Source organism: Microbispora sp. H10670 (assembly GCF_014161385.1).
Classification (GTDB): Bacteria; Actinomycetota; Actinomycetes; order Streptosporangiales; family Streptosporangiaceae; genus Microbispora; species Microbispora triticiradicis.
The window spans coordinates 57,672-114,208 of record NZ_JABBWW010000016.1; the positions used below are offsets into that span (position 1 = coordinate 57,672).

The window sequence follows — 56,537 nt, forward strand, 5'->3', positions numbered from 1 at the left end:
GCCCGGACCGTGCCGCTGGCCAGGCTGGCGGGGGAGTGGCAGGTGCTGGTGGCCTCCCCCGATTCGGGTTACCGCACGTTCGAGCAGGTCGCGGCGGCCCTGCTGCGCACTCCGGAGCGGGTGAAGGTGGCGGGCGGGCCCGACCGCGGGCCCGGCCATCTGCTGCTCGGCCTGACCGCCCGGGGCCTCGGGGCCGATCCGCGGCTGGCGGCGTACGAGGCCTTCGACAGCCCCGCCCGGGCCGTCGCGGCGGTGGCCGAGGGGACGACCGCGCTCGCCTTCGGCGGGCGCGGCGACGTCGCCGCCCACGTCAGGGCCGGGCGGCTGCGCCCGCTCGCCGTCTCCGCTCCCGAGCGCCTGCCCGGCCTGGACGCGCCCACGCTGACCGAGTCGGGGGTGCGGGTGGCGTACGCGAACTGGACCGGCCTGCTCGCCCCCCTCGGGGTGGCGGCCCGCGAGCGCGACGCGCTGATCGGCCTGTGCCGGGCCGTCGCGGACTCGCCCGCCTGGCTCCGCCTGTGCGAGCGCAACGGCTGGACGCCGATGTGGCTCGCCGGCGAGGAGTTCCGGCAGTGGCTCACGGGCGAGGCGCGTCGTACGGCCCTGCTTCTCGATGATCTCGGAATCCGGTGACCAACACAACTTGTAGGGCCGCTTGCGAGATCGCCCACTAGATGTAGGATCCATCGCGTCGCTGGTTCACCTCGGTGAGGCAAGAGGGAACCCGGTGTGAATCCGGGGCTGCCCCGCAGCGGTGAGCGGGAACGACCGCCGTCACAGAGCACTGGTGCGTGAGCGCACCGGGAAGCGACGGCCAGTAGGTCCGGCGGGCGTGTGTCCCGCCGGTCGCCCGCGAGCCCGAAGACCTGCCCGCGACCGCGCGCGGAGTCACCGCGCGCGCCCGCGCCGTGCCCCGAGGGAGGGCCCGCCGCCCGCAGGCCGTGCCGTCGCACGCGTGCGCCGCGGCGTCCCCTCCCCTCCGGCCGGCCGGGTCAGGAGACGAGGAGGAGAGGGCGACCGATGACGATCACCGACCCGGTCTCCGCGCCCGCGCGCCCCGCTACGGGGCCGCGCGGCGCGGGGGAGACCGCGGACGTCTGGCGGGCCATCGAGGAGGCGGCGGCGGGGGTCGTCGCGGACCCGGAGAACTCCCGGCGGGCGGCGCGGCTGCTCGCCCGGGTCATCGAGGAGGAGACGGCGGGCCAGGGGGTGCGCGCCTTCTCCGAGTCGGTCGCGGCCGCCCACGCGGCCGGGCTGCTGGGCGACGCCGTCGCCGCGTTCGTGGCCGACGAGGCCGAAGCGCTGGACGCGCTGATCGACCCGGCGGCCGACGACCGGTTCGAGTACTTCGGGCTGCGCACGGTCTACGACCGCTACCTGCTGCGGCATCCGGTCACGCGGCGGGTGCTCGAACGCCCGCAGCACTTCCTGCTACGCGTGGCCTGCGGCCTGTCGGCGAGCGTCGGCGAGGCGGCCGAGCTGTACCGGCTGATGTCCGCGCTCGCCTATCTGCCCAGCTCGCCGACGCTGTTCAACTCCGGGGCGCGCCGCCCGCAGCTGTCGTCGTGCTTCCTGCTCGACTCGCCGCGCGACGAACTGGAGAGCATCTACGAGCGGTACGGCCAGGTGGCGCGGCTGTCGAAGTACTCCGGCGGGATCGGCGTCGCCTGGACCCGGGTGCGCTCGCGCGGTTCGCTGATCCGGGGCACCAACGGCCTGTCCAACGGCATCGTCCCCTGGCTGCGCACGCTCGACGCGTCGGTGGCGGCGGTGAACCAGGGAGGCAGGCGCAAGGGAGCCGCCTGCGTCTACCTGGAGACCTGGCACGCCGACATCGAGGAGTTCCTGGAACTTCGCGACAACACGGGCGAGGAGTCGCGCCGCACCCACAACCTCAACCTGGCCAACTGGGTGCCCGACGAGTTCATGCGCCGGGTCGAGGCGGACGGCGTGTGGTCGCTGTTCGACCCCAAGGAGACCCCCGAGCTGACCGACCTGTGGGGCGAGGCGTTCGACGCCCGGTATCGCGAACTGGAGGCTTCCGGGCGGTATGTCCGGCAGGTGCCCGCCCGCACCCTCTACGCCCGGATGATGCGCACCCTCGCCCAGACCGGCAACGGCTGGATGACCTTCAAGGACGCCGCCAACCGCGCCTCCAACCAGACCGCGCTGCCGCGCAACGTCATCCACCTGTCCAACCTGTGCACCGAGATCCTGGAGGTCACCAGCGACGGGGAGACCGCCGTGTGCAACCTCGGCTCGGTCAACCTCGCCGCCCACCTGAACCCCGAGGGGGACGCCGTCGACTTCGGCCGGCTGCGCGCCACGGTCCGCACCGCCGTACGGTTCCTCGACCGCACGATCGACCTCGGCTTCTACCCGACCCCCGAGGCGGAGGCGGCCAACCAGCGGTGGCGGCCGGTGGGCCTCGGCGTCATGGGCCTCGCCGACGTCTTCTTCGCGCTGCGCCTGCCGTTCGACTCGCCGGAGGCGCTGACGCTGTCCACCCGGATCGCCGAGGAGATCGCGCTCGCGGCGTACGGCACCTCGGCCGACCTGGCCGCCGAACGCGGGCGTCACCCGGCGTACGAGGAGACGCGGGCGGCGGGCGGCGTCCTGCACCCCGACCACTACCCGTGCGCCCCGGCGCACCCGGAGGAGTGGGCGGCGCTGCGCGCGAGGATCGCGGAGACCGGGCTGCGCAACTCCCTGCTGGTCGCGATCGCGCCGACGGCCACGATCGCCTCGATCGCGGGCTGCTACGAGTGCGTCGAGCCGCAGGTGTCCAACGTCTTCAAGCGTGAGACGCTGTCGGGGGAGTTCCTCCAGGTCAACCGGTATCTCGTCCGCGACCTCCAGGCCCTCGGGCTGTGGACGCGGGCGATCCGCGACGCGATCAAGCTCCACGACGGCTCGATCCAGGACATCCCCGCGATCCCCGGCGAGCTCAAGGCGCTCTACCGCACCGCCTGGGAGCTGCCGCAGAAGGCGCTCGTCGACCTCGCGGCCGCGCGGCAGCCGTACGTCGACCAGTCGCAGTCGCTCAACCTCTTCATGGCCGCGCCCACGATCGGCAAGCTCTCGTCGATGTACGCCTACGCCTGGCGGTCGGGCCTGAAGACCACCTACTACCTGCGCTCGCGCCCCGCGACCAGGATCGCCCAGACGACCGTGCCGGCCGTCACCCCCGCCGTGCCCGATGAAGGGGCGGTCGCCTGCTCCCTTGAGAACCCCGAGATCTGCGAGGCGTGCCAATGAGAACGATGCTGCTCGACCCGGGCATGGACCTGACCCTCCGCCCGATGCGCTACCCCGGGTTCTACGAGAGGTACCGCGCGGCGATCAGGAACACCTGGACCGTCGAGGAGGTCGACCTCGCCTCCGACCTCGCCGACCTGGCGACGCTGGAGCCGGGGGAGCGGCACCTGATCAACCGGCTGGTGGCGTTCTTCGCGACCGGCGACTCCATCGTGGCCAACAACCTCGTGCTGAACCTCTACCAGCACGTCAACGCGCCCGAGGCCCGGCTCTACCTGAGCCGCCAGCTGTTCGAGGAGGCCGTGCACGTCCAGTTCTACCTGACCCTGCTGGACACCTACCTGCCCGACCACGACGAGCGGGTGAAGGCGTTCGCCGCCGTGGAGCACATCCCCTCGATCCGCGACAAGGCCGAGTTCTGCTTCCGCTGGATCGACTCGATCAGCGAGCTGTCGCGGCTGGAGACGCGGGAGGACCGGCGGGCCTTCCTGCTCAACCTCGTCTGCTTCGCCGCCTGCATCGAGGGGCTGTTCTTCTACGGCGCCTTCGCCTACGTCTACTGGTTCCGCTCCCGGGGGCTGCTGGGCGGCCTCGCCACCGGCACCAACTGGGTGTTCCGCGACGAGTCCATGCACATGGAGTTCGCCTTCGAGGTGGTGGACACCGTACGCCGGGAGGAGCCGGACCTGTTCGACGACGAGCTGGCCGGCCGGGTCGTGCGGATGATGGAGGAGGCGGTCGCCGCCGAGCTGGCCTTCGCCCGCGACCTGTGCGGCGACGGCACCGGCGGGATGACCGTGGACAACATGCGCCGCTACCTGGAGTACGTCGCCGACCGCCGGCTCGCCCGGCTCGGCCTGCCCGCGCGGTACGGCACGGCCAACCCCTTCCCGTTCATGGAGTTCCAGGACGTGCAGGAGCTGGCGAACTTCTTCGAACGGCGGGTCTCGGCCTACCAGGTGGCCGTCGAGGGAGAGGTGGCCTTCGACGAAGCCTTCTGATCCCGTTTAAGGGGGTTCCAATCCCGGGCAAAGGAAACCCCATGACGACGAACGGGGGCGCCGTCACAGCGGCAGCGTGGAACTGGGCGACATTGGCGATCGCGGTGGGGACGGCGATCGTGGCGGTGGAGCTGGTCCGGCGGGTGCTCAGGTCGCGGCTGATCGGCGACCGATGGGCGCTCGCCGGGCCGTTCGCGCGCCGCTGCACCTGGCCGGGCTTCGCCTCGGCCGTGGTGGGCACCGTCAAGGCCGCCTACGACCCGGACATGCCGGGATCGGGCTCCCATGGCTTCCAGCGGGTGCTGTCGCTGCTCCTGATCGCCTGCGTGACCTGGCTGCTGATCCAGGCGGCGTACGCGGTGACCGACGTGGTGCTCGACCGGCTCACGCGGATCGAGGGTGAGCGCAACCGCCGGGCCCGGCGCATCCGCACCCAGATCGCGCTGGTGCGCCGGGTGTCGGCGGCGGTCGTCGTGGTGATCGCGCTGGGCGCGATGCTGTTCACCTTCCCGCAGGTGCGGGCCCTGGGCGCGGGGCTGCTGGCCTCCGCCGGGATCGCCGGCGTGGTGGGCGGCATCGCGGCCCAGTCCACGCTCGGCAACCTGCTGGCCGGGCTGCAGCTCGCCTTCAGCGACGCCCTGCGGCTCGACGACGTGGTCGTGGTGGAGGACGAGTGGGGCCGTATCGAGGAGCTGACCCTCACCTACGTGGCGCTGCGCCTCTGGGACGAGCGGAGGCTCATTCTGCCGGTGTCCCACTTCACCAGCCATCCCTTCCAGAACTGGACGCGGCACGAGAGCCGCATCCTCGGCAGCGTGTACCTCCTGGTGGACTGGTCGGTGCCGGTGGAGGAGGTGCGGGCCGAGCTGTACCGGGCGCTGCGCGACAACCCGCTGTGGGACCAGAAGGACTGGACGCTCCAGGTCACCGACACCACCGCGAACGGGCTGGTCGAGCTGCGCGCGCTGATGAGCGCGGCCGACTCGGCCAGCGCCTGGGACCTGCGGTGCGACATCCGCGAGCACCTCGTGACGTTCATCCGCGAGAAGCACCCGGAGAGCCTGCCGCGCCTGCGCGTCGAGACCCCTGTGCGCTGAGTGCCCGGCACGACCTCGGCCGGCGAGCGTCCGGGCCGGGGTCAGGGGGCGTGGGAGCCGCGCAGGACGCGGGTGCCGCCGGCGATCAGCGCGGTGGCGAGGATCCATCCCGCCGCGATCAGCCCGTACGCCAGCCACTGGGTCCAGCCGACCGGCTCCCAGGCGCCGCGCTGCTCGAACAGGCTCACCGGGACCAGCAGGTCGAGGGTGTAGACGAAGGCGCTGAAGTGCCGTGACTCGTCCAGCCCGATCTGGTGCGGTTGCCAGCGCGCGAACACGGCCGTGCCGGCCGCGAGGAGCAGCACGGCCCACACACCGGCCAGCCAGGGCCGGTATCCGTACCCGACCAGCCCGTCGAGCAGCCGGCCCCACAGCCGCCCGGGGAACCGCAGTGTCCGGCGCCGCGCCCGCTGCCGGGCCAGCAGCACCCGGCGGGCGTCGGACTCGTGCCCGATCCTGCGGTAGTAGGCGGCCAGCTGCTCGTACGGCTGCGGCCGGTAGCCCCCCGGGTCGCGCCGCAGCCAGGTCAGCCGGTCCGCCAGGGTGGCCGGGCCACGCAGCGACTCGTACGTCAGCCCGTTCAGCCGGACCCCGGCGGGATAGCTCTCCGGCCGGTCGAACAGCACCCCGAAGCGGGAGTAGCCGAGGTTGACCTCCCCCTCGACCGACTTGGGCAGCAGGATCAGCTCGTCGGCCTGCAGGTGGCTCAGATGCAGCGCGCGGCCCGGCGCCCGGACGACGGCGCCGTGGAAGGACAGGACCCCGCCGATGCGCGCGCCGCGCAGCCGTACGGTGCCGTCGGAGGTGAAGCCCGCCCCGAGCTCGGCCGCGGCGGCCTGCAGGTGGTCGGCGTGCACGGCGGGGGTGGCGTCCGCCGCGACGGCGGCCCCTTCGAGGTAGAGGCCGCTGGCGAAGCGGGCGCCGATCAGCCGCAGCCCGCCCGTGGCGCGCAGGTCGCGCAGGAAGGCCCCGCCCTCGACGGCGAGCCCACCGGCCCACAGCGCGACCGACTCCCAGACCCGCGGCTCCTCCGAACCCTCCGGTCCGTTCCAGCGGGACGACTCGGGCGGCGAGGTCTCCGGCCGCCCGCCCCGGTACGGCGCGGAGCCGGGCGTGCCCAGACGCAGGCCGGAGAGCCGGAGCTGCCCGGTGATCCGGGCGTTGTCCAGGCGCACCCCCGCGTGGACGGCCGACCGGTCGAGGTCGAGCAGCCCGTCGACGGTGGCCCGGCTCGCCCGGAAACGGTAGATGTCGCAGTGCCGCAGCCGTACGCCCCGGGTCTTCGCGTCGTTCAGCGAGACGGTTCCCGCGATGTGGCAGTCCAGCAGGTGGATCTTCGCCTCGACCGTCGCGTCGGACAGGTTGAGGTCGCCGACGATCCGGGCGCCGGCGAGGCGGACGCCCGGCACCCAGGCGGAGCCCTCGTCCCGCCTGCTCAGCAGCAGAGCGGTGATCACCTCGGCCCGGACGATCCGGGAGCGGCCCCAGGAGCCGCCCGAGCCCGCGTCCACGTCGCGGCTCTCGCGCAGGTCGACCCAGGCTCCGGTGGGATAGGCCTGCCACAGCCGCCGCTCGGCGGGGGTGAACCGGTGGAAAGGCCGTGATCTTCCCATGCGCCGACCCTATCCCGTACGTGATCGCCGAAGGGCTGCCACGCCCCGCGAGGCCGCGCCCGACGCCGGTGGCGTCAGGCGCCGCAGTCGCAGCAGCAGCCGTCCCCGCAGCAGCACCCGTCGCCACAGCACCCGTCGCCCGAGCAGCACTCGCAGCATCCCGAGCAGTCGGGGCAGTCACAGCCGTCGCAGAAGCAGCGGTCGGTCCACGGCGCCTGCCGGTAGGGGCTCCACGGCGGCCGGTAGAGCCCGCACGTGACGAAGGTCGTCACCCCGGCCACCGCCGTACACGTGATGCCCGGCGACTCGGTGTGCTGCCCGGCGGGCGCCGCGAGGTGGTGCGGGCGGGCGGGACCGTGCGGGCGCGTGGCCGGAGGGGGAGCCCCGAAGGTACGGGTGACGGCGCGGCGGGTCTCGCCGCACAGCAGCGCCTCGACGAGGTGGCGCTCCTCCAGGTCGAGGTCGGCCACGGCGAGGCGCAGCCCGTGCAACGCCTCCTCGCACACCCGCCGCGCCTCGTCCGGCGAGGTGCCGGTCGCGTCGAGGGGGTTGAACGCCCCGCGCGCCCGGTCCTCGGCGAGGTCCTCCACCGCGTCGAGCACGTGCGCGAGGCGGCCGAAGAGACGGCCGGCCTCGCGCAGGCTCTCGGCGTTGCCCGGCCGCCCCGCGAGGACGGCCGTGTGCGCGAAGGCCGCCGCCGCGGCGGTCTCGGTGGGCTCGGTGAGGCCGAGCAGCGTACGGCCGGCGGACGCCTCCAGCAGCGCCTGGCGCCCGGCGACCTCGGTCAGGACGGCGGTGTCGAAGCCGATCGCCTCCCCGCCGCGCCGCGCGGCCGAGGTCCAGGAGGCGGCGGCCGCGCGCAGCGGGGCGCCGCGCACGCGCCGGCCGGCGATCCCGTCCCCGTCGGCCGCGTGGTCGCGGATCTTCTCCGCGGCGAGGGCCAGGGAGACCACCGCGGCCAGGCGGGCGCCCCGGTCGGCCGACGGCACCACCTCCGCCGGTCGGAAGCCGCGCAGCGCGCAGGGCCCGGCGGTCCGCCGGCTCGCCCCGGGGCGTACGCCCGTCTGCGCCTCGGTCAGGACGGACAGGACGAGACCGTCGTAGTTGGTGGCGGTCCGGGCCAACTGCCCATGGCGGTCCCTCAGCGTCAGGCACAGGCCGCACAGGTGCGCGCGCCACGCCTCGTGGACCGACGGGCAGGAGTGCCGGGCACACGGCCGGAGGATCCCGAACACCCATACTCCCTGAGATAGCGCGTACGGGGTCGTCCCGTCGCGCGGTGATTATGCCATCAGGGGGCGGACCCCGATGGCAGGCGGAAGGGGGCGACCCGCACAATCGAGGAGTGGACGCTACCGACGGGTACGAACTGGGTCTCGACGAGCATGTGGCCACCCTGACGATCAACCGGCCGGAGAAGCGCAACGCCATGAGCGCCGCGATGTGGCGGGCCCTGCCGGCCATCCTGGCGGACCTGGCGGCGGATCCGAAAGTCCGGGTCCTCATCCTTACCGGGGCAGGCAAAACTTTCTGCTCCGGTGCCGATATTTCGGAAATCAATGAGCTTGGAGATAACGGTGATGACACTGGCCTGACCATCCTCGCGGAACGCGCGTTGAGAGCCTTTCCGAAACCCGTCATCGCGATGATCGAGGGCTACTGCGTCGGCGGCGGATGCCAGCTCGCGCTCGCCTGCGATCTGCGCTTCGCCTCTGCCGAGGCCCGTTTCGGCGTCACCCCCGCCAGGTTCGGGGTCGTCTACCCGTTCAGCTCCACCCGGCGGCTGGCCGAGATCGCCGGACCCGCCACCGCGAAACTGCTGCTCTTCTCCGCCGAGCTCATCGGCGCGGACCAGGCGTTGCGTACCGGCCTCGTGGACGAGGTCTGCCCGTCCGGCGGGCTGCGCGAGCGCGTGTACGGCCTGGCGGCCACCATGGCGGCCCGGTCCCGGCTGACGCTGGCGGCGGCCAAGCGGGTCGTCGACGGCCTGGCGGACGAGGCCGAGGTGCTCGCCTGGCAGCGGGAGGCCCGGGAGAGCGGCGAATTGGCCGAAGGTCTCCAGGCATATCGGGAGGGGCGTTCCCCTGGATTCTCTTGGGATGCAAAATAGGCATAAACGGGACTCGCAGTGGTAATGACCCTGTGAGGTGTGAGATGTCGCAGAATCCATTCGCCAGGTTCGCCCGATGGCTGGGCCTCGACAGGAATCCGCTCCGACGCCGGTGCGACCGGGTCGAAGCGGTGGTCCGGCTTGCCGCGGTGCTGGGCGTCGTGGCCGCGGTCGTGTTCGGCGTGCTGCTGGGCGTGCGCGAGTACGGCGACGGGCTGAAGACCGAGGCCCGGCAGGCGCACGACCGATACCAGGTGGTGGCCACGCTGAGCGGCGACGTGGCGACGCCCCGGCTGTCGGTGGCCGGAGCGGCGGTGGGGCACGCCCAGGCCGCGTGGCAGGCTCCCGACGGCACGCCCAGGTCCGGAGTGATCGAGGTCTCGCCGAGCAGGCGGGCCGGTGAGACCGTGCGCATCTGGACCGACGCCACCGGCGTGATCACCCCCCGGCCGCAGGACAGGGAGACCACGGTGGTCGCCGCGATGACCGTCGGCACGGGCGTGCCGCTGGCCGCCGCGGCCTTCCTCGCGCTGCTGGTGACCTGCACCCGCATGGTCAACCAGAGGCGGGCCCGCCGGGCGTGGGAGGCCCAGTGGACCGTCGTCGAGCCCATGTGGCGCATCAACGGCCGCTGACCGAACAGACCTGGCCGGCCCCGGCGGGCCCGCGCGTCAGCGGTCGACGATCTCGTTCTTGCCGATGACCACCACGCCCTCGCGCGTCACCGTGAAGCGCTGGCGGTCGTACTCGGGGTCGAACCCGATGCGCGCGCCGTCGGGGATGACGACGTTCTTGTCGATGATGGCCTTACGGACGATCGCGCCCCTGCCGACCTTGACGCAGCCCATCAGCACCGAGTCCTCGACGTGCGAGTGGGAGTGCAGGACCACGCCGGGGGAGAGGATCGAGCGCAGCGCCGTGCCACCCGAGACGATGACGCCGGGCGACACCAGCGAGTCCAGCGCGTGCCCCACCCGGTCGCCCTCGTTGTGCACGAACTTGGCCGGGGGCAGCGGGTCGTGGCCCGAGTAGATCGGCCACCGGTCGTTGTAGAGGTTGAAGACCGGCTGGACCGAGACGAGGTCCATGCTGGCCTCGTAGTAGGCGTCGAGCGTCCCCACGTCACGCCAGTAGCCGCGGTCGCGCTCGGTGGACCCGGGCACCTTGTTGTGCGCGAAGTCGTACACCTCCGCGCCGCCGCTCTTCACGAACATCGGGATGATGTTGCCGCCGAGGTCGTGCTTGCTGCCGGGGTCGAGCGCGTCCTCGCGCAGCGCCTCGATCAGCGCCTGGGTCCTGAAGACGTAGTTGCCCATCGAGGCGAAGATCTGGTCGGGCGCGTCGGGCAGGCCCACCGCGTCCTTCGGCTTCTCGCGGAACGCCGCGATCCGGCGGCCCGAGGCGTCGGCCTCGATGACCCCGAACTGGTCGGCCAGTTCGATGGGCTGGCGGATCGCGGCCACGGTCACGTCCGCGCCCGAGTCGATGTGCTGCTCGACCATCTGGCGCGGGTCCATGCGGTAGATGTGGTCCGCGCCGAAGACGATCACGTGGTCCGGCAGTTCGTCGTAGATCAGGTTGAGGTTCTGGAACAGCGCGTCGGCCGACCCGGAGAACCAGTGCGGCCCGAGCCGCTGCTGCGCGGGGACCGGCGTGACGTAGTTGCCGAGCATCGACGAGAGCCGCCAGGTGCGGGAGACGTGCCGGTCGAGGCTGTGGTTCTTGTACTGGGTGAGCACCACTATCTGCAGATAGTGGGCGTTCGCCAGGTTCGACAGCACAAAGTCGATGAGGCGGTACATCCCGGCGAAGGGCACGGCGGGCTTGGCCCTGTCCGCGGTAAGCGGCATCAGCCGCTTCCCCTCACCACCCGCCAGCACGATCGCCAGGACCTTCATAGGCAGGACCTTAACCCGCCGAACGCCCAACAAACACCATGCGCACCGGCAAATAGTGAACATTTCGGTCGAGGCCGGGCATCGCATGACCTCCCGGGCGCCGTGCCCGGCGGTGCCCGGCCTAAGCTCCTCGTATGCGTGTCGATCTGCTGAGCCGTGAGTATCCGCCCGAGGTGTACGGCGGCGCCGGAGTCCATGTCGAGTACCTCGCGCGGGAGCTTCGCCGGCTGGCCGACGTCCGGGTGCGGTGTTTCGGCGCGCCGCGTGAGGAGCCGGGCGTCCGGGCGTACGAGGTGCCCGGCGGCCTGACCGGCGCCAACGCCGCCCTCCAGGTGCTCGGCGTGGACGTCGAGATGGCGGCCGGCTGCGAGGGCGCCGACGTCGTGCACAGCCACACCTGGTACGCCAACTTCGCGGGTCACGTCGCGAAGATGCTGTACGGCGTGCCGCACGTGGTCACCACGCACAGCCTGGAGCCGCTGCGCCCGTGGAAGGCCGAGCAGCTCGGTGGCGGCTACACGCTGTCGTCGTGGGCGGAGCGGACCGCGCTGCACGCCGCCGACGCGATCATCGCGGTCTCCGAGGGTATGCGCCGCGACGTGCTGACGGCATACCCCGACGTCCCCGCGGACCGCGTACAGGTGATCCACAACGGCATCGACACCGAGGAGTACGCGCCCTCGCGCGGCACCGGGGCCCTGCTGCGGCACGGCATCGACCCGGCCGTGCCGTACGTCGTCTTCGTCGGCCGGATCACCCGGCAGAAGGGCCTGGTCCACCTGCTCCACGCGGCCCGGTCGTTCGCCCCCGACGCGCAGATCGTGCTGTGCGCGGGCGCGCCGGACACGCCGGAGATCGCCGAGGAGGTCACCGGGCTGGTCCGCGAGCTGTCGGCCTCCCGCAAGGGCGTGGTCTGGATCTCCGAGATGCTGCCCCGGCCCGAGGTGATCGAGATCCTGACCCACGCGGCCGTGTTCGTCTGCCCCTCGGTGTACGAGCCGATGGGCATCGTGAACCTGGAGGCGATGGCGTGCGAGACCGCCGTCGTGGCGACCGCGACGGGCGGCATCCCCGAGGTCGTCGCCGACGGCGAGACGGGCCTGCTCGTCCCGATCGACCAGGGGCGGGACGGCGAGCCGCGCGACCCCGAGGCGTTCGCCGCGGCACTGGCCGAACGGGTGAACGCGCTGCTCGGCGATCCCGGCCGCGCGGCCTCGATGGGCGGGGCCGGTCGCGTGCGCGCGGTCGAGCACTTCTCCTGGGCCCGCATCGCCGAGCGGACCCAGGCCCTCTACGCCGGTCTGGCCTGACCGCCGTCTAGTAGGTGTAGGGGAGGAGGCCGTCCAGCCGGCATCCGTCGGTGGTCTTGCCGTTGTTGCAGCGGTTGAGCTGCAGGCTGTCCAGCACGTAGGCGAAGGTCTGGCCGGACGGGCTCACCACGGAGAGTCGCGCGGTGGCCGCGCCGCTCGGAGCGACCGCCGAGACGCTGTACTCCTGCCAGTTGGAGTTGAGGGCGTAGGTAGAGCTGTCGCTGTTGGAGATCAGCGCGTTGGAGGAGTTGTACCAGGACAGCCGGAGTTTGACGTTGCCGGAGGTGGCGGTCGTCACCCGGGCGAAGAACTTGTACCGCTGTCCCGCCGTCACCGCCGGCTTGCGGGTGAGCGACAGGACCCCCTCAGACCACGACTGGACGTTCATGGTCAGGGACCGGCGGCCGTCGAAGTACCTGGCCGACACCTGGGCGTCCGACCCCGGTGGGGTGACCTGCATCCAGCCGCCACCGGAGAGGGTGAAGCTCGCCGGGTAGCCGGACGGCGCCACGGACTCGATCCCGCGTTCCTCGGCGGTGAGCAGGTCGTTGCTGTAGCCCACGTCGCAGCAGACGGGCGAGGTGAACCACGGGGTGGTGGCCACGTTCACCGCGAGTCCGTAGTTGGGGAACCTCGCGGTGAGCTCGCTGGGGTCGTAGTAGCTGTTGAACTCCTGGTCCAGATTCCAGTTGTCCCACTGGCTGGACATGACGTCGGAGACGTCGACGGTCTCGGGCACCTCAGTGGCCTTGGCGTGATCCGCGTCGGACAGGTGGACCAGTTCGTGCAGTATGGTGCCGCTGTCCCATTCGTCCGAGGTGGCCAGGCAGACCTGGCCGCAGTGCCCCTGCGCCGTACCCTCGCTGAAGTCTTCGAAGACCACGTACCGGCGGTTGGCGTTGTCGTAGCCCGCCGCCGCCAGGTCGTCGGCGACGACGTCGGCGGCGATCTCACTGCCGATCGTCCCGCCCTCGATCTTCTCCGGGATCACCAGGGCATGGGCGTAGCCGGAGTAGGTGCTGGTGTCGTAACCGGTCCGGCAGCTGAAGTTGATGTGCTGGTCGTAGTCGGTCGACTCGTCCACCGACCAGTCCATCCGGTCGACGATCTTGGCGATCTGCTCGACGACGTCGTTGTAGCGGTTCCCGTACCCCTCGTGCCAGGCGTAGATCACCTGAACCGCTGGGATGCTCGCACTGGCGTTGGTGGGGTCGGACAGTGTCGTGGCGCAGCCTCGCTTCGGGACGTTCGCGTCCACCGGCTGGGCGTAGGGGTAGGCGGGCTCGGTGCCGGTGGTGGCGAAGTCGGCGTGCGCCGGCCCCGCCATCAGAACCACGAGACCCGCCGCGACCACCGCAGACGCCAAGCGACTAAGCCGTGATAACGACAAAGAAGTTCCCTTTCCTAGATGACCGTACGGCGACCCCGGCCACGAGCCGTGGAAGTTATCCGGGAATCGCCCGCCGCGCTTACTGACGCGACTTTCGGTGACTTGTCGATGAGGAGGCCCGGCCCCGGCGGCATGGCCGCTCGGCGGGAACGGGACGTGCCCGACACTAGGGTCGGACGGGGTGTTCAGGTTCGCCCTTGGCGCCTGAACAACTAACCATGAACAAACGAACATCGGCTCTGGTGCTCGCGCGTTCACGGAAGGTGAGATTTCGAGGTCTCGCCGGCCGCGGTGAAGAATGCCCGGGGGCGATATCGCGGTGGGAAAGGGTGGCGATGCCACGTCAGGAACGCCCGCTGGGCGCTGAGGACACGCCGTTGCTCCGGTTCGCCGGCGACCTGCGGCGATTACGGCAGCAGGCCGGGCAGCCGCCGTACCGCGAGCTGGGTAGGCGGGCCCGCTATTCGGCGGCCGCGCTGTCGGAGGCCGTGGCCGGGCGGAGGCTGCCCAGCCTCGCGGTGACGCTGGCCTTCGTCGCGGCCTGCGACGGCGACGTCGACGCGTGGCGGGACCGGTGGCGGGACCTGGCGGCGTCCGACGCCACGGTGGACGAGCAGGCGCCGTCGCCGTACGTCGGGCTGGCGGCCTACCAAGTCGAGGACGCCGACCGGTTCTTCGGCCGGGAGGCGCTGACCGAGGCCCTGGTGCGCCTGGTCGACGAGCGGCCGTTCGCCGGCGTCTTCGGCGCGTCCGGCGCCGGCAAGTCGTCGCTGCTGCGCGCCGGGCTGGTCGCCAAGTCCAAGCGCACCGCCCTGGTCCTCACCCCCGGACACGACCCCGTGACGGAGGTGGCGACGGTCGTGGCCGGGCTCGTCGACGAGCCGCTGGCCCCCCTGCGCGAGCAACTCGCCGCCGACCCGTACGCCCTGCGCCGCCGGCTGTCCGAGGTGCCGGGCGAGCTGCTCCTCATCGTCGACCAGTTCGAGGAGGTGTTCACTCTCTGCGCCGACGACGACCGGCCGTGGTTGGTGCGGGCGCTGACGGCCGCGGCCTCTCCGCGCAGCAGGGTGGTGCTGGGCGTGCGCGCCGACTTCTACGGCCACTGCAGCCGCCACCCCGAGCTGGTCGCCGCCCTCTATCGCGCTCAGCTGCTGGTCGGCCCGATGTCGGCCGACGACCTGCGCCGCGCCGTCACCGAGCCGGCGGCGCGAGCGGGTGCCTCCGTGGAGGGCGCCCTGCTCGCCCGGCTGATGTCCGATGTCACCGGGCAGCCGTCGGCGTTGCCGCTGGTGTCGCACGCGCTCGCCGAGACGTGGCGGCGTCGCCGCGGGATGACACTGACCCTGGCCGGGTACGAGGACGTCGGTGGCGTGGAGCACGCCCTGGCACGCACCGCCGAGCAGACCTTCCAGCAGCTCGCGGGCGAGGAACGGGACGCCGCCCGGCTGATGTTCCTGCGCCTGGTCACTCCCGGCGACGGCACCGAGGACACCAAACGGAGGATCCGGCGTGACGAGCTGGCGGAACCGCGCGGCCCGCTCGAGCGGTTCGCCGCGGCTCGGCTGGTCAGCCTCGACGACCACGGCGCCGAACTGGTCCACGAGGCGCTGCTTCGCGCGTGGCCGCGGCTGGCCGCCTGGATCGCCGAGGACCGGGACATTCTCCGGTCGCACCACCGGGTCATCGAGGCGGCCGCGGCCTGGCAGGGGCATGGACGCGACCCCGACCTGCTGTGGCGTGGGGAGCACCTGGCCCTGATCCACCGCCTGCGCGACCGGCTCAACCCGATCGAACACGACTTCCTCGACGCCGGTCTGACGGCGCAGGTGCTCCGCGCGACCGAGCTCCGCCGGCGGCGACGCCGGCTGAGGATGCTCATCGCGGCCCTTTCCGCGCTGGTCGTCCTGCTGGCGGGAGCCGTCGGCCTGGGCGTCACGGCGAAACGCGAAGCCGACCGCCAGAGGAACGACGCCATAGGCCTGCGCGCCGCGGATGCCGCCCGTACCCTCCTGCTCACCAGGCCGCGCGATGCGGCGGCGCTCGCCCTGGCCGCCTACCGGATCAGTCCGACGCCCGAGACCCGTGCAGCGCTGATCCTCGCCGATGCCGCAACGGGGACGAGCATCCTCGGTGAGGGTTACATCGACTCGCCGGGCCGGATCGCCGTCACCATGCGGGCCGACGGGTCCGCGGCGCCCCCCGGCTATCGGCTCTGGCGTCGGGACGGCACCGGCTGGCGGCCCGCGGGTGTGCTGCCTGGCGGCTCCTTCTACTACGCCACCAGCGCCGACGGGAGCCACGTGATCACCTGGAACGGGACGGCCTCCACGTCTGTCCTGTGGGACGTCTCGGACCCGGACCATCCACGCGAGATCGCCGTTCCCGCCGGCCTCCCGGTGGTGAGAGGCATCACCCGGGACGGCAGCCTGGTGATGGCCGTGGGAACGGACCGTACGGCCTTGGTGTGGCAAGTCGCCGGCGGAGCGGTCCGCCGGCTCTCGGCCGGCGATGTGGAGGACGCGTCGGTGGCCCCGGACGGTTCGGAGGGGGTGCTGACCCGACGCGTCAGCGGGGCATACGCCGCCGAGCTGTGGAGACTCGACGGTGTGCGGATCGCGACCCTGATGCGCACTCCGGACGTGGTGTACCCGATCGCCGGTCCCGCCGGCACGGTGGCCGTGCTCGGCAAGACGTCGGGGAACTTGACCCTGCTGAAGGCCACCGACCCGAGCTCCCCGCGTACGGTGGTCGAAGCCGGCGGCGTGAAGTTTCCCGCCAGGGTCGCCTTCGACCCGCAGGGCCGGATGGCCGCCGTGGTGGACGACGCCTCGATCCGTATGTGGGATCTCGCCTCGGGAGCGGAAGTCATGTCCCTCCGCCTCGAAGGCCTGGACCTCACCAACCCCCGGTTCCTTCCCGAGACCGGCGAACTGCTCCTCACCAGCATCCAGAAAGGCGCGCTGTGGCGGCTGGACCCCGACGTGCCCCGCGTGATCGACGACATCTGCGCCGGCCCGGTGGAACTGGACTGGGATCGCTACCTGCCGGACACGCCGCGGTTCCCGCTGTGCCCGACCACCCCGAGCCCTACCGCCCGGCGACGTTGAACCGCCGGGCGCCCCGCACATCGAGCCATGCACCCAGATAGACATGCGATTTACGACTCAGGACACCAGGTCGCCCTGGCGGGTTGGGGGAGGATCACCGTCACACCGGCGGACGTCCCGGGCCGGGTCAGCACCTCCGGGGCGTCCTCCAGGCCGATCGTCCGGGTCACGAGCAGGTCGGGCCGGAGCACGCCCTCCGCGATCAGCTCCAGCATCGGGGGATAGGCGTGGGCGGCCATGCCGTGGCTGCCCACGATCTCCAGCTCGTGCGCGATCACCCGGCCCATCGGCAGCGCGGTCTCCCCGGGCAGCAGGCCCACCTGCACGTGGCGGCCCCTCCGGCGCAGGCCCGCGATCGACGCGGCGCACGTCGCGGCGTCGCCCAGGGCGTCGACGGAGACCTCGGCCCCGCCGCCGGTCGCCGCCCTGACCAGGGACGCCGACTCCTCCGGAGTGGAGCCGCCGCGGAGCAGGACGCACTCGGCCGCGCCGAACCGCCGGGCCAGGTCGAGCGCGGCAGGCGAGACGTCCACGGCGACGACGCGCGCCCCCACGGCGGCGCCGATCATCACGGCGGAGAGCCCGACCCCGCCGCAGCCGTGCACGGCGAGCCACTGGTCGGCCCGCACCCCGCCCTGCTCCACGACGGCCCGGAACGCGGTGGCGAACCGGCAGCCCAGGCTCGCCGCGGTGGCGAAGGACATGCCCGCGGGCAACGGGACGAGGTTCACGTCGGCGTGGTCGATCGCCACCAGCTCGGCGAACGACCCCCAGTGGGTGAAACCGGGCTGGGTCTGGCGCTCGCACACCTGCTGGTTCCCGCTCAGGCACTCGCGGCAGCTCCCGCAGGCGCAGATGAACGGCACCATCACCCGGTCGCCCGGCCGCCAGCCGGTCACCTCCGGGCCCGCCGCCTCCACCACGCCGGCCAGCTCGTGGCCCGGCACGTGCGGTAGCACGGTGATGTCCGCGTCGTGTCCCATCCACCCGTGCCAGTCGCTGCGGCACATCCCGGTCGCCTCGACCCTGATCACCACGCCGTGCGGCGGCGCGACCGGGTCCGCCACCCGGCGCACCTCGGGCCGCCCGCCGAACTCCTCGTACACAACCGCGCGCAATCCCCGCTCCTTCCGTCGGCCGCAAACGTACTGCCACGTTCCAAGATCCCTACCGGCGCGTCCCCCGGAGCGGGCGCCGGCCGTACGCTGAAGCCGTGATTGCGATCGACCGGGTCAAGATGGCCTTCACCGACCGGCACGGCGGCGTGAGCACCGGGCCGTACGGCACGCGCAACCTCGGCGGGGCGGTGGGGGACGACCCGGCGGCGGTCGCCGAGAACCGCGCGAAGACCGCCGCCGGGTTCGGGCTGGATCAGGTGGTGTTCATGCGCCAGGTCCACGGGACGGACGTCGCCTACGCGGGCGCGCCGTTCGGGGCGGACCCGCCCGCCCTGGACGGGGTCTTCACCGACCGGCCCGGGCTCGGGCTGGCGGTGCTGGTCGCCGACTGCGCGCCCGTGCTCCTGGCCGACCCGGTGGCCGGCCTGGTGGGCGGCGCGCACTCGGGACGGCCGGGCACCGAGGCGGGGGTGGTGCCCGCCCTGGTCGAGGCGATGGCGGCCGGCGGCGCCGAGCCGGCGCGGATGATCGCGGTGATCGGGCCCTCGGCCTGCGGGCTGTGCTACGAGGTGCCGGAGGACCTGCGCGAGCGGGTGGCCGCCCGGGTGCCCGAGACGTGGTCGCGGACCCGGCGGGGGACGCCCGCGCTCGACATCCGGGCCGGTATCGCGGCCCAGCTCACCCGCGCGGGGGTGGCCGACGTGCGGCACGACGCGCGATGCACGATCGAGACGGCCGATCTCTACTCCTACCGCCGCGAGCGGGTCACCGGCCGCTTCGCCGGATACGTCTGGCTCACCGGCTCCTGACGGCCGTCCGGGCCGGGCGGTCCTGTGCCTGGTCGGTCCTGTGCCCGATCGGTTCTGGGCCCGGTCAGTCCCGGGCCCGCGGGTCCAGGCCGCCGTACGCCTTGCGGAGCAGCGCGTGCAGGGCCGCCCGCTCCTCCTCGTCCAGCGCGGCCAGCAGGTCGTCGCGCACGGCCCCGGCGTCGCGCAGGGCCGCCTCCAGCGTGGCCCGGCCCGCGCGGCTGACCGCGACCCGGTAGCGCCGCCGGTCCTCCGGGTCGCGGTCACGCTCCACGAGGCCGAGCGGGACGAGCGTGTCCATGACCGCGACGAGGTCGCTGGGGTCGATGCCCAGCCGCACGCCGAGCTCGCGCTGCGACGCGGGGCCGAAGTCGCGGAGCGCCGCCAGCACGGCCAGGTCCCACAGGCCGATGCCGTGCCCCCGCAGCCGGTCGCCCATGCGGCGGCGCCCGGCGACGCCCACCTTCGACAGCAGGAACGCGGTGATCCCGAGCAGGGAGGGGGGAAGTTGCGGCACCTCGCTCACGAGAGCAGGATAGGGCACCCCCAATAGTTGGTACTACCCAAGGGATTCGCCGTGGACGCTCTCTACCCCCGTGTGCTCGCCTCCCGATTCGCCGAGTGCTTCCGCTTCTACGACGGCCTGCTCACCGCGGTGGCGGGCGCGAGCCTCGCCAAGGGCGACGAGGCGGGGCCGTACGCCAACTGGGACCGGGACGGGGAGGCGGTGCTCGCCCTGCTCGACCGGGAGATGCTGGCGCGGGTCACCGGCATCGCTCTCGGCTCCGCTTCCGAGGGCGAGAGCGGCGGCGGGCGCGACGGGACGATGCTGGTCCTCACGCTGGACGACGTCGACAGGGCCGCCGCCGTCGCGGCCGCCGCCGGAGGCCGGGTCGTGGCGCCGCCGGTCGCCCGGCCCGAGTGGGGGCCGACCTGCCGCACCGCCCACCTCCGCGACCCCGACGGCAACCTGCTGGAGATCCAGTCCTACTGAGCGCTTGAGGGGGGCTCCCGGGACACTTCCGGGGGAGCTTGCGGGCCACTTGCGGTGGCTTGCGGCCGCTTGCGGCAAGCGGGTGTCAAGAGACGTGCAGGCGGGCCCGCCTATCACTGAGTTGCACCCTCCCGGCGGCGACGGCCGGACCGGGAGATCCGAACAGCACCCGCACCCGGATATCTCAGGAGATCGTCATGAAGCGCACCCTGCTCGGTCTGGCCGCCGCCACGATCGCCGGTCTGGCCGTCACCGCCCCCGTCACGCTCATGGCCGGCCCGGCCGCCGCGACCGGCGACTTCGGCCCGGACACCTGCCTCCAGGGCTACGTCTGGCGCGAGGCCCGCACCGGCGACGTCGTCTGCGTCACGTCGGCGACCCGGACGCAGACCCGGGCCGACAACGCCGCGAAGGCCTCCCGCTGGACCTCCGGCGCGTTCGGCCCGCACACCTGCACGACCGGCTACGTCTGGCGCGAGGCCTTCAGCGGCGACGACGTCTGCGTCACCCCGGCCGTCCGGTCGCAGGCCGCCGCCGACAACAGCAGGGCCGCCGACCGCAAGGTGTCGGCGCGGCTCTGGATCAGCCGCTACACCGTACCGCCGGTGGACAACGGTGACGGCACCTCCACCAGCACCTCCGTCGACGACATCCCGCGCCTGAAGATCAACGGCGATCACTACAACCTCGGCCAGGTGCGCCTCTACATCCGGTACAACACCGGCAGGCTCTACTGGAGCGGCACGGTGAACGCGAGCGCCCACAGCGGCTACGCCGGCGGCAGCTTCGGCAAGAAGACCGGTGTGTTCGACTGCGCCGCGGCCGGCCGGCCGGCCAACGCGTACGCCCAGGCGCAGGACGTGATCTCCGGGCGCTGGTCGCCCCGGGTCGCCGTCCGGGTGGGCTGCGCCGTTCTGTGACGGTACGCCCGCCGCGGCGGATGATGTTCCGAGCGCCGTGATCGGGGTAGTCGGTGGGCCTGCGGGGACCGCTGGAGGCCGGCCCGCGACCCGGCCCCCGGTGGTCCCCACCCCCTGACGACGTGAGGACTCACATGGGAACCGCGACCCCGGTACCGGAGACCCGGAGCATGAGCGGCGAGGAGTTGTCGGCCGACGACGCCTACGTCACGTTACGGCGGTATGGCGGCTGGCACCTGATCCGGGACTCGTTCGTGCGGTTCAGGTACGGCGACGGCACGAGCAGCGCCCGCGCGCTGGCGTTCCAGGTCTGCCTTGCGATCATCCCCGGCGCCATCGCGATCGTGGGGCTGAGCTCGGTGGTCCACCAGGAACACCTGGGCCGCCTTCTTGAGCTCACCCTGCGGAGGCTGACCCCCGGCGCCGGCTCGCAGGTGATCCGGGAGACGCTCGACCAGAGCCACCACGCCTCGGGCGTCGGGGGGAAGCTCGCGCTGTGGTTCGGTCTGCTGACCGCGTTGGTGGCGTTGACCACGGCCATGGGCCAGTTCGAGCGCGGGGCGAACCGCATCTACGGCATGGAGCGCGACCGGCCCTTCAAGGCCAAGTACGGCCGGGCGCTGCTGATGGCGGTCACGGCCGGTGTCTTCATGAGCGTCGGGTTCGTCATCCTGGTCGGCGGCGGGGCCGTCGGCGACGCGGCGGCCCAGGTGTACCACTGGAGCGACACGACGCAGCGCCTGTGGGGCTGGCTGCGCTGGCCGATTGGCTTCCTGCTGGCCGTCCTGTCGATCTCGGTTCTCTTCGGCTCCTCGCCCCGGCGCAAGCAGCCCGGCCACACCTGGCTGGCGGTCGGCGCGACCGTCGCGGTTCTGCTGTGGACCCTCTTCACCTGGCTGCTGGCCCTCTACACCGCGAGCAGCGGCACCTTCGGCGCGACGTACGGCCCGCTCACCGCGGTCATGGCACTGCTGCTCTGGTCGTTCCTGAGCTCGATGGCTCTCTTCCTCGGCCTCGCCTTCAGCGCGCAGCTGGAGGCCTGCCGGGCGGGCTGCGGCGAGCCGGCCGCACCCGACCCGGGCACCGCCGCCCCGGTCCAGGCGCGTGAGCGGCAGCCGGTGGGGAGCGGCCGATGAACTGGTTGCGCAGGCGGTTCGACCCCCAGAGCAGGCTGGGCCTGCGGCTCACGGTGGCGGTCGCGGCACTGACGCTGATCGGCGTGCCGTTCACGGTGCTGCTCGTCTTCGTGAAGACCTCCTTCGGCCCGCTCACCCGCATCGATGAGGGCGCGGCGCACAACCTGCACGCGTACGCGTACACGAACCCGGCCTTCGCCCAGTTCATGCGGCTGGTCAGCGACGTCTTCCAGCCGTGGACCTGGCGGATCGCCGTGGGCGCCGCGGTCGCGTGGCTGGTCTGGCGCCGCGCCTACCACCTGGCCCTGTGGGCGGGCACCACGATCACGGTCGGCGGGCTGCTCGGCCTCGTGCTGAAGATCTTGGTCGCGCGGGCCAGGCCGCACCTGCCCGACCCCGTCGCCATCGCCCCCGGCGCGTCGTTCCCCTCGGGGCACACGGTCAACGCCACGCTCGGGGCCGGGATCCTGCTGCTGCTCGTCCTGCCGCTCGTGCGGGAACGCGGTCGCGGGATCGCGTGGACGCTCGCGGTGCTGATCCCGCTGCTGGTCGGTTTCAGCCGGATCGCGCTCGGCGTCCACTGGTTCAGCGACGTCGTGGCCGGGCTGGTGGTCGGTGTGGCCGTGGTCGCGGCGACCTGCGCCGCTTTCGAGACCTGGCGAAGAGAGGTCGGACGCCGCCCCGCGCAGCCCCTGCGGGAAGGCGTCGGGCCGGAGACGAAGAGGGAAGTAGCCCCCCAAGGAGGACGAGTTGGTCACCGTTCGTGAACGCCGCCCCGCCGCTCATACCCCGTCGTCCTCGACGGTGGCCGAGGTGGCGCGGCGCATCCTGCTTCCGCTCGCGCTCATGGCCCTGGTCACCCTGGGGCTGGGCCTGCTGCTCACCCGGGTCCTGGAGCACTCGTCGCTCATCGCCCAGGACGAGGCGATCAGCCGTGAGATCGCCCAGGAGCGCACGCCGTTCTGGAACACGGTCACCCATTACGGCTCGATGCTGTCCGACACCCCGGTGATCATCGTGATCACGGGGATCATGGTCGTCCTCTTCCGGCTCGCCTACGGGCGCTGGCGGGAGGCGGCCTTCCTGGTGGCGGCCGTCTGCGCGCAGTCGGCGATCTTCCTGCTCGCCACCGTGTTCGCGCAGCGGGCCCGGCCGCACGTGCAGCACCTCGATCCCGCGCCGCCGACGTCCAGCTATCCGTCCGGTCACACCAGCGCGGCGGTGGCGTTCTACTGCGGGGTCGCCCTCGTGCTGACCCTGCACACGCACCGGCACACGATCCTCAAGGCGCTGTGGTGGCTGCTCGGCGCGGGGGCCGCCCTGACGGTCGGCCTGTCCCGGCTCTATCGGGGCATGCACCACCTGACCGACGTGAGCTGGGGCTGGGTGCTCGGGATCTTCTGCGTGTTCGTGCTCGCCCAGGCCCTCCTGATCCGGCCGGTCATGGCGTCGCGGCGGTCGTCGTCGAAGCGGACCGCGAACGACCCCGCCCCGGCCTGAGCCGTTCAGCGGAGCAGATCGGCAGGACCGGCCCGCCGGGCCGGTCGAGCCCGGGTCGCCGGAGTTTCGCCGGTCAGGCGGACGGCCCTGCCGGTCAAGCGGACAGGCCGGTCAGGCGGACAGGCCGGTGAGGCGGCAGGCGTCCGCCCACCGGCCCGGGTCGACCGCCGGCACGGTGACCGGCCCGGCCGGCTCGGCGCCGCCGCGCAGCAGTGCCCAGCAGTCCTCGACCGCGCCGGCCAGCAGGTCGCGCAGCAGTGTGTCGGGGTCGGGCACGCACGCCTGCGCGATGCCCCGGACCGCGAGCTGCACCGTGTTCGGCGCGGCGTACCTGCGGAAGCCCTTGGGCGAGACGCGGACCCCGCGCCCGAAGTCGCGGGCCCAGCGGGCGGCCTCCGGCACCTGCGCCAGGGCCTCCCTGCTGCGCGGGTCCAGGTCGCGGGGCGACCGGCCCTCCACCTCGGCGAGCACGTGCTCGGCCGAGAAGATCGAGACGGCCATCGCGAGCTGGCGCTCGTGCGCGACGACGGGCAGCGCGGCCGTGGCGGCGCACAGGGCGATCCGCGCGTCGAGGCGCGGATCGTCGCCCGTCAGGCCGATGACGGACGGGATCAGCCCGGCCAGCCGCGGCCGGGCGGCGTCCGAGGTGTGGTCGTTGACGAGGCGGGCGAGCCCGGCGAGCAGCGGATGCGTGCACGACGGGTGGTCGCTCCACCGTTCACCGGCGAGGTAGGACGCGAACTCCATGAAGCAGGCGCCCTTGCTGGGATTGCGATGCTTGCCACGAGACAGCAGGGGCATCGCTTCGGGCATGTCACCGTGCACGGCTACTCCACCGAAATCGCCTGTCGTGTCTCTTTCAGTGTGCGCCCGGCGCCGTGCGTTGAGAAGAACCCGGCCCGGACTGTCTGGATAGGATCAGAGTCCGGGTGGGTCAGGTCGGAACCAGAGGTGGAGACGGGATTTGAACCCGTGTAGACGGCTTTGCAGGCCGTTGCCTCGCCTCTCGGCCACTCCACCAGAGTGAGGCCCGGATGTGCGGCCCCTCGGAGCGGAAGACGGGATTCGAACCCGCGACCCTCACCTTGGCAAGGTGATGCTCTACCACTGAGCCACTTCCGCGTCCGCCTTGCGGCGACGTCGCTACTGTACCGGGTTTTCCGCTCGTGTGCGTACTCAGAACGGCCGTGCCGCCGGTCTGCGGAACGCGCGGTCGGCTCCGCGCTCGATCGCGGGGAGGGTCAGGAAGATCTCCAGGATCCGGGTGAACCGGTGCACCTCGTTGCGGTGGAAGGCCGGTCCCTCGGCCCTGGCGAGCATCAGCGTGAGCGCCAGCGGAGGCAGCGGCGCGACGACCACGTGCAGACCGGACGGCAGCGTCGAGGCCGCCGGCCGCGACGGCGTCTCCTCGGGGAAGGGCACCTCCTCCGGCGCCCGCCAGCTCGAGTAGACGGTGACGCGCGGGTCCCCCTCCGTCGCCGCGGCGGCCCAGTCGGCGCTGAACAGGACCGGCATGGAGTCGATCAGCGTGGCCAGCGCGCGGTCGCCCGCGGTGCTGAGGAACTTCAGGATCTCCAGCTCCGGGTAGGTGCCGGGGGCCTCCCGCGTGCTCCAGACCCCCTCGATCCGGACCCCCTCAACGTCGTCGAGGGCGCGTACGAGGTCGTCCCGGGGCGCGGCGTCCGGCCAGTAGACGGTGAAGTCGTCGAGAGCGCGCCCGTCGCCCCGATCGAGAACGGTCACCTGGGTGATGTCGGCGCCCGCGGTTCCGAGGGCCCCGGTCACCTGGCCGAGCGAGCCCGGCCGGTCCGGCAGGGCGATTCTCAGGCGCAGCAGCATGACGACCTCCCCACGATTGGTCCAGGTCAGATTAACCGGGACAAAAGCCCCCCGTCCACGATCTTGTACGGCCCACGGCCGGCGGCGGGGAGAATGTATGGGTGAGAATCGGCGCACTCGAGGTCTGGCCTCCCGTGGTGCTCGCACCCATGGCGGGCATCACGAACATCGGTTTCCGCACCCTGTGCCGGGAGCAGGGCGGCGGCCTGTTCGTGTCCGAGATGATCACCTCGCGGGCGCTGGTCGAGTGGGTGCCGCTGACGTTCCAGATGATCCGGTTCGGCCCGCACGAGTCGCCCCGCAGCATCCAGCTCTACGGCGTCGATCCCGCGATCATCGGCAAGGCCGCGCGCATGATCGCCGAGGAGGATCTGGCCGATCACATCGACCTGAACTTCGGCTGCCCGGTGCCCAAGGTCACCCGCAGGGGCGGCGGCTCCGCCCTGCCGTACAAGCGGAACCTGCTGCGCGCCATCCTGCGGGAGGCGGTGGCCGGAGCCGGGCCGCTGCCGGTGACCATGAAGATGCGGATGGGCATCGACGAGGACCATCTGACGTACGTGGAGGCGGGCCGGATCGCGGTGGAGGAGGGCCTCGCCGCCGTCGCCCTGCACGCCCGCACGGCCCGCCAGCACTACGGCGGCACCGCGCACTGGGACGCGATCAAGCGGCTGAAGGACGCGGTGCCGGAGATTCCGGTGCTCGGCAACGGCGACATCTGGAGCGCCGACGACGCGTTGCGGATGGTCGCCGAGACCGGCTGCGACGGCGTGGTGATCGGCCGGGGCTGCCTGGGCCGGCCCTGGCTCTTCCGCGACCTCGACCTGGCCTTCGAGGGGTCGTCCGAGCGGACCCGGCCCGCCCTGGGCGAGGTCGGCGCGATGATGCTGCGCCACGCCGAGTTGTTGTGCGAGGTCATCGGCAGCGAGCGGCACGGTCTGGCCGACTTCCGCAAGCACGTCGGCTGGTATCTCAAGGGCTTCGTCGTCGGCGCCGAGACCCGGCGTGCCCTGACCTCGGTCGCCGGCCTGTCCGAGATGGCCGAGCGGGTCGCCGAGCTCGACTCCGCCCAGCCCTGGCCGGACGAGGCCGACGGCCCGCGCGGCAAGAGCGGCGAGCGGTCCAAGGTGTCGCTGCCGCACAACTGGCTCGACGACCCCGACGACATGACGATCCCCGGCGCCGGCGCGGAGGACCCCACCTCCGGCGGCTGAGCCGCCGGGCGGGAGCGAGTGGTTCAGAAGCCGGACAGGTCCGGTGCCCCGGCGACGGGCCGCAGCATGCGGGGGAGGACGGCGCGCAACTCGGCGGCCGACTCCGGCGGCAGGTCGAGACGGATCTCGAACACCTCCTCGGTCTCCAGCAGGTCGGCGGCCTCAGGGGTCAGCTCCAGCCGGAGCGTGGAGCCGTCCAGCGTGACGGCCCGCACGCCCACGCCGGTCCCGCGCATGCCCTCGCGGCCGACGTACCAGGTGTCCCGGGAACTCGTCACCATGAGGAACCCGGTTTCCGGATCGCCGTCCCGCTCCGCGAGACAGACCAGCTGACTGCCGCGCTCCCGGTCGTAGGCCATGGCACGGGCGGTCATGGCCGTGTCCGGCACGTAGGTCACCTCTCCGCTGACCGGCAGCGGCCGCCGCGGGCGGCGGTCACCGAAGTCGTGGCGGCTCCAACCCTCGTACCGTTCGCCGTGGCCGAAGGGGAGAGGGAGGGGCGGGGCGGTCGGCAGCGCGGCGAGCAGCCAGCCGGGCGGAGTCTCGCGGGAGAACGTGGTCAGCTCCGCCAGCGCCGCCGCCGCGGGCACGTCCGCGAACGGCGGCTCCGAGGAGCCGGCCCGGCAGGTGTATCGCCTGCTGCCGGGCTCGAACGCCAGCTCGCAGGTGAACCAGGTGCCGGTGTCGGCTTGATAGGACAGCTCGCGCAGCCGCCGGAACGGCTCCCGCATGCCCTCTGCGGGGATCTCCCGGCCGTCGCGGAGCAGGGTGGTCACGGCGTGCGAGCCGACCTCGGCATGTCGTGCGACGAGCCGTGTCCACTCCCGAGCGGCGGCGGCACGGGCGAGGTCGCCGATCGCCATGCGCATGGCGTGGCCCTCGTCGTGGCGGGTGGACCAGTTGCCGGTCTTCATGTCATCCCTCCTGGCCGGTGCCGTCGGTGCTCTCGGTGAGCCGGTCGTGGAGCCGGCGGACCTCCCGGAGCAGGCCGCTGTTCCCCTTGCGCGCGGCCACGTCGCGCACCTCGGGGATCTCGCCGCAGGCGCCGCACCACTCGGCCGCCAACCTCGCGAGTGTGACGAACCCGGTCAGGCCACCCCGCGGGCGCTCACCCGGCGCGGGCAGCAGCGCGGGCAGCGCCGCGGCGGCGATCCGCCACACCTGATCGTGCCCGCCCCGCCTGGCCGCCTCGTCGAGCGCGGCCACCATGTCGATCATCCTGACTTCGCCGCTGACCAGCAGCAGCCCGGCCTGGCGGCCGATCTCAGCCGCGGGCAGTTCGTCCCGCGCGGCGACCTCCAGCAGCACCTCGACCGGTTCCCCCGTGTTCCGGTCGCCAAGGGCACGGGCGAGTACCGCGGAGAACGCCGGCCCCGCGGGTCCTTCGGCCCGTGCGAGGTGGCGGGCCTGCGCGCGGACGACGGGCCCGTGCCAGTAGTGCTGCAGCAGGTGCGGCGCGAGGTACGCGGCGGCGACCTCGCGGTGTGAGGGCAGCGTCGAGGGCCACCAGTGGACGTGCTCGGGCTCGGCCCAGTGGCCGGGCACGCTCAGCACCAGGTCGATCAGCGGCAGGCCGGTGGGCGCGGCGACGGCCGCGAGGACCAGGCGGACATGGTGGGCGTGACCCCGGTCGCGCCAGTCGTGGGGGCCCTGGCGGCCCCATGCGCAGGTCCACTCCATCGTGACGTGCGCCTCCGGGCAGGTCCACCCGGCGACGATCCCGCCCGCCGCCGACGTCAGCCGGGCCGCGCGCTCGGCCGCCTCGGGGTCGGGGGTGCGCGGAAGGCGCAGCAGCGCCTGCTGGAGGTCGGCGGCGAGCGGCTTGGCGCCGGCCGCTTCGATCACCTCCAGCCGCCGGACCAGCTCGGCCGCCGCCACGTGGCCGGTGTCGTGCGTGGGCGTGGCCAGCAGCACCGGCGGCAGGGTGTCCTCCTCGACGGCCCGCAGGATCTCCGCCCCGCGATGCAGCAGGAGCAGGTCCGGGCCGGCCAGGCCCCTGCCGGGCAGGAAGCGCCGCCAGGCGTGCCGGGTCCGGGCGTCTCCGTTCAGGGCGGTGGCGGCGCCCCTGAGCCACTGCTCGGCCCGGGGCCAGGTCTCCTGCGCGTAGGTCCAGGCGTGCTCGTCGGTCAGCCGGTCACGCGTCGCGGCCACGAGTCCCGGCCGGTCGCGGCCGGCGAGCACGACGAACCCGGCGAGCAGCCGCTCCCACGACTGCCAGGAGTCCGTCCACTCCGTGATCGTCTGGCTGAGCTCCTCCGCCGACCGGATCGGGGGCTCGACGGCACGGGCGCGTTCGGGCGCGGGAGGCGGCGACGGCGGCGTGAACACGGCCTCGGCCTCGGCCACCGCGCCGCCCGCGAACGCCGCGGCGGCCCGCCTGCCGAGCGCGGGCGGGAGGAAGCCGATCGCCTCACGGAGGGTGGCCCGGCCCTCCTCGGGCATGTCGTCCGCGTACGTCATGGCCAGCCCGGCGGCCGTCTCCTGCAGCTCCGCCGAATCGGCGGCGAACGCGCGGGCCAGCGGCGCGGCGATCACCTCGGCCAGCGCCGGAGTGCGCTTCACGGAACGGGCGAGCCACGACAGCCCGGCGCGCACCAGAGTGCGTTCGGGGCGGAACAGCAGGCAGTCCCACGCTTCGGCGAGGTCGTCGGCGGGCAGCTCGGCACAGGACCGCAGGCGCTTCACGGCCAGTTCGGCGACCGGTCCGGGCGCCGCGGGCAGCAGATGGAGGTAGTCGCGGACGTGGCAGGAGGCCTCGGCGGGCGAGGGGGCGAGCGCCTCGTGCAGGCGGACGAAGAATCGCAGGTCGGCGGGCGTGCCACCACGGAGGAAGCGGCGTACGCAGCCGTCGATGAGCGCCTCGCGCTTCACCCGGCCGGCCTCGGCCAGATTCGGCAGCGCGCCCAGCCAGCCCTTCCCCGGTTCCCTGTCCCACTGCAGCGTCCGGCCGACGCCCTCGGCCTCGAACAGGCGCGGCAGCAGGTGATCGAGCAGCGGGTCCTCGCCCAGGCGCGCCGGGCCCCGATCCACCCATCCGGCCACCAGCGGATCGTGCGGGGGCGGTTCGATCCCGGTCTCGCGGAGCAGGGCCAGCGCGAGCTCCACGCCGCGGTCGTCGGCGGAGCGCAGGCGGAGCACCAGCCGCTCGGCCAGGTCGGCGCGCCAGGCGGCGGGCCGGTCGGCGAGCACCGCCAGGACGAGGTCGACGTCGTTGTCGGCGCCGCCCCACCGGGGCGCGAGGTCGCGCCGGTACAACCAGGACGTCACGGCCGCCGCGCCGCCCAGGCAGCCGGCGCCGGCCACACGCAGGCCGACCCGGTAGCCGGACAGGCCGTCGTCCCGCCGGTCGACGCCGCGCAGTTCCTTCAGCAGCCCCGGCAGCCTGGCCGCGACCTCCCTGCGGCCCTCGTCGCCCAGCGTCCTGACCCTCTCGGCCAGCCGGTCGGCGCGCCTCGCCTCGATCAGCTTCCTGATCTCGCCCCAGTGATCGTCCATGCCTGGGGACACTAGACAGCCGTACCGACAAATCCCCGGTCCCGCCTCCGCGGGCCGTCACCGGAGACCCCGGTGCCCGGCGACGGCGGCAGGTCCTGAGGGACGGGCGTGGCGAGGGTCGGAGGCGGGCGGGGGTCAGAGGCGGGTGAGGCCCGTGACGTGGAGGACGGCGTGGCCCTCCTCGTCGGAGGCGGCGAGGTCGACCTCCGCGGCGATGCCCCAGTCGTGGTTGCCGGCCGGGTCGTCGACGATCTGGCGCACCCGCCACAGCTCCTTCTCCTCCTCGATCAGCAGGAGGGCCGGGCCGCGGGCGTCCGGGCCGGTGAGGACCTCGTCGTGCTCCTCGTAGTAGGCGTCGAGGGCCGCGCCCCAGTCGACGTCCGGATAGAGCTCGGTCAGCTCCTCCTCGCGGTCGAGCGCGGCCAGCTCCACCAGGCGGAACATCGCGTTGCGCACCAGCACCCGGAAGGCGCGCGGGTTGGCGGTGACCGGGCGGGTCCTGGTCTCCAGCTGCTCCTGCCCGGCGGCCAGGGCCTCGGCCGGGTTGGCCAGCTTCTCCCACTCGTCGATGAGGCTGGAGTCGACCTGGCGCACCAGTTCGCCCAGCCATTCGATGAGGTCCACGAGGTCGTCGGTCTTCAGGTGCTCGGGCACGGTCTTCGACAGCGTGCGGTACGCGTCGGCCAGGTAGCGCAGCACCGTGCCCTCCGAGCGGGCCAGCTCGTAGAACTGGATGTAATCGGTGAAGGTCATCGCCCTTTCGTACATGTCGCGCACGATCGTCTTGGGGCTCACGACGTGGTCGCCGACCCAGGGGTGCCCGCGCCGGTAGGTCTCGTACGCGCCGAAGAGCAGGTCGGCCAGCGGCATCGGGTGGGTGATCTCCGCGAGGCGCTCCATCCGCTCCTCGTACTCGATGCCGTCGGCCTTCATCTGCGCGACCGCCTCGGCCCTGGCCTTGTTGAGCTGGGCGTGCAGGATCTGCCGGGGGTCGTCCAGCGTCGACTCCACGATGGAGACCAGGTCCAGCGCGTACGTGGGGGAGGCGCGGTCGAGCAGTTCGAAGCTCGCCAGCGCGAACGTGGCCAGCGCCTGGTTGAGCGCGAAGTCCTCCTGCAGGTCCACGGTGAGCCGGGCCATGCGGCCGTGCTCGTCGGGCTCGGCGAGCTTCTCGACGATGCCGCCGGCCAGCAGCGACCGGTAGATCGCGATGGCGTGGCTGATGTGGCGGCGCTGGGCCTTGCGGTCCTCGTGGTTGTCGGTCAGCAGCCGTTTCATCGCCTGGAAGCAGTCGCCGGGACGGTTGATGATCGACAGCAGCATGGCGTTGCTGACCTTGAAGCGTGAGGTCAGCGGTTCGGGCTCGGCCGTCTGGAGCTTCTCGAACGTGTCCTCGCTCCAGCCGACGAACCCCTCCGGCGGCTTCTTGCGGGCGTAGCCGCGGCGCCGCTTGGGATCGTCGCCGATCTTCGCCAGCGCCCGCTCGTTCTCGATCACGTAGTCGGGGGCCTGGCAGACGACGTAGCCGACCGTGTCGAAGCCGGCCCGCCCGGCCCGGCCGGCGATCTGGTGGAACTCCCGCGCCCGCAGCCGCCGCACCTTCGTGCCGTCGAACTTCGACAGCGCGGTGAACAGCACGGTCCGGATCGGGACGTTCACCCCCACGCCGAGGGTGTCGGTGCCGCAGATGACCTTCAGCAGCCCCGCCTGCGCGAGGCGCTCCACCAGGCGGCGGTACTTCGGCAGCATCCCGGCGTGGTGCACGCCGATGCCGTGCCGTACGAGCCGGGACAGGGCCCGGCCGAAGCGGGTGGTGAACCGGAAGTTCCCGATCAGGGCGGCGATCTGTTCCTTCTCCGCCTTGCTGCACATGTTGATGCTCATGAGCGCCTGGGCGCGCTCCATCGCCGCCGCCTGGGTGAAGTGGACGACGTACACGGGGGCCTGCTGGGTGGACAGCAGCTCCTCCAGCGTCTCGTGCAGCGGGGTGACCCGGTAGGAGTAGATGAGCGGCACCGGCCGCTCGGCGTGCTTCACGACGGCGGTGTCGCGCCCGGTGCGGCGCGTGAGGTCGGTCTTGAAGCGCTCGACGTCGCCCAGGGTGGCCGACATCAGCACGAACTGCGCCTGCGGCAGCTCCAGCAGCGGCACCTGCCACGCCCAGCCGCGGTCGGGTTCCGCGTAGAAGTGGAACTCGTCCATGATCACCGTGCCGACGTCGGCGGCCGCGCCGTCGCGCAGCGCGATCTGGGCGAGGATCTCGGCGGTGCAGCAGATGACCGGCGCGTCGGCGTTCACCGTGGCGTCGCCGGTCATCATCCCGACGTTCTCGGTGCCGAACAACGCGCACAGGTCGAAGAACTTCTCCGACACCAGCGCCTTGATCGGCGCGGTGTAGAAGCTGATCTCGTCCCGGGCGAGCGCCGCGAAGTGCGCTCCGGCGGCGATCAGGCTCTTGCCCGAGCCGGTCGGGGTCGAGACGATCACGTTGTTGCCGGAGACGACCTCGATGAGGGCCTCCTCCTGAGCGGGGTACAGCGTGAGCCCCCGCTCCGCGTTCCACGACGCGAACGCGTCGAACAACGCGTCGGGGTCGGAGCCGGAGGGCAGGCGGCGGAGGAGGCTCATGCTTTCGGTCACGCTTCTTATCCTGCCCAAGCCGCGTGACTGTTTCGACCGGCACGTGGTACGGCAAGCTGCGGCACAACTACGTCAAAGGGGCGTGGCGCAGCCAGAATCCGCAGGTCAACCCCACAAACTGGCCGCGTGGGGGAGAATTTGGCCGGGCTCGTCGCGCGGCGCCGGGACGCGCTCGGCGACGTGCTGCTCGCGCTCGCCGTGCTCGCCTTCGCCGTTCCCGCGATCCTCACCGGCCGTTCCTTCTCCCTGATGCCGGTGCCGGAGGCCGTACGGCTGGCCGTGACGTCGGCCGCGGCGGCGGCCGTGCTGACGCGGCGCCGCACGCCGTGGACCCTGGTCACCGGCACGTCCGCGTGCGCGCTGTTCGCGGGCCAGCTCGTGCCGCTGACGCTCGCCGCGTACGCGCTGACGGCCGAGCGCCGGGGACGCCACCGGCTCGGGGCGGTCGCCGCGCTGGCCGGGGTGTACGTCGTGGTCGACCGCGTCAACCCCTACAGCGATCACGCGCCTCTCCTGGCGGTCGTCTGGGCGGTGGCGCTGGTCTGCCTGCCCGCGCTGGCGGGCCACTGGGTGTCGCGCTACCGCGCGATGATCCGGGAGCTGCGGGAGAGCGCGCGGGCGGGCGAGGAGCAGGCGGCCGCGCTGGAGCGCCGCCGCATCGCGTGGGAGCTGCACGACACGGTCACGCACGCCGTCACCGTGATGGTGCTCAACGCGGGCCTCATCCAGGACGCCGACGACCCCGGGGAGATCCGCAAGCTGGCCGGGAGCATCGAGGACAAGGGTGTGCGGGCGCTGACCGAGCTGCGCGAGCTGCTCACGGCGCTGCGCAGCAGCGACCTGCCGCCCTCGGCGGAGAGCGTGGAGGGGATCCCGCGCCTGGTCGAGGAGGGCCGGGTCACCGGTCTGCGCGTCGCGCTGCACTACGAGGTCCCGGACGAGGCGTTGTCCCGGCAGGCCGGGCACACCTGCTACCGGGTGATCCAGGAGGGGCTGAACAACGTGCGCAAGCACGCCCCCGGGACCGACGTGCAGGTGGTCTGCGAGGCGCGCGGCGACACACTCAACGTGTCGGTGGTCAACAGCGGAGGGGCCGTCGCCGCCGGCGGCGGGAACCGGGCGGCGCCGGCCCGGGTGCCCGCCCACGAGGGGTCGGGCTACGGGCTGACCGGCCTGAGCGAGCGGGTGGCCCAGCAGGGCGGGCGGCTCACGTACGGGCCCACCGCCGAAGGCGGATTCGCCCTCAACGCCAGCATCCCCTACCGCCCGCCGGAGCGCCCGGCAAACTGAGCCGAGGCGCTGAGCCGACGCACCGGGCCGGCGCGCTGGGCGGGGACGCTAGAGGCCCAGGTCCTCGATCTCCTTCAGCAGGGCCGGCCGGGAGCCGCCGGGAGGGGTGCCGCCGGGCTCCTTCTCCACGCTCCGTGCGCCGCGGTCGCGGAACAGGTAGCCGCCGAGGATGCCGCCCACGAACCCGAAGACGTGTGCCTGCCAGCCGATGCCCTCGGCCGGCAGCAGACCGGTGAACTGGTAGGCGAAGCACAGGCCCATCACCAGGCCGATGACGATGTCGATCAGGTGCCGGTCGAACGCGCCGCGGACGAGCACGTACCCGAAGTAGCCGAAGACCAGGCCGCTCGCGCCCGCGCCGACGGTGGCGGCGTCGGCGGTGAACCAGGAGCCGAGCCCGCTGGCGACGGCGATCAGCCCGGTGACGCCGAGGAAGCGCCGCACGCCCCGGTAGGCCGCGAGGAACCCGAAGATGAACAGCGGCCCGGAGTTGCCCTCGATGTGCGCCCAGCTCCAGTGCAGGAGCGGCGCGGAGACGATGCCGGGCAGCCGTTCGACGTCCCACGGCCGGATGCCGAAGCTGTAGCTCAGCGAGTAGCCGGAGGCCCAGTTGGCCACCTGCACGGCCCAGATCAGGGCCAGGAAGCCGACCATGACCCAGAACGCCTTCCGGGCCTCGGCGACCATGATCTCCGCGGTGCGGCCGTCGCTCACGGAACCCTCCCTGTGCTGGGGATCACGCTACTGGGGACCACCACGGTACTGGGGATCATGGGAAACATACCGCCGACGGCCGCGCGAGTCACCGGGTGCGGGGGCCGCGTCGTGACGCGGCCCCGCCGGAAAGGGTCAGGCGCGTTCGATCACGACGACCGGGATCTCCCGGCTGGTCCTGGTGGCGTACTCGTCGTACGCCGGCCAGGCGGCGGCCATGGTCCGCCACATGTCCGGCCGTTCCGCCGCGGTCGCCGTACGGGCCCGGGCCCTGAACCTGTCCCCCTTGATCTGGAACTCGACCTCGGGATCGGCCTGGAGGTTGAGGTACCACAGCGGGTGCTCGTCCGCCCCGCCCTTGGAGGCGACCACGAGATAGGCGTCGCCGTACGGCTGGTAGATCAGGGGGGTGCTCCGGGGCTGCCCGGACTTCCGGCCCCTGGTGGTGAGGATGGCCGTGGTGGTGCCCTCCCAGTCGTGGCCCTCCTCACCCGCGGTCTCGACGTAACGCCTGACGTGTTCCTGTCCGAAGAGCATGGGGTCACCTTCCCACAGGGCCGGGGTCAACCGCCGGAGGCGTCCGCCAGTTCCAGGGCGACCTCCAGGCCGGCCCCGGTCCGCTGCTCGTCGGTCGTCGTCTCCTCGCGGATGAAGAACCACGCGGCGTGTATCGCGAACAGCGCCATGGAGCGCTTGAGCCGCACCGGCAGCGGATCCCCCGGCTCGTACAGGGACTGCATCAGCGCGCCCATGCGGTCACGCATCAGGTCGACCTTGACGTGCCCCTGCAGCGCCGTCTTGTTACGGTCCATGAACTGCATGACCTCGTGGTGGCGCCCTCGGGTCATCTGCGCGGAGTAGCGCAGGATCAGCTCCCGGCGGGTCTCCGCCGTGGGGGGACGCCCGGCCGCCCACGCGATCAGCTCGTCCAGCGCGGCGATGCGGTCCTCGACCAAGCTGGCGACGATGTCCTCTTTTGTCCGGAAGTGGTAGTACAGTGCCGCCTTGGTCACGCCGAGGGCCTCGGCTATCTCCCGGAGCGACGTCGCCTCGTACCCCTGCTCGGTGAAGAGCCCGATCGCGACCTCCTGGATGCGGCTGCGTGTGTCGGTCTGAGTGCCCATGTCCTGCTGACCCCTAATGAACTTGACGGCCGGCAAGTAAGGACAATACCTTAAATCCGCACTAGCCTGTCGGCAAGTAAGTAGCTATCCAGAACCTTTACTCATGGGGGCACCACGATGACCGAGGCTCCGCCCGCGCCGGGGCGGTCCAAAGAAGTGATGGCCGTACTTCCCGGCCTGATGCTGGCGATCATGCTGGCGATGCTCGACAACATGATCGTCGGCACCGCGATGCCGAGGATCGTCGGCGAACTGAACGGCCTGGAGTACTTCACCTGGGTCACCACGTCGTACGTCCTGGGCACCACGGTGTCCACGCCGATCTGGGGCAAGCTCGGCGACCTCTACGGCCGCAAGAACATCTTCCTCGGGTCCATCGTGCTGTTCCTGGTCGGCTCCGCGCTGTGCGGCATGGCGGGCTCGTCGCTGTTCGGGGGCACCGAGCACGGCATGGCCGAACTCATCGCGTTCCGCGCGCTGCAGGGCCTCGGGGCCGGGGGCCTCATGGTCAACGTCATGGCGATCATCGGTGACCTCGTGCCGCCCCGCGAGCGCGGCCAGTACCAGGGCATCATGGCCGCGATCATGTCGCTCGCGATGATCGCCGGGCCGCTCGTCGGCGGCTTCATCACCGACCACCTCGACTGGCGCTGGGCGTTCTACGTGAACCTGCCCCTCGGCGGTATCGCGCTGGTCTGGCTGTTCTTCCGGCTGCACCTGCCCAGGCACCGCACCGAGCACCGCATCGACTGGCTCGGCGCGACCGTCCTCACCATCGGCATCACCGCGATCGTGCTGATCACCTCGTGGGGCGGGCAGGCGCACGGCTACCCGTGGGGCTCCTGGCAGATCCTGTCGCTGGCCGGGCTCGCGGTGGTCTCGCTCGCGCTGTTCATCCCGATCGAGCGGCGCGCGGCCGAGCCGATCATGCCGCTGCACGTGTTCGCCAACCGGAACTTCTCGCTCATCTCGGCGCTCGGCTTCCTGCTGGGCTTCGCGATGTTCGGCGCGATCAGCTTCATCCCGCTGTTCCAGCAGATCGTGCAGGGCTCCACGGCGACCAACTCCGGCCTGCTCCTGCTGCCGATGATGATCACGTCGATGATCGTGTCGCTGTTCGTCGGCAAGGCGATCACCCAGACCGGGCAGTACCGGATCTATCCGGTCATCGGCGGGGCGATCATGGCGGTCGGCATGTGGCTGCTGTCGCTGCAGGACGTCAACACGCCGTCCTGGCAGACCGGCGCGTTCATCGCCGTCTTCGGCCTCGGCATGGGCTTCCTGATGCAGACGACGATGCTCATCGCGCAGAACAGCGTCGAGCAGAAGGACCTCGGCGTGGCCAGCAGCGCCTCCACGTTCTTCCGGTCCATCGGCGGTTCGTTCGGCGTCGCGATGTTCGGCGCGATCTTCAACAACCGGCTCACCGACACCCTGAGCGACAAGCTCGGCCCGGCGGCGGCCAAGCAGGTCGGCAGCGGCGGCGCGGGCATCACCCCCAAGGCCCTCGAGCAGCTTCCCCCGCAGGTCAAGGGGTTCTTCCTGGACGCCCTCGCCACGGCCATCGGGTCGGTCTTCCTCTGGGCGGCCGTGGTCGCCGTGCTCGTCCCGGTGCTCGCCGCGTTCGTCAAGCACGTCCCGCTGCGCACCGGCGCTCCGAGCGCCGCCGCCCCCGGCGGCGAGAAGGCGGAGCCGCTGACCGCCGCCTTCGAGTGAGCCGGCTGACAGCTGGGAGCTTGAGCCGAGCTTGAGTCCGAGCTGAGATCCGGCCGGTACGGCCCTCGCCCCCGCGCGGGCGGGGGCCGTACCAGGTTCCGGGGCCGGTCAAGCGGACCGGTCAAGCGGACCGGTCAAGCGGACCGGTCGGGCAGACCGGTCAGGCGGAGTGCTCGGCGCGGTCCGCCGACCAGTCGGTGTGGAAGACGCCCTCCCGGTCGGTGCGGCGGTAGGTGTGCGCGCCGAAGAAGTCGCGCAGCCCCTGCAGCAGCGCCGCCGGCAGCCGGTCGCGGCGCAGCCCGTCGTAGTAGGCGAGCGCCGAGGAGAAGCCCGGGGTGGGCACCCCGATCGTCGCCGCCGTGGCCACGACCCGCCGCCACGACTCCTGGGCCTCGTCCAGGGCCTGCGCGAACGTGGGGTCGACCAGCAGCGTCGGCAGGTTCGGGTCCGCGTCGTAGGCGGCCCTGATCCGGTCGAGGAAGCGCGCCCGGATGATGCAGCCGCCCCGCCAAATCGTGGCCATGTCACCGAGCCGCAGGTTCCAGCCGTACTCCGCGCTCGCCGCGGCCATCTGGTCGAACCCCTGGGCGTACGCCACCACCTTGGAGGCGTACAGGGCCCGCCGCACGTCCTCGACGAGGCCGGAGTCGCCGGCGGTGCCGGACGGGCCGGTGAGCGAGCGGGCCGCGGCCCGCTGCTCCGGGTGGCCCGACAGCGCCCGGGCGAAGACCGCCTCGGCGATGCCCGTCACCGGGACGCCGAGGTCGAGGGCGCTCTGCACGGTCCAGCGGCCGGTGCCCTTCTGCTCGGCCTGGTCGACCACCACGTCCACGAACGGCTTCCCGGTCGCGGCGTCGACGTGGCCGAGCACCTCGGCGGTGATCTCGATGAGGTACGACTCGAGGTCGCCCCGGTTCCACTCGCGGAAGACGTCGGAGAGCTCCTTGGGGTTCAGCCCGAGGGCCTGCCGCAGCAGGTCGTACGACTCCGCGATGAGCTGCATGTCGGCGTACTCGATGCCGTTGTGCACCATCTTCACGAAGTGGCCGGCGCCGTCGGGGCCGATGTGCACGCAGCACGACACGCCGTCCACCTTGGCCGCGATGTCCTCCAGCAGCGGGCCGAGCGTCGCGTACGCCTCGGGGTCGCCGCCGGGCATGATGCTGGGGCCGTTCAGGGCCCCCTCCTCGCCACCGGAGATGCCGGTGCCGACGAAGTGGATGCCCCGCTCGCGCAGCGCGGCCTCCCGGCGGCGGGTGTCCAGGTAGTGGGCATTGCCGCCGTCGATGATCATGTCGCCCGGCTCCATGACGGCGGCGAGCTCCTCGATCACCGCGTCCGTGGGGGCGCCGGCCTTGACCATGATGATCGCCTTGCGGGGCCGTTCGAGCGCGGCGACGAACTCCTCGATCGTGCCCGCCGGCACGAACGCGCCCTCGTCCTTGTGCTCCTCCATGAAGCGGGTGGTGCGGCTCTCTGTGCGGTTGTGGACCGCGACGACATGACCGTGGTGCGCGAAGTTGCGGGCGAGGTTGCGGCCCATGACCGCGAGGCCCGTCACTCCGATGTCTGCCTTGTTCATGGCTAAAGTCATACCGCTCCCGGGTGGGGGCGCTCGGCCGCGGGGTGGCGTGTCCGCGGCCAAGCGTCGTGAGCTGGGCTTTCGTCCCGATCCTCAGTAGCCGTAGCCGCTTCCGGCGCCGCTTCCGTGGCGGTGCGCGGCCGAAGGCGAGGGTGAGGGGGAGGGCGCCGCCGAGGGGGAGGCGGCGCCGCCGGCGGTGGCGGGGCGGATCAGGCCGAGCAACCCGTGCCGCGCCCCGGAGATCCCGGCCGAGAACCACACCGCGTCGGTGCCGCCGTTTCCGGCCGTGCCCGGTTCGAGGTCCCACAGGCCCTCCAGGGCGATCGCCCCGCCGTCCGCGCGGCGCAGCGGGCCGAGGTAGCGGCCGGTCCGGGGGTTGTACGCGTTGATCCACCCGTCGCCGAAGTTGCCCACGAGCAGCGCCCCGGCGTACGCGCCGAACCCCTGGGGGGCGAGGGTCATCGCCCAGGGCGCGTTGAGCGGGCCGCGGGAGGCGAGGCGCCGTACGAAACGCCCGTCGGCGGTGAACACGCTGACGAACCCGTTGCCCCGCCCCGCGACCGGCTTGCCGGTGCCGGGATCGCGCCGCGCGTACGCGACCATGACGGAGTCGCCGACGATCTCCACGTTGAAGGGGGAGTAGCGGGCGGGCAGCGACGGGTCGCGGAACTGGCGGTTCGACAGCCGCACCCGCCGGAAGTCCTCGTCGAAGACGTGGACGCGGCGGTGGGAGAACGACGGCGCGAGCAGGAACGTGCCGCGGTTGGTGTTCATCAGCGCCAGGCCCTTGTAGTCGGCGCCGCGGGTGAACGCGGCGATGACCGCGTTGCCGGGGTCGGCCTTGGCGCTCCAGGCGGTGATGGCACCGCTCGGGCTGGAGAAGATGAACGAGGCGGGCGCGGTCCCCGCCTTCCCCTTGATCGTGAAGGCGTTCCCGGCGTACGCCACCTGCCCGGTGGGGGTCCCGCCGGGGATCGCGACCGTGGTGGGGGCCTTCCTGACCGCGCCCGCACCGCCAGCACCGCCCGCGCCGCCGGTGTAGACGGTGGCGGTGCCGGTGCCCGCGTTGGACACCCACAGGGTCGCGCCCATGGCGAGGCCCCAGGGGTTGACCAGCTTCGGGTCCGTGACGGCGGCCTTGCCCGCCACGTCGGAGACCAGGGGGACCTCGGCGAACCGGGTGGACGTGCGCGCCGCCTGAGCGGGCGGGCGGGCGAGGGGACGGGCGAGTGGGTGGGCCTGGTGGCCGGGACGGCTCTCCGCGTGGCGCGAGGCGCCGGCGGCCGAGGCGGGATGGGCCGGGGCCGCGCCGGCGAGCGCCAGCGTGAGCGGCGCGGCGCAGAGCGTGACGATACGTGCCCGCATGGGGCCTCCTGAAAGTGGGTCAGACCTGTGAGGGGTCGGACTGCGAGGGGGTCGGAACGGTGTCGGCATGCCCTTACGCCCGGAGATACGCCCCCCTGCCGCTCCGGGTTCAGTCCCTTTTCCGTCGCAGGTGGGGGGCGCGCGCATCGTGGTTTCTGGCCTATCCTGACAAAACCCGCAAACTAAGCGGGTTTTGTATAGAGATGGCCGTCCGATGGCGAGGACGCTTGGCCTCCTCGTCGGGCCGCTGGTAATTGAGGACAGCCAGGAAGGGACGGCGTCAAGCCGCCCACCGTCGTCGCGCACCCACGGAGAAGAGACGTGTTCGCACCGAAGCCGGAACGGTCAGTCGTCGCGATCCCGCCACCCGGAGACGGGCCCGGCTACTGGGCGGGCGCGCCCAGCGCCGTGAGCCGGGACGGGTGGATCTATCTGGCCTACCGGCTGCGCCGCCCGATCGGCTCCGGCCGGGGGTACGCCGTGGAGATCGCCCGGTCGGCCGACGGCGAGCGGTTCGAGCGGATCCTCACGATCACCAAGGACGAGATGAAGACCGAGTCGCTGGAGCGGCCCACGCTCGTGGCGACGCCCGACGGGTCGTGGCGCCTCTACCTCAGCTGCGCCACGTACGGCACCAAGCACTGGCGGGTCGAGATGATCGAGGCCGCCGACCCGGCGGAGTTCGACCCCGCCGACGCGCGGGTCGTGCTCCCCGGCGACCTCAAGACCGGTGTCAAGGACCCGGTCATCCTGCACCACGGCGGCGTGTGGCACCTGTGGGCGTCGTGCCACCCGCTGGAGGACCCCGACGAGGCCGACCAGATGGTGACCGACTACGCCACCAGCGCGGACGGGATCGCCTGGACCTGGCAGGGGACCGCGCTCGACCGGCGGCCCGGCCAGTGGGACTCCCGCGGTGTACGGGTGAGCGCGGTCACCTTCAGCGGGGAGACCGTCATCGCCTACTACGACGGCCGCGCGTCGGCGGCGGAGAACTACGAGGAGCGCACGGGCGTGGCGATCGGCCCCGACCCGTCCACCCTCACCGCGACCGGGACCGCGCCCGTCGCCCAGTCGGAGCACGGGGCGGGCGGGCTGCGTTACCTGTCGGTCGTGCCCGTGCCCGGCGGCCACCGGCTGTACTACGAGCTGACCCGCGCCGACGGGGGCCACGAGCTGCGTACCGAGCTGCGCTGACCACTGACGGCTGACCACCTCCGCCGACCACCTCTGCCGACCACCGCCGGGCGGGTCCGGGGCGTCGGCGGACGGCCGGGCCGGGAGGCCGGGGCCGCGGGAGCCGGGTGGCGCGTGCCGGGTGGTGGGAGCCGGAGTGGGAGAGGTGGCGGCCGGAGCACGAGTGGGGCTCGCGCTCCGGCCGGGTGTCACCGCCCGGCCGGCGGGCCGTCCACGCCTCTGACGCGGCCGTTTCGGGCCTGCCGCTGGCCGTCCGGCCGGGCGCCCACCAGGCCGCCCGACCGCTCCCGGGGACGCAGCCAGTCGCCGAAGTCCTCCTCCAGCAGGTCGCGGAGCATCGCGATGTCGGCGGCGAAGTAGGCCAGCAGCTCCTGGCGCTGCTCCCAGGTGAGCGGCCGCCGGGGCTGCGCGTCGCGCTGCAGCATCCGCTCCAGCGGACTGGTCAGCCGCTGGCCCAGGAAGGGGTCCCCGAGCCGGGCGAGCCGGGCGAGGACCCGGTGCCTGCGGCTCTGCCGCGGATGGGCGGTGACGTTCTCCCTGGGCACCTCGCCGACGAGCCCCTGCTCCACCCCCAGGAAGGCGCAGATGCGGGCCAGCGTGTCGGCGGGCCGGTCGACCAGGTCGCGGTAGCGGAAGACCAGCACCTGCTCGCGGGGGAACAGCGTGAACAGGTGCGCGAGCTGCTCGCCGTACCGGCCGAGGCCCACGTAGTGCCAGAACGGCGACCAGCCGTCCGCGACGCGCCGCTTCTCGGCGGCGCACGCCTCGATGACGTCGCCGATCGGCTCCAGGCCGGCCGACCACAGGTGCGTCCAGTTGGAGTGCGCCCGTTCCACCGGGTCGCGCAGCGAGACGATCAGCTTCGCGTCGGGGACGGTCTCCCTGATCCGCCGCTGGGCGTCCAGGTCGTACAGGTAGAAGGGGGTGGACTCGCCGGCCAGCGTCCCGGGCGGCGCGTCCGCGAAGAGCGCCTCGTAGTCGGCGCGCCGCCACACGTGCTCGCGGTAGGTCTCCGCGTCGCCCGGCCCGCCCTTGGCCGGCGGCGGGCCGTCGGTGAGGAAGAACTTCGGTTCCTTGACGGGTGACATGAAGAGCCCCGGGTGGCGGGCGAGCGCCGCGTGCAGGGCGGTGGTGCCGGCTTTCGGCACACCGATGACCAGGAAGTCGGGCAGAGCCATGGAAAAGTCCTCCTACTTTCCCGATTAGGTTAGTTGGTTTTTGCCCCTTCCCAACGTGAAATCACCACAAATGGGTGTACCCGCTCAGCCGGCGACGAGCCGGATGCGGGTCGCCGGCCACCCGCGCCGCAGGGCGGCCGGGCGCCGCCCGCCGTCGAACCAGATCTCGAACCACACCTCGTTGCGTCCGCCCTCCCGGACCAGTCCCCACCGGTCGGAGAGCATGTCGAGCAGCGGCATGCCGCGCCCGCCCTGGCTCGACGCGTTCGGCAGCGGGTGACCGGCGCAGGGCGGCCCGGCGGAGCCGTCGTCCTGCACGCCGATGCGCACCCGGTCGGGCAGGCACGACACCGTGAGCGTGAACGTGCCGCCGTTCCCCGAGCGGGAGTGGACGACGGCGTTGGTCGCGATCTCGCTCGTGAGCAGGACACAGTCGTCGTGCCGGGGGTGGCCGCGCCCCAGGGCGGCCGACACGAGCCTGCGCGCCCGCCCCACCTGGTCCCGTCCGCCCGCGAGCCGCGCCACGCGGTTTCCCTCGCCGTCCCCCGAGATCTCCATAGCACTCCTTCAGCGTGGGAGCCGAGTCAGTCGCCGCAGAGTTGACGTCCGCGCGGCCGCCCGCGATGTCACGGGAAAGTAGGAGTGTCCTTGCCCGAGACGCCGGAAAGTGTCCGGTATCGGGGGTGGTAAGCGTCCGGGAAAGCGGTCCGGAAAGACGCCGCCCGGCGAATGGGCCGGTCGCGGGACCGCGCCGGTTCCGGAAGCGTGCCGGTTCCGAAAAAACACAGGGCGGCGGGGCCGGTTCTCCGGCCCGCCGCCCTGCGACGCGTACGGTCAGTTCAGGAGGCGTCGTGCGCCGCTCCGGCGGAGCCGTTGACGACGAGCACGCGCTCGCGCTCGGGCACCTCGATGGCCGGGAACGTGCCGGTGTCGACGATCCCGTGCTCCCGGTACGCCGCCTCGATCAGCGCGTACGCCTGGGGTTCGAGCTTCCACAGCGCCCGCCACTCCTTCGCCACGAGGAGCGGGATGCCGACCTCCTTGGCGATGTCGGCGGCCCGGGGGACGTACTTGCGCGCGATCTGCTGGTCCCAGTACTGCCGCGCGGTGCGCAACTGGGTCGCGCGCTGGGCGGTGTCGACGACGGGCGCCGGCTCGGCCGGGAGGTCCTCCTCCTCGTCGTCGATCAGCTCCGCGATGGTCGCGGCGGGCAGCGCCACCGGGGCCGGCGGCTCGGGCTCCGGCCCCCACGGCACCGGCGGGGCGAGGTCGATCAGCGCCGAGGTGTTGTAGAGGGCGCCGATCTGCGACAGCAGCGCCTCCTGCCGCTTCTCGTCCACGGCCAGCCCGGTGTACTCGACGGCCTGGTCCATCGCCTTGTCGAGCCTCGCCATCGCGGCGCGCATCTTGCGGTCCGGCGCCCCGGCCTCGCGGAGCGCCCGGACCCGCTTGGCGGCCAGCGCCACCCGGGTGAGCCTGCGGTGCGCGTCCACCTCGCTCGCCGTACGGTCGCTCACCTCGGCCAGGCCGACCCGGACCAGGATCCGCTCGGGGGTCAGCCGCCAGTTGATGCGGCCGCGGCCGGTGATGCGGACCCGCTCGATCGCCATGCCGCGTTCCCACAGCCAGGCGGCCACGAGCGGGGCGGCGAGCCGGAACACGGCCTCGGCGACGCTGCGGGCGTCCATGCTCGACAGGACCGCCGACAGGCAGGTGAGCGCCCAGACGGCGACGCCGTCGATGCCGGCGGAGTAGTTCTCCCGCATGTTGCGCCGGGCCCGTACGGCGCTGGTGATGACGGCGACCTCGATGAAGGCGAACAGCAGGAGCCGCAGCGGCCCGTCGAAGCCGAGCACGTCGCCGGAGAAGCGCCACATGCCCTGCGCGGAGACGCCGGTCGCGATGCTGGCGGCGACGATGGTGAGGACGTCCTCGGTGGGACGGCCGGCCGCCCAGCGGCGGAACAGGCGGATGAGGGCGCGGAGCGCGAAGAAGGCCAGGACCAGCAAGACCAGGGCGATGACGCTGATGATGACTGTCTCGACCGGATGGGCCGACACGAAGGCGGTTAGTTGGTCAATGGGGGGCATCAGTCACGGTCTCTCGATGTCCGATGGTTTTTCCCGAGATCATCCCAGAAGGGCAGGCCTCCGCGGGGGGAAACACGCCTGACTCGCGCCACTTGGCTTGTGCCGGGTCACAGATACGCCTTTTGATTCAACCTCGTCCGCCCGGCATCACTGGACACTCAGGAGGCGGGACCGGCGAGCCAGGCGTCCACGTCGCGGCGTAGCGCCCGCTTCGCCGCCTCCGGCGCGAAGGACGCGTCTACCGAGGCGCGGGCGAGCCCGGCCAGCACCGCGTCGTCGTAGCCGAAGACCTCCCGGACCCTGGCGTACTCGTCCGTCAGGGTGGTCCCGGTGACGGACGGGATGTCGGTGTTCAGCGTGACGGCGAGCCCCGCCTCGCGAAGCCGTGGGAGCGGATGGGCCGCGAGGCCGTCCACCAGGCCGAGCGCGACGTTGGACGACGGGCACACCTCCAGGGGGATGCCCCGCTCGCGTACCTCGGCGGTGAGATCCGGGTCCTCCAGCACCCGGACGCCGTGGCCCAGGCGCTCGGCCCGCCCGACCGTGATCGCCTCGCGGACGCTGCCGGGGCCCTCGATCTCGCCCGCGTGGTGCACGACGTGCAGGCCCGCGTCCGCCGCGCCGGCGAAGACCTCGGCGAACGGCGCCAGCGGGTAGGACTCCTCACCGGCCACTCCGACGCCGAGCACGCCGTCCCCGGCGTACCGGGCCGCGAGCTCCACGGTGCGCCGGGCCCGCTCGACCGGCCGCCGCCGCGAGTGGTCGAGCAGCACCCCGCACTCCACGCCGTACGCCGCGCGTCCTTCGGCGAGACCGGCGAGCACGGCCTCCAGCGGCATCTCCGGGGCGCCGAGCCGTTCGCCGTGCGAGGCCGCGGTGAAGGTCACCTCCGCCCACCGGGTGCCCTGCGCCGCCTCGTCCGCGCAGAACTCCACGGCGATCCGATGGAAGTCCTCCGGCCGGACCAGGCACTCCCGTACGAGCGAACCGTGGTCGGCGAACTCGCGGAAGCCGGCGAAGGGCCCGGCGGGGCGGGCAGGCACGGGCAGGCCGTTGGCCGCCGCGATCTCGGCCAGCGTGTCCGGCCGGACCGTGCTCTCCAGGTGGACGTGCAGGTGGGTCTTGGGCAGCAGGGCGAGATCGCGCACGGCGGCAGCGTAGGCGCGCGGGCCCCGCCGCCGCACCCCGGTTTCCGGCCGCGCCCGGATGCCGGCGCCCGGATGCCGGCGCCCGGATGCCGGCGCCCGGATACCGATGCCTGGGTACCGGCGCTCAGGCGCGGGTGCCCGGGCGCCGGTGCTCAGGCGCCGGTCCTCAGATGTCGAGGCCGAGGCGGGAGATGGGCTCGACGAGCTCCTCCTCCTCGTACCGCAGGTGCGACAGCAGCACGTCCGACAGCAGGTCCACCTGCGCGCGGACGCCGTCGAGCCGGTCCGGGTCCTCGATCATCGCCACGAGCGCGGCGTCCAGGCCGGTCAGCACCTCGGCGATCACCTCGTGCTCCTGCTCCAGCCGCTCGACCACCGGCGCCAGCGAGCCCTGCGCCGCCGCCAGCATCGGGAACATGTGCTCGTCCTCGATCGTGTGGTGAGTGGTCAGCAGCCGGCAGTACGACGCGCAGAACGTGCCCAGCGTCCAGTAGTTCTGCCGCATGGTGAGCTCGTTGATCATCGAGCGGAGCGCCGCGGCGTCGGAGCGGCCCGCGGCGACCTGCTCCAGCGCGTCCCTGATCTGGGTCAGCTCGCGGCGCAGGTGGTCGTGGATGAGCACGAGCCGCTGCCCGGCCGCCCGCTGCTGCGGCGTCAGCGCGGCGAGATCCCGCTTGGGCAGCCGCGGCCGGGTGGCCTCGTCCAGGGCGGCCGGCACCGAGGTCGCGGCCCGCCGGTCGGCCGGGGCCACCGCGTCCTCGTCCGCCCGTCCGGCCCGTCCGCGCTCCCGTGCCACCGCCTCGCGTACGGCGGGGGCGACCTCCTCGGCGAAGACCTTGAGGTCCCTGTCGTCGTCCACCGCGAGCACGAAGACGCTCATGCCGTGGTCCCGCACGAGACCGGCGAGCCGCTCGGCCCACACGGCGGGCGGCCCGTTCAGGAAGCCCTCCCCGGCGGCGCCGGAGAACCGTCCCTCGATGTTGTAGACGCGGCGGATCCCGGCGGGATCGCGCCCGGCCCGTTCGGCGGCGGCGTCCAGGATCGCCGTCATGGCGCCCAGGTCGTCCGGCGCGGCGTACCCCGACGATGGCACCCAGCCGTCGCCGAGCCGGCCGGTCAGCTCCAGCATGCGCCGCTTGTACGCGCCGATCCACAGCCCGATCGGATGCGGGGGGAACGGCCCCGGCCGCGCGCCCTCCAGCCGGTAGTGCCGGCCATCGAGCCGTACGCCCTCGCCGGGCGTCCACAGCGCGCGCAGGACCGCGACGGCCTCCTCCAGCGCCTCGACCGCGTCGCCGGGGTCGCGGCGCGGACCGCCCATGGCCGCGACGCCGTCCCAGAACGCCCCGGCCCCGAGCCCCAGCTCCACCCGGCCGCCGCTGAGGATGTCGAGCGACGCGGCGGCCCTGGCCAGCACCGCGGGCGGCCGCAGCGGGAGGTTCACCACGTCGGGGAACAGCCGCACCCGCTCCGTGCGCGCCGCGAGCACCGACAGCAGCGTCCAGGTGTCCAGGAACGACGGCTGGTACGGGTGGTCCTGGACGCCGATGACGTCAAGGCCCAGCTCGTCGGCCAGAACGGCCTGCCGCACGATCCGGTGGTGCCCCGCCGCGTCCGGCCTGAGGAAGGCCCCGAACCACAGGTCATGCCCAAAATCGGCCATTAATTCGCTACCTTTCCGCGTCCCGACCCGGGAGCCTACCTTTGTGAGAAGATCCGGCGACATGACCCCGGCGGCCCCCGCGGGCAGCATCCTGTCCGTCGTCGCCGGCTCACGCGCGTACGGGCTGGAGACGGGGGAGTCGGACGTCGACCGGCGCGGCGTGTTCGTGACGCCCACGGCGAGGTTCTGGCGGCTCGACAAGCCGCCCGACCACGTGGAGGGGCCGCTGCCCGAGCAGTTCTCCTGGGAGGTCGAGCGGTTCTGCGTGCTCGCGCTGGAGGGCAACCCGGCCGCGCTGGAGTGCCTGTGGTCGCCGCTCGTCGAACTGGTCACCCCGCCGGGGGAGCGGCTGCTGGCGATCCGCCGCGCGTTCCTGTCGCGCCGGGCGGAGCGGGCCTTCGCCGGCTCCGCGGACCGGCAGTTCCGCCGCCTCCGCCCGGACGACCCGCCGCGGCCCGGCGGCGACGTGAGGCGGTGGAAGATGGCCATGCACATGATCCGGCTGCTGCTCGGCGCCTCGTCTCTGGCCCGGCACGGGGAGCCGCTGGTCCGCGTGGGCGCCCACCGCGACCGGTTGCTGGCCGTACGCCGGGGGGAGACGCCCTGGCCCGAGGTGCTGGAGTGGCGCGGGCGCCTGCTGGCGGAGCTGGCTCGGCTGGACGACCGGTCCGGGAGCGCGCTGCCGGACCTGCCGGACCGGGCGGCCGCCGAGGAGTTCCTGATCGAGGTGCGGAGGTCGGCCCTGTGATCGCCCCGAAGCTGATCGCCCCGAGGGTGAGCGTGACGAGAAGAGACCGTGACGAGAGGGGACCGTGGCGCGAGGTGAGTGTGGGAGGGGAGGCGCCGTGACCGCCGTCCTGCCCTCCTGGCTGCCCGAGGTGGCCGCGGGCGAGCGGCATCCGCTCGCCTTCGCCACCGTGAGCGGCGCGCACCTCTACGGGTTCCCCTCGATGGACTCCGACGTCGACCTGCGGGGCGTGCACGTGCTGCCCGCCGAGGAGGTCGTCGGCCTGCGCACGGGCGAGGAGACCGTGATCAGGTCGTGGGTGCGCGAGGGCGTGGAGGTCGACCTCGTGACCCACGACCTGGCCAAGTTCTGCCGCCTGCTGCTCGGCCGCAACGGGTACGTGCTGGAACAGCTCCTGTCGCCGCTGGTCGTGCGGACGTCCCCGCTGCACGAGGAGATGCGCTCCCTCGCGGCCGGCTGCCTCACCCGGCACCACGCGCATCACTACCTGGGCTTCGCCCGCACCCAGCGGCGGCTGTTCGACCGTACGGGGGAGCTGAAGCCGCTGCTGTACGCGTTCCGGGTGCTGCTGACGGGCATCCGCCTGATGCGCACCGGAGAACTCGTCGCCGACCTGACCCTGCTCCTCGACGGCGCGCCGTCCTACCTGGCCGGCCTGATCGCGGCCAAGCGCGCGGCGGAGCACGGCGCGCCGCCGGACGACGCGCCCGGCCGGGAACGTCTCGCGGCCGACCTCGACGCCCTCACCGCGGCCCTGGAGGACGCCGGGGCCTCCTCCGCGCTGCCGGACGCCCCTTCGGCCCACGCCGCCCTGCACGATCTCGTCGTACGGACCCGCCTCGCCGGGCGGTGAGAAGGGCCCAGGGAAGGCCGGAAAAGCCGGAGAAAGGCCGCCGAAACGGGACAGGACACGCGAACAATGTGGGGTGCCGCCCCGCGTCGCGGGCTCATCACGGATAATGGGCCAAGCCGCCATCACACCAGGAGAACGCTTTGACCACCCAGACCGGCAAAGACAACCTCGACCTGGCCGCGAGCGCGGAGGCACTGGCCGACAGCGCGCCCACCGGATCGCTGCGTCACGCGGCCGCCAAATCGGTCGCGATCACCTTCGCCACGACCCGCGACGCCGCCCAGGCGCGCGACACGCTGAACGGCCTCGCTCCCGACGACGTACGGCGGGCCGCGCTGGAGCTCTTCGACGAGCTCTTCGCCCGGGCCGACTGACTCGCGGGCCTTGGGAGACCGACCGTCCGGGGGCCCGGCCGGTCGTCCCGTCGTGCCCATGGCCGCCCTCCGGCTGACGGAGGCCGCGCGTGCGAGACGAGATCGTCAGGAGCCGGTCGGCGCCGGGGAGCGCCGCCGAGGGCGAGCCGGCCCCTGCCCCCGTGACGCTGCTGACCTTCGGGCACGGCACCGCGCCGCGTGCGGAGCTGATCCCGCTGCTGCGCGGCGCGGGCGTGCGGCAGGTGGTGGACGTCAGGACCGCCCCCGGCAGCAGGCGCAACCCCGACGCCTCCCGGGCGGCGCTGGCAAGCCGGCTGCCGGACGCGGGGATCGGCTACCGCTGGGAGAGCCGGCTGGGCGGGTTCCGCAGGGCCGCCCCGGACTCGCCCGACGTCTTCTGGGAGAACGCCTCGTTCCGGGGATACGCCGGATGCACCCGGCATCCGGAATTCCTGGCCGCCGTCGCCGATCTGCTGGCGGGGGCGCGCACGGCCCGGACGGCCGTCATGTGCGCGGAGAGCCTGTGGTGGCGCTGCCACCGGCGGATCATCGCCGATTTCGTGATCCTCGCGCGGGGGGCCCGGGTGCTGCACCTGTCGCATGACGGACGGCTCACCGAACACGTGCCGACCTCCGGCGCCCGCCTCCGCGACGACGGTCTCCTCGTCTACGACCAGACCTGACCCGCCGGCCCCGAAACCCTCCCCACGGCGACCGCCCCACCGGGCGGCGGGATCGTCCGGTGTGCGGCGGGATACGCCGATGGCCCCCTCGATCGAGGGGGCCATCGGCGGTGGTGGGCGATACTGGGATTGAACCAGTGACCTCTTCCGTGTCAGGGAAGCGCTCTCCCGCTGAGCTAATCGCCCTTGGTGAACCAAGAGGTGGAGACGGGATTTGAACCCGTGTACGCGGCTTTGCAGGCCGCTGCCTCGCCTCTCGGCCACTCCACCGGGTTGATCTCCGAGCGGAAGACGGGATTCGAACCCGCGACCCTCACCTTGGCAAGGTGATGCTCTACCACTGAGCCACTTCCGCGTCCCGGCTCTCGGCCGGACTCACGCGAAGCACTTTATCCAATCTCCGGCGACTCCCCAAATCAGCGGTGTTCCCCCTGCTCACGCCGTGAGTCGGGGTGACCCTCGGGCGTCGTGGGAGCCGGGCTCCGGTTGACGGGGCCGGGACGGGAGGGGCTGGAGAGGATCCTCGGATGTAAGGACCTAATCTAAAATACGGTGGTTACCAAACGAAGGGGTGGGACGATGCACGACGACGAGGTCGTGGCCGTCGGTCCCGGGCCGCTCGCCTTCGCCGACGTGGTCCGCGTCGCGAGGGACGGAGCGCCGGTGCGGCTGACGGACGACGCGATCGCCGAGATGGCCGCGTCGCGGGGGAGGATCGAGGAGCTGGCCGAGGCCGACACCCCGGCGTACGGCGTCTCCACCGGCTTCGGCGCGCTCGCCACCCGGCACATCGACCCCTCGCTGCGCGCCCGGCTCCAGCGCAGCCTCGTCCGCTCGCACGCGGCGGGCTCCGGGCCCGAGGTGGAGACCGAGGTCGTCCGGGCCATGATGCTGCTGCGCCTGCGGACGCTCGCCACCGGGCACACCGGCGTACGCCCGGTCACGGCCCGGGTGCTGGAGTCGCTGCTGAACGCCCGGCTCACCCCGGTCGTCCACGAGTACGGCAGCCTCGGCTGCTCGGGGGATCTCGCGCCGCTCTCCCACGTCGCCCTGACGATCATGGGCGAAGGGGTCGTGCGGGACGCCGGGGGACGCCTGCGGCCGGCCGCCGAGGCGCTCAAGGAACACGGCGTCGAGCCCGTCGAGCTCGCCGCCAAGGAAGGGCTGGCCCTGGTCAACGGCACCGACGGCATGCTCGGCATGCTCGTGCTGGCGCTGCACGACCTGTCCACGCTCCTCACCACCGCCGACATCGGCGCGGCCATGAGCGTGGAGGCGCTGCTCGGCACCGATTACGTGTTCGCGGCCGATCTCCAGGCGTTGCGGCCCCACCCCGGCCAGGCCCTGGCGGCGGCCAACATGCGGGCGCTGCTCGCGGGATCGGGCGTGATGGCCTCGCACCGCGACGGCTCGTGCACCCGTGTCCAGGACGCCTACTCCCTGCGCTGCGCGCCGCAGGTCGCCGGGGCCGCCCGGGACACCCTCGCCCACGCGTCGGCCGTCGCCGCCCGCGAGATGGCGAGCGCGATCGACAACCCGGTGGTGCTCGCCGACGGCCGGGTCGAGTCCAACGGCAACTTCCACGGCGCCCCCGTGGCGTACGTGCTGGACTTCCTGGCCATCGCGGCGGCCGACCTCGCCTCGATCTCCGAGCGGCGCACCGACCGCATGCTCGACGTGGCCCGCAGCCACGGCCTTCCGGCGTTCCTCGCCGACGATCCGGGGGTCGACTCCGGCCACATGATCGCGCAGTACACCCAGGCGGCGATCGTGTCCGAGCTCAAGCGGCTGGCGGTCCCGGCGAGTGCGGACTCGATCCCGAGCTCCGCGATGCAGGAGGACCACGTCTCGATGGGCTGGTCGGCCGGGCGCAAGCTGCGCCGCGCCGTCGACGGGCTCACCCGCGTGCTCGCGATCGAGGTGCTCACCGCTGCCCGGGCGCTCGACCTGCGCCGCCCGTACGAACCGGCGCGGGGGACGGGCGCGGTCGTCGCGGCGCTGCGCGAGGCGGTGGCCGGGCCCGGGCAGGACCGCTTCCTGGCGCCGGAGATCGAGGCGGTCGTCCGGCTCGTCGCGAGCGGCGCCGTGGCCGGCGCCGCCGAGTCCGCCGTCGGCCCCCTCGCCTGACCGGCCCCTACCGGAAGGCCGTCACCCCTGCCCGGGCGCGGAGCCCGCGCTCGCCGCGAAGGGGAAGACGGCCGTGAGATCCTCGCCCGCCAGGCCTGCCGCGACCGCCTCCGCCAGCCGGTCGCGGGCCGCGGCGGCCACCGACTGGACCACCCCCGGCCCTTCGGTCGCCAGCCGCAGGTCCTTGGCGGCCAGCCCCAGGGCGTACCGCGTCTCGAACGGGCCCGACTCGGCCACCGGGCGCAGCCGCTCCGCCAGCGCGGCCAGCGGGGTCGCCCCGAGGACGTCCAGCAGGGCGGTCCGGCCGACGCCCAGCGCGTCCGCGTACGCCAGGGTCTCGGCCAGGTTCACCTGGGCGGTCACCACCATGCTCATCACCGCGAGCTTGGTCGAGGCCCCCGCTCCCGGCCCGCCCGCCTCGTGCACCGTGCCGAAGACGGGCAGCACGTCCGCCACGCGGTCGAGATCCTCCCGCAGGCCGCCGGCGAGAACGACCAGCGTCCCTTCGGCGGCGGGCCCCACGCTGCCGAGCACCGGCGCGTCGACCAGCCCCACGGCCTCGGGGAGCAGCCCGCGCAGCCGCCGCACCGCGTCCGGGCCGATCGTGGACATCTCCACCAGCGCCGACCCCGGCCGCAGCCCCGGCAGCGCCGCCCGCACCACCTCGAAGACCGCGTCGGGATCGCTCAGCATGGTGATCACGATGTCCGCCCCCGCGACGGCCTCGGCCGGGGAGGGGGCCGCCTCCGCGCCCGGCACGTCCCGTGGCGTACGGTTCCACACGGCCACCTTGTGACCGGCGGTGACGAGGCGTCCGGCCATTGGGACGCCCATGCGTCCCAGCCCCAGAAAAGCAATCATGTCCTGGGACGTTATGGGAGGAACAATCCATTCCACCAGCGACTAGATTGCATGGCACTCATCTTCCTCGCTCATGGATCGGAGCATGTTCGACACCGACGCGCTTGTGCTGCTCGACGTCGTGGCCCGCACCGGGTCGTTCACCGCGGCCGCCCTGCAGCTCAACTACACCCAGTCAGCCGTGTCCCGGCGCATCGCGACCCTGGAGGCCCAGGCGGGCGGCCCGCTGTTCGCGCGGCTGCCCCGGGGGGTACGGCTGACGCCGGCGGGCCGGGCACTGCACCGCTACGCCCGTGAGGTGCTCGAACGGCTCGGCCGGGCGGGGGAGGAGCTCGCCGCGATCCACCAGGGCACGGGCGGGCGGCTGCGCGTCGGAGCCTTCGCCACCGCGAACGCCGTGCTGGTGCCCGCCGCCCTGCGGGAACTGCGCGCGGCCCGCCCGGAGGTGACCGTCACCATGGTCGAGGGCCTCAGCACCCACCTCATGGACGGCCTGGGCCGCGCCGAGATCGACATCGCGGTGGTCAGCGACTACCCCTCCGGCCTGGGAGCCGGGCCGGAGGTCGAGGTCACCCGCCTGATGGAGGACGAACTGCTCGTCGCGCTCCCCGGCGACCATCCGCTGGCCGGAAGGGAGACGGTCGACCTGCGCGACCTCCGGGACGAGAGCTGGATCGAAGGCGCCCCTCCCGGCACCGTGACCATGCTCGGCGCCGCCTGCGCCCGGGCGGGTTTCGCGCCGAGGGTCGACCTGCGGATCGCGGAGTGGACCGGCAAGCTCGGCTACGTGGCGGCCGGGCTCGGGGTGACGCTCGTCCCGGCCATGGCCGCGCCCGCCGTACGGCCCGACGTGGCGCTGCGTTCGCTCGGCGAGTTCGCCCCGCGGCGGACGGTCTACGCGGCCCTGCCGCGCACCGCGCCCCTGCCCGCCGCGTCCGCGCTGCTCGGCCTGCTGGGCGAAGGGGCCGGTCTCCGGGCGGTGGGACGCGCCTGACGGACGACGGCCCCGCCGCCGAGGGGCCGGACACGGGTGAGGGATTGCGACAATGGACGCGTGCACGACCCCTTCGCCCACATCGGGGGACGCCTCGCCACCGGCCTGCGTGAGGTGACCACCGATCTGGCCGCCCTCGACGGCTCCGGCTGGTGGGCGGTGGTGGTGTCGTACGAGGGGAAGGTCGTCTGCGCGCGGTTCGACTCCGTGCGGCCCGCCCCGCTCCCGGCGCCGGACGGCCCCTGGCGCGGCCCCGCCCGGGACGCCTGGACGACCTCGCTCGACCGGGAGGACTACGAGCGGGGCGTACGGCGCATCAGGGACCACATCGAGCGGGGAGAGGTCTACCAGGCCAACCTGTGCCGCGTCCTGTCCGCGCCGCTGCCGGTCCCGGGCGCCGACCCCCTGGCCCTCGCCGTACGGCTGGCCGAGGGCAACCCCGCGCCGTACGCGGCGGTGGTCGACGTGCCGGGCCTCACGGTGGTGTCGGCCTCCCCCGAGCTGTACCTGTCCCGGCGCGGCGCGATGATCGAGTCCCGGCCGATCAAGGGGACCGGGGTGACGGCGGACGACCTGCTCGACAAGGACTACGCCGAGAACCTCATGATCGTCGACCTGGTCCGCAACGACCTCGGCCGGGTGGCCGAGGTAGGCTCGGTGACCGTGCCCTCGCTGTACGCGGTCGAGGAGCACCCCGGGCTCGTCCACCTGGTCTCCACGGTGCGGGCGCGGCTGACGGGCGGCGCCGGCTGGCCGGACCTGTTCGCCGCGACCTTCCCGCCCGGTTCGGTGACCGGCGCGCCGAAATCCTCCGCGCTGCGGATCATCGGTGAGCTCGAACCAGAGCCCCGGGGGCCGTACTGTGGGGCCGTGGGCTGGGTCGACGCCGACCGGCGCGAGGGGGTGCTGGCGGTGGGCATCCGCACCTTCTGGGCGGAGCACGAGACGATCCGGTTCGGCACGGGGGCGGGCATCACCTGGGGTTCCAACCCACGGCGGGAATGGCACGAGACGGAGCTGAAGGCCGCGCGGCTCATCGGTCTCGCCTCGGGTGACGGCGACAGCGGCTAGGAACGAACGGAGCGGGGAGATGGCTGTACCGATCTGGGTGAACGGGGACCTGTACGAACCCGACAAGGCCGTGGTCTCGGTCTTCGACCACGGGCTGATGGTCGGCGACGGCGTGTTCGAGACGATCAAGGCGGTGAACGGCGAGTCCTTCGCGCTCACCCGGCACCTCGACCGGCTCGCGCTGTCGGCGAAGCGGATGGACCTGCCCGAGCCCGACCTGTCCGCCATCGCCGACGGGGTGCGCCGCGTCCTCGCGGCCGCGCCGAAGTGGGCGCTGGCCCGGATCAGGATCACCTTCACCAGCGGGCCGGGGCCGCTCGGCTCCGACCGCGGGACCGCCGGGACGAACGCGATCGTCATCGTGGGCGAGCAGGCGCCGTTCCCCGCCACCGCCGACGTCACCGTCGTGCCCTGGCCCCGCAACGAGCGCGGCGCGCTGGCGGGGGTCAAGAGCACGTCGTACGGCGACAACGCCAAGGCCCTGGCGTACGCCAAGGAACGCGGCGGCGCCGAGGCGATCTTCGAGAATCTCGCCGGGAACCTGTGCGAGGGCACCGGGAGCAACATCTTCGTCGTCACCGGCGGCCGCCTGGTCACGCCGACGCTCGCCTCCGGCTGCCTCGCCGGGGTCACCCGCGCGCTCACGCTCGAATGGTGCGGCGGCGAGGAGGCCGACCTGCCGATCTCGGCGCTGTACGAGGCGGACGAGGCGTTCCTCACCTCCACCACCCGCGACATCCAGCCGATCAGGGCCGTGGACGGCAGGGCGCTGCCGCAGGCGCCCGGTCCGGTCACGCTGGAGGCCATGAAGGTCTTCGCCGAGCGCGCGGCCGGCGACCTCGACCCGTGACGGGTGACGGGCGTGACGGCGTGACGGTCAGTAGGACCGCTGGCTCTGCGCGTTGAACTCGGTGAGCCGCACCTTCTCGGCGGGATCGGTCAGCGGGTCGTCGAGGCGCAGGACGTCCAGCCCCTTGGTGATGTCGCTGGAGTAGACGTAGCCGTTGTAGTAGTAGGCCGACCACGATCCGCCGAGCTGGAGCTCCGGCGCGAGCGGGCCGCGCTCGAAGTAGGCGATCTCCCGGGGACGGGCGGCGTCGGTGAAGTCCCAGACCGAGACGCCGCCCATGTACCACGCCTGGACCATCACGTCCCGGCCCGGCACGGGCACCAGCGCGCCGTTGTGGGCCACGCAGTTCTCCTTGGCGCCCTGCGTCCGGGGGATCTTGAAGTAGCCCCGGCGGACGAGCCTGCGGTCCGTGGTCAGCGTGTAGACCGCGTCCGCGCCCCGGGTGGGGCTCACGGAGGACAGG

Annotated in this window: 49 protein-coding genes, 5 tRNA genes and 1 riboswitch (2 of these 55 cut by a window edge); of the genes, 26 read left to right on the forward strand and 28 right to left on the reverse strand. The window is 72.9% G+C overall.

Going from position 1 to position 56,537, the window contains the following annotated elements; genetic code table 11:
* The 4 genes from HHX33_RS21985 to HHX33_RS22000 all read left to right on the forward strand — a co-directional run.
* On the forward strand, positions 1–633 hold the 3' portion of the coding sequence (locus HHX33_RS21985; protein ID WP_182876270.1) for a Bug family tripartite tricarboxylate transporter substrate binding protein. 330 nt of this gene lie to the left of the window's left edge; only the last 633 of its 963 coding nucleotides appear in the window; its start codon lies beyond the left edge, outside the window; the stop codon is at positions 631–633.
* A 45-nt stretch (positions 634–678) separates the two neighbouring features.
* A riboswitch (cobalamin riboswitch) is annotated at positions 679–889 on the forward strand.
* A 131-nt stretch (positions 890–1,020) separates the two neighbouring features.
* Positions 1,021–3,258 carry a ribonucleoside-diphosphate reductase subunit alpha gene (locus HHX33_RS21990; RefSeq protein ID WP_182876271.1) on the forward strand — a complete coding sequence of 746 codons (2,238 nt, stop codon included), beginning with the start codon at positions 1,021–1,023 and terminating at the stop codon, positions 3,256–3,258.
* Complete coding sequence (locus HHX33_RS21995) at positions 3,255–4,259, forward strand: ribonucleotide-diphosphate reductase subunit beta (protein WP_259402734.1); 1,005 nt, start codon at positions 3,255–3,257, stop codon at positions 4,257–4,259. Before HHX33_RS21990 ends, HHX33_RS21995 begins: the two co-directional genes overlap by 4 nt.
* Before the next feature lie 41 nt (positions 4,260–4,300).
* Positions 4,301–5,356 (forward strand): mechanosensitive ion channel family protein, encoded by a 1,056-nt coding sequence (locus HHX33_RS22000; protein ID WP_182876272.1) that lies wholly within the window; start codon positions 4,301–4,303, stop codon positions 5,354–5,356.
* Positions 5,357–5,397: 41 nt separating this feature from the next.
* Here the strand turns inward: HHX33_RS22000 and HHX33_RS22005 are convergent, their stop codons facing one another.
* Both HHX33_RS22005 and HHX33_RS22010 read right to left on the reverse strand, forming a co-directional pair.
* Positions 5,398–6,969 (reverse strand): hypothetical protein, encoded by a 1,572-nt coding sequence (locus HHX33_RS22005; protein WP_182876273.1) that lies wholly within the window; start codon positions 6,967–6,969, stop codon positions 5,398–5,400.
* Between the two features lie 74 nt (positions 6,970–7,043).
* Positions 7,044–8,204 carry a DUF5685 family protein gene (locus tag HHX33_RS22010; RefSeq protein ID WP_182876274.1) on the reverse strand — a complete coding sequence of 387 codons (1,161 nt, stop codon included), beginning with the start codon at positions 8,202–8,204 and terminating at the stop codon, positions 7,044–7,046.
* Positions 8,205–8,314: 110 nt separating this feature from the next.
* Between HHX33_RS22010 and HHX33_RS22015 the strand changes: the two genes are divergently transcribed.
* On the forward strand, positions 8,315–9,079 hold the full coding sequence (locus HHX33_RS22015) for an enoyl-CoA hydratase/isomerase family protein (protein ID WP_307801250.1): 765 nt from the start codon (positions 8,315–8,317) through the stop codon (positions 9,077–9,079).
* Positions 9,080–9,123: 44 nt separating this feature from the next.
* On the forward strand, positions 9,124–9,714 hold the full coding sequence (locus HHX33_RS22020; RefSeq protein WP_182876276.1) for a hypothetical protein: 591 nt from the start codon (positions 9,124–9,126) through the stop codon (positions 9,712–9,714).
* Between the two features lie 36 nt (positions 9,715–9,750).
* On the opposite strand, the gene glgC is transcribed toward HHX33_RS22020, so the two are convergent.
* On the reverse strand, positions 9,751–11,064 hold the full coding sequence (glgC, locus tag HHX33_RS22025) for a glucose-1-phosphate adenylyltransferase (RefSeq protein ID WP_310738008.1): 1,314 nt from the start codon (positions 11,062–11,064) through the stop codon (positions 9,751–9,753).
* Between the two features lie 47 nt (positions 11,065–11,111).
* Here glgC and glgA point away from each other — a divergent pair, with 47 nt between their 5' ends.
* Positions 11,112–12,287: a glycogen synthase gene (gene glgA, locus HHX33_RS22030; RefSeq protein WP_182876278.1), complete on the forward strand. Its 1,176-nt coding sequence runs from the start codon at positions 11,112–11,114 to the stop codon at positions 12,285–12,287.
* Between the two features lie 7 nt (positions 12,288–12,294).
* Here the strand turns inward: glgA and HHX33_RS22035 are convergent, their stop codons facing one another.
* Positions 12,295–13,614, reverse strand: coding sequence for a hypothetical protein (locus HHX33_RS22035; protein WP_182876279.1), 1,320 nt, complete (start codon positions 13,612–13,614; stop codon positions 12,295–12,297).
* 398 nt (positions 13,615–14,012) lie between these two features.
* On the opposite strand from HHX33_RS22035, the gene HHX33_RS22040 reads away from it, so the two are divergent.
* Entirely contained in the window at positions 14,013–16,784 is a 2,772-nt protein-coding gene (locus HHX33_RS22040) for a hypothetical protein (RefSeq protein ID WP_182876280.1), read from the forward strand.
* Positions 16,785–16,834: 50 nt separating this feature from the next.
* Here HHX33_RS22040 and HHX33_RS22045 read toward each other — a convergent pair whose 3' ends face one another.
* Positions 16,835–17,902 carry a zinc-dependent alcohol dehydrogenase family protein gene (locus HHX33_RS22045; protein WP_182876281.1) on the reverse strand — a complete coding sequence of 356 codons (1,068 nt, stop codon included), beginning with the start codon at positions 17,900–17,902 and terminating at the stop codon, positions 16,835–16,837.
* A 119-nt stretch (positions 17,903–18,021) separates the two neighbouring features.
* Here HHX33_RS22045 and pgeF point away from each other — a divergent pair, with 119 nt between their 5' ends.
* On the forward strand, positions 18,022–18,711 hold the full coding sequence (gene pgeF / locus HHX33_RS22050) for a peptidoglycan editing factor PgeF (protein WP_111700276.1): 690 nt from the start codon (positions 18,022–18,024) through the stop codon (positions 18,709–18,711).
* Between the two features lie 64 nt (positions 18,712–18,775).
* Here pgeF and HHX33_RS22055 read toward each other — a convergent pair whose 3' ends face one another.
* The gene (locus tag HHX33_RS22055) at positions 18,776–19,234 is read right to left on the reverse strand and encodes a MarR family winged helix-turn-helix transcriptional regulator (RefSeq protein WP_220502070.1); all 459 of its coding nucleotides are present in this window, start codon (positions 19,232–19,234) and stop codon (positions 18,776–18,778) included.
* A 51-nt stretch (positions 19,235–19,285) separates the two neighbouring features.
* On the opposite strand from HHX33_RS22055, the gene HHX33_RS22060 reads away from it, so the two are divergent.
* From HHX33_RS22060 to HHX33_RS22080, 5 genes are all read left to right on the forward strand, one after another.
* Entirely contained in the window at positions 19,286–19,702 is a 417-nt protein-coding gene (locus HHX33_RS22060) for a VOC family protein (RefSeq protein ID WP_182876282.1), read from the forward strand.
* A 197-nt stretch (positions 19,703–19,899) separates the two neighbouring features.
* On the forward strand, positions 19,900–20,622 hold the full coding sequence (locus tag HHX33_RS22065) for a hypothetical protein (protein ID WP_182876283.1): 723 nt from the start codon (positions 19,900–19,902) through the stop codon (positions 20,620–20,622).
* Between the two features lie 134 nt (positions 20,623–20,756).
* Positions 20,757–21,758, forward strand: a complete 1,002-nt coding sequence (locus HHX33_RS22070) for a YihY/virulence factor BrkB family protein (protein WP_182876284.1) — start codon at positions 20,757–20,759, stop codon at positions 21,756–21,758.
* The gene (locus HHX33_RS22075) at positions 21,755–22,525 is read left to right on the forward strand and encodes a phosphatase PAP2 family protein (protein WP_182876285.1); all 771 of its coding nucleotides are present in this window, start codon (positions 21,755–21,757) and stop codon (positions 22,523–22,525) included. The genes HHX33_RS22070 and HHX33_RS22075 overlap by 4 nt, the downstream gene beginning before the upstream one ends.
* Entirely contained in the window at positions 22,509–23,258 is a 750-nt protein-coding gene (locus HHX33_RS22080; RefSeq protein WP_182876286.1) for a phosphatase PAP2 family protein, read from the forward strand. Before HHX33_RS22075 ends, HHX33_RS22080 begins: the two co-directional genes overlap by 17 nt.
* 111 nt (positions 23,259–23,369) lie before the next feature.
* Here the strand turns inward: HHX33_RS22080 and HHX33_RS22085 are convergent, their stop codons facing one another.
* The 4 genes from HHX33_RS22085 to HHX33_RS22100 form a co-directional block, all read right to left on the reverse strand.
* On the reverse strand, positions 23,370–24,071 hold the full coding sequence (locus HHX33_RS22085) for a hypothetical protein (RefSeq protein WP_182876287.1): 702 nt from the start codon (positions 24,069–24,071) through the stop codon (positions 23,370–23,372).
* Positions 24,072–24,207: 136 nt separating this feature from the next.
* Positions 24,208–24,278, reverse strand: a tRNA-Cys gene (locus HHX33_RS22090).
* Between the two features lie 30 nt (positions 24,279–24,308).
* Positions 24,309–24,380: transfer RNA gene (locus HHX33_RS22095), tRNA-Gly, on the reverse strand.
* Between the two features lie 54 nt (positions 24,381–24,434).
* Entirely contained in the window at positions 24,435–25,097 is a 663-nt protein-coding gene (locus HHX33_RS22100) for an ACT domain-containing protein (protein ID WP_111700252.1), read from the reverse strand.
* Between the two features lie 101 nt (positions 25,098–25,198).
* Here HHX33_RS22100 and dusB point away from each other — a divergent pair, with 101 nt between their 5' ends.
* Positions 25,199–26,311 (forward strand): tRNA dihydrouridine synthase DusB, encoded by a 1,113-nt coding sequence (dusB, locus tag HHX33_RS22105; RefSeq protein WP_310741475.1) that lies wholly within the window; start codon positions 25,199–25,201, stop codon positions 26,309–26,311.
* 23 nt (positions 26,312–26,334) lie between these two features.
* Here dusB and HHX33_RS22110 read toward each other — a convergent pair whose 3' ends face one another.
* From HHX33_RS22110 to HHX33_RS22120, 3 genes are all read right to left on the reverse strand, one after another.
* The gene (locus HHX33_RS22110; protein WP_182876288.1) at positions 26,335–27,225 is read right to left on the reverse strand and encodes a hypothetical protein; all 891 of its coding nucleotides are present in this window, start codon (positions 27,223–27,225) and stop codon (positions 26,335–26,337) included.
* Between the two features lies 1 nt (position 27,226).
* Positions 27,227–29,806, reverse strand: coding sequence for a DUF6493 family protein (locus HHX33_RS22115; protein WP_182876289.1), 2,580 nt, complete (start codon positions 29,804–29,806; stop codon positions 27,227–27,229).
* Positions 29,807–29,941: 135 nt separating this feature from the next.
* A complete protein-coding gene (locus HHX33_RS22120) occupies positions 29,942–32,434 on the reverse strand; it encodes a DEAD/DEAH box helicase (RefSeq protein ID WP_182876355.1) in 2,493 nt (830 codons plus the stop codon).
* Positions 32,435–32,572: 138 nt separating this feature from the next.
* Here HHX33_RS22120 and HHX33_RS37310 point away from each other — a divergent pair, with 138 nt between their 5' ends.
* Positions 32,573–33,736 (forward strand): sensor histidine kinase, encoded by a 1,164-nt coding sequence (locus HHX33_RS37310; RefSeq protein ID WP_182876290.1) that lies wholly within the window; start codon positions 32,573–32,575, stop codon positions 33,734–33,736.
* A 48-nt stretch (positions 33,737–33,784) separates the two neighbouring features.
* On the opposite strand, the gene HHX33_RS22130 is transcribed toward HHX33_RS37310, so the two are convergent.
* The 3 genes from HHX33_RS22130 to HHX33_RS22140 form a co-directional block, all read right to left on the reverse strand.
* A complete protein-coding gene (locus tag HHX33_RS22130) occupies positions 33,785–34,450 on the reverse strand; it encodes a rhomboid family intramembrane serine protease (RefSeq protein WP_220502072.1) in 666 nt (221 codons plus the stop codon).
* A 135-nt stretch (positions 34,451–34,585) separates the two neighbouring features.
* The gene (locus HHX33_RS22135; protein WP_111700247.1) at positions 34,586–34,987 is read right to left on the reverse strand and encodes a nitroreductase family deazaflavin-dependent oxidoreductase; all 402 of its coding nucleotides are present in this window, start codon (positions 34,985–34,987) and stop codon (positions 34,586–34,588) included.
* A 26-nt stretch (positions 34,988–35,013) separates the two neighbouring features.
* Positions 35,014–35,574, reverse strand: a complete 561-nt coding sequence (locus HHX33_RS22140) for a TetR/AcrR family transcriptional regulator (protein WP_182876291.1) — start codon at positions 35,572–35,574, stop codon at positions 35,014–35,016.
* Positions 35,575–35,691: 117 nt separating this feature from the next.
* Between HHX33_RS22140 and HHX33_RS22145 the strand changes: the two genes are divergently transcribed.
* The gene (locus HHX33_RS22145; RefSeq protein WP_182876292.1) at positions 35,692–37,290 is read left to right on the forward strand and encodes an MDR family MFS transporter; all 1,599 of its coding nucleotides are present in this window, start codon (positions 35,692–35,694) and stop codon (positions 37,288–37,290) included.
* A gap of 160 nt (positions 37,291–37,450) precedes the next feature.
* Here HHX33_RS22145 and gndA read toward each other — a convergent pair whose 3' ends face one another.
* A complete protein-coding gene (gene gndA, locus HHX33_RS22150; RefSeq protein ID WP_111700244.1) occupies positions 37,451–38,872 on the reverse strand; it encodes an NADP-dependent phosphogluconate dehydrogenase in 1,422 nt (473 codons plus the stop codon).
* A gap of 93 nt (positions 38,873–38,965) precedes the next feature.
* Complete coding sequence (locus tag HHX33_RS22155; protein WP_182876293.1) at positions 38,966–40,237, reverse strand: TIGR03118 family protein; 1,272 nt, start codon at positions 40,235–40,237, stop codon at positions 38,966–38,968.
* 321 nt (positions 40,238–40,558) lie between these two features.
* Here HHX33_RS22155 and HHX33_RS22160 point away from each other — a divergent pair, with 321 nt between their 5' ends.
* Positions 40,559–41,434 (forward strand): hypothetical protein, encoded by an 876-nt coding sequence (locus tag HHX33_RS22160; RefSeq protein WP_111700242.1) that lies wholly within the window; start codon positions 40,559–40,561, stop codon positions 41,432–41,434.
* A gap of 188 nt (positions 41,435–41,622) precedes the next feature.
* Here HHX33_RS22160 and HHX33_RS22165 read toward each other — a convergent pair whose 3' ends face one another.
* The 5 genes from HHX33_RS22165 to HHX33_RS22185 all read right to left on the reverse strand — a co-directional run bounded on the left by HHX33_RS22165 (position 41,623) and on the right by HHX33_RS22185 (position 47,513).
* Positions 41,623–42,612, reverse strand: coding sequence for a sulfotransferase family protein (locus HHX33_RS22165; RefSeq protein ID WP_182876294.1), 990 nt, complete (start codon positions 42,610–42,612; stop codon positions 41,623–41,625).
* 84 nt (positions 42,613–42,696) lie between these two features.
* Positions 42,697–43,170 (reverse strand): ATP-binding protein, encoded by a 474-nt coding sequence (locus HHX33_RS22170; protein WP_111700240.1) that lies wholly within the window; start codon positions 43,168–43,170, stop codon positions 42,697–42,699.
* Between the two features lie 281 nt (positions 43,171–43,451).
* Positions 43,452–44,702, reverse strand: coding sequence for a hypothetical protein (locus tag HHX33_RS22175; protein ID WP_111700239.1), 1,251 nt, complete (start codon positions 44,700–44,702; stop codon positions 43,452–43,454).
* Between the two features lie 158 nt (positions 44,703–44,860).
* Positions 44,861–45,850 carry an adenosine deaminase gene (gene add, locus HHX33_RS22180; RefSeq protein WP_182876295.1) on the reverse strand — a complete coding sequence of 330 codons (990 nt, stop codon included), beginning with the start codon at positions 45,848–45,850 and terminating at the stop codon, positions 44,861–44,863.
* A gap of 166 nt (positions 45,851–46,016) precedes the next feature.
* Positions 46,017–47,513 (reverse strand): LLM class flavin-dependent oxidoreductase, encoded by a 1,497-nt coding sequence (locus tag HHX33_RS22185; RefSeq protein ID WP_182876296.1) that lies wholly within the window; start codon positions 47,511–47,513, stop codon positions 46,017–46,019.
* Between the two features lie 43 nt (positions 47,514–47,556).
* Between HHX33_RS22185 and HHX33_RS22190 the strand changes: the two genes are divergently transcribed.
* From HHX33_RS22190 to HHX33_RS22205, 4 genes are all read left to right on the forward strand, one after another.
* Positions 47,557–48,261 (forward strand): DNA polymerase beta superfamily protein, encoded by a 705-nt coding sequence (locus HHX33_RS22190; protein ID WP_310741476.1) that lies wholly within the window; start codon positions 47,557–47,559, stop codon positions 48,259–48,261.
* Positions 48,262–48,358: 97 nt separating this feature from the next.
* Positions 48,359–49,114: a DNA polymerase beta superfamily protein gene (locus HHX33_RS22195; protein ID WP_182876297.1), complete on the forward strand. Its 756-nt coding sequence runs from the start codon at positions 48,359–48,361 to the stop codon at positions 49,112–49,114.
* A 140-nt stretch (positions 49,115–49,254) separates the two neighbouring features.
* Positions 49,255–49,488 carry a hypothetical protein gene (locus HHX33_RS22200; RefSeq protein WP_138460151.1) on the forward strand — a complete coding sequence of 78 codons (234 nt, stop codon included), beginning with the start codon at positions 49,255–49,257 and terminating at the stop codon, positions 49,486–49,488.
* Between the two features lie 89 nt (positions 49,489–49,577).
* A complete protein-coding gene (locus HHX33_RS22205; RefSeq protein ID WP_220502073.1) occupies positions 49,578–50,171 on the forward strand; it encodes a DUF488 family protein in 594 nt (197 codons plus the stop codon).
* Between the two features lie 111 nt (positions 50,172–50,282).
* Here the strand turns inward: HHX33_RS22205 and HHX33_RS22210 are convergent.
* From HHX33_RS22210 to HHX33_RS22220, 3 genes are all read right to left on the reverse strand, one after another.
* Positions 50,283–50,357 (reverse strand) — tRNA-Val (locus HHX33_RS22210).
* A gap of 13 nt (positions 50,358–50,370) precedes the next feature.
* Positions 50,371–50,441 (reverse strand) — tRNA-Cys (locus HHX33_RS22215).
* A gap of 13 nt (positions 50,442–50,454) precedes the next feature.
* Positions 50,455–50,526: transfer RNA gene (locus HHX33_RS22220), tRNA-Gly, on the reverse strand.
* A 224-nt stretch (positions 50,527–50,750) separates the two neighbouring features.
* On the opposite strand from HHX33_RS22220, the gene hutH reads away from it, so the two are divergent.
* Positions 50,751–52,298: a histidine ammonia-lyase gene (gene hutH, locus HHX33_RS22225; protein ID WP_182876298.1), complete on the forward strand. Its 1,548-nt coding sequence runs from the start codon at positions 50,751–50,753 to the stop codon at positions 52,296–52,298.
* 21 nt (positions 52,299–52,319) lie between these two features.
* Here hutH and HHX33_RS22230 read toward each other — a convergent pair whose 3' ends face one another.
* Entirely contained in the window at positions 52,320–53,159 is an 840-nt protein-coding gene (locus HHX33_RS22230; RefSeq protein ID WP_182876299.1) for an NAD(P)-dependent oxidoreductase, read from the reverse strand.
* 85 nt (positions 53,160–53,244) lie between these two features.
* Here HHX33_RS22230 and HHX33_RS22235 point away from each other — a divergent pair, with 85 nt between their 5' ends.
* The 3 genes from HHX33_RS22235 to HHX33_RS22245 are packed head-to-tail and all read left to right on the forward strand — an operon-like array spanning position 53,245 to position 56,074.
* The gene (locus HHX33_RS22235; RefSeq protein ID WP_182876300.1) at positions 53,245–54,153 is read left to right on the forward strand and encodes a LysR family transcriptional regulator; all 909 of its coding nucleotides are present in this window, start codon (positions 53,245–53,247) and stop codon (positions 54,151–54,153) included.
* A gap of 60 nt (positions 54,154–54,213) precedes the next feature.
* Positions 54,214–55,224 carry a chorismate-binding protein gene (locus HHX33_RS22240; protein WP_182876301.1) on the forward strand — a complete coding sequence of 337 codons (1,011 nt, stop codon included), beginning with the start codon at positions 54,214–54,216 and terminating at the stop codon, positions 55,222–55,224.
* Positions 55,225–55,243: 19 nt separating this feature from the next.
* Positions 55,244–56,074 (forward strand): aminotransferase class IV, encoded by an 831-nt coding sequence (locus HHX33_RS22245; protein ID WP_182876302.1) that lies wholly within the window; start codon positions 55,244–55,246, stop codon positions 56,072–56,074.
* A 27-nt stretch (positions 56,075–56,101) separates the two neighbouring features.
* Here HHX33_RS22245 and HHX33_RS22250 read toward each other — a convergent pair whose 3' ends face one another.
* A protein-coding gene (locus tag HHX33_RS22250) for an LVIVD repeat-containing protein (protein WP_182876359.1) crosses the window boundary here: on the reverse strand, positions 56,102–56,537 show its 3' portion. The gene runs 932 nt beyond the window's last position; the window shows 436 of its 1,368 coding nt (coding positions 933–1,368); the start codon falls outside the window, past its right edge; the stop codon is at positions 56,102–56,104.

Coding starts and splice junctions, on each gene's coding strand:
- HHX33_RS22000 (WP_182876272.1), top strand. CDS start 4,301: ATGACGACGAACGGGGGCGCCGTCACAGCGGCAGCGTGGAACTGGGCG.
- HHX33_RS22155 (WP_182876293.1), bottom strand. CDS start 40,237: ATGCGGGCACGTATCGTCACGCTCTGCGCCGCGCCGCTCACGCTGGCG.
- HHX33_RS22135 (WP_111700247.1), bottom strand. CDS start 34,987: ATGCTCTTCGGACAGGAACACGTCAGGCGTTACGTCGAGACCGCGGGT.
- HHX33_RS22115 (WP_182876289.1), bottom strand. CDS start 29,806: ATGGACGATCACTGGGGCGAGATCAGGAAGCTGATCGAGGCGAGGCGC.
- HHX33_RS22065 (WP_182876283.1), top strand. CDS start 19,900: ATGAAGCGCACCCTGCTCGGTCTGGCCGCCGCCACGATCGCCGGTCTG.
- HHX33_RS22005 (WP_182876273.1), bottom strand. CDS start 6,969: ATGGGAAGATCACGGCCTTTCCACCGGTTCACCCCCGCCGAGCGGCGG.
- HHX33_RS22070 (WP_182876284.1), top strand. CDS start 20,757: ATGGGAACCGCGACCCCGGTACCGGAGACCCGGAGCATGAGCGGCGAG.
- HHX33_RS22245 (WP_182876302.1), top strand. CDS start 55,244: ATGGCTGTACCGATCTGGGTGAACGGGGACCTGTACGAACCCGACAAG.
- HHX33_RS22230 (WP_182876299.1), bottom strand. CDS start 53,159: ATGATTGCTTTTCTGGGGCTGGGACGCATGGGCGTCCCAATGGCCGGA.
- HHX33_RS22110 (WP_182876288.1), bottom strand. CDS start 27,225: ATGAAGACCGGCAACTGGTCCACCCGCCACGACGAGGGCCACGCCATG.
- HHX33_RS22035 (WP_182876279.1), bottom strand. CDS start 13,614: ATGGCGGGGCCGGCGCACGCCGACTTCGCCACCACCGGCACCGAGCCC.
- gndA (WP_111700244.1), bottom strand. CDS start 38,872: ATGAACAAGGCAGACATCGGAGTGACGGGCCTCGCGGTCATGGGCCGC.
- HHX33_RS22140 (WP_182876291.1), bottom strand. CDS start 35,574: ATGGGCACTCAGACCGACACACGCAGCCGCATCCAGGAGGTCGCGATC.
- glgC (WP_310738008.1), bottom strand. CDS start 11,064: ATGCGATGCCCGGCCTCGACCGAAATGTTCACTATTTGCCGGTGCGCA.
- HHX33_RS22085 (WP_182876287.1), bottom strand. CDS start 24,071: ATGCCCGAAGCGATGCCCCTGCTGTCTCGTGGCAAGCATCGCAATCCC.
- HHX33_RS22040 (WP_182876280.1), top strand. CDS start 14,013: ATGCCACGTCAGGAACGCCCGCTGGGCGCTGAGGACACGCCGTTGCTC.
- HHX33_RS22075 (WP_182876285.1), top strand. CDS start 21,755: ATGAACTGGTTGCGCAGGCGGTTCGACCCCCAGAGCAGGCTGGGCCTG.
- HHX33_RS22120 (WP_182876355.1), bottom strand. CDS start 32,434: ATGAGCCTCCTCCGCCGCCTGCCCTCCGGCTCCGACCCCGACGCGTTG.
- hutH (WP_182876298.1), top strand. CDS start 50,751: ATGCACGACGACGAGGTCGTGGCCGTCGGTCCCGGGCCGCTCGCCTTC.
- pgeF (WP_111700276.1), top strand. CDS start 18,022: ATGGCCTTCACCGACCGGCACGGCGGCGTGAGCACCGGGCCGTACGGC.
- HHX33_RS22145 (WP_182876292.1), top strand. CDS start 35,692: ATGACCGAGGCTCCGCCCGCGCCGGGGCGGTCCAAAGAAGTGATGGCC.
- HHX33_RS21995 (WP_259402734.1), top strand. CDS start 3,255: ATGAGAACGATGCTGCTCGACCCGGGCATGGACCTGACCCTCCGCCCG.
- HHX33_RS22235 (WP_182876300.1), top strand. CDS start 53,245: ATGTTCGACACCGACGCGCTTGTGCTGCTCGACGTCGTGGCCCGCACC.
- HHX33_RS21990 (WP_182876271.1), top strand. CDS start 1,021: ATGACGATCACCGACCCGGTCTCCGCGCCCGCGCGCCCCGCTACGGGG.
- glgA (WP_182876278.1), top strand. CDS start 11,112: ATGCGTGTCGATCTGCTGAGCCGTGAGTATCCGCCCGAGGTGTACGGC.
- HHX33_RS22165 (WP_182876294.1), bottom strand. CDS start 42,612: ATGGCTCTGCCCGACTTCCTGGTCATCGGTGTGCCGAAAGCCGGCACC.
- HHX33_RS22100 (WP_111700252.1), bottom strand. CDS start 25,097: ATGCTGCTGCGCCTGAGAATCGCCCTGCCGGACCGGCCGGGCTCGCTC.
- HHX33_RS22170 (WP_111700240.1), bottom strand. CDS start 43,170: ATGGAGATCTCGGGGGACGGCGAGGGAAACCGCGTGGCGCGGCTCGCG.
- HHX33_RS22175 (WP_111700239.1), bottom strand. CDS start 44,702: ATGCCCCCCATTGACCAACTAACCGCCTTCGTGTCGGCCCATCCGGTC.
- HHX33_RS22020 (WP_182876276.1), top strand. CDS start 9,124: ATGTCGCAGAATCCATTCGCCAGGTTCGCCCGATGGCTGGGCCTCGAC.
- HHX33_RS22185 (WP_182876296.1), bottom strand. CDS start 47,513: ATGGCCGATTTTGGGCATGACCTGTGGTTCGGGGCCTTCCTCAGGCCG.